The following is a 44,272-nucleotide window of genomic DNA, read 5'->3' on the forward strand; positions in this document are numbered from 1 at the left end:
GTCGGGCCAATCGCTGGTTGTCCTGTTGGCTGACTGAGGAGGCGCAAATAGATTATTTGTCCCCGCCACATAAAAAATCGGCTATCTGGTTCGTTGTTACTAATCGTGGCGTTAAAGGCTCCAATCCCCAGATTAAGCTCAGAACGAGCTGCTAAGACTTCTTGACGACTTCGTTGTAGCCATTCCTGGGCAAAAATCAATTCAGATATTCGAGTCTCTCCTTGATCATCAGCCCCAAGAAACAAAGGAAACTCCACTCCTTGAATAGAAGAATTACTTTCCCGCCTAGCTGCCGTTAAACTGAGGGTAAGTTCTTGACTAATTTCTGGGGTGGCTCTTTGCAAAATCGGTTGACGAAAGGTTAGTTCAAACTCACGAGAATCTACCTCAATATTAAAATCTTTAAAAGCAGGTTCAATTATCTTGTTGTTGGTAATCCAATAGTTGAAGGCAATAGTGCCATTGCGGGGATTGACTGGCAACGTATAGCCACCTTCAAAGCTATTGCTGCCATCAGTATTTCTGTAGGCAAAACTCAAGCGATCGCCAAGTCCAAGCAGGTTAGCTTCTGATAATTCTATGCCGCGCTCAAAACTACCGATGCTGGGATTGCGGTTATTATTAATGCTGAGTTGGGCATTAAAAGTTCTTGCTCCCTTGACTGTCACCGCTAGGGAATTGACACCCGGTCTAGTACCAGCAGTCAGTTCGGCATCTAACCTTTCAATTAGGGGATTGAGTTGCAACAATTGCAAAGCTTCTTGCAGGCGGTTGATATTCAGTGGTTTAGTAGTGGCGATCGCAAGCCGACTGCGGACATAATTTGAGTTCAACCGTCCTTTAATGACGTTGACTTGAATATCTTCTAAACTGCCTTCCACTACTTGAATTTTGATGATACCTGAGCGAAACTCTTGACTGGGTATGTAGGCTCCAGAAGTGATGTACCCCTTTTGCACATACAGTTCGGTGATTTGATTGGCGGCTTTGAGGAGTTCGGCAAAGGTAATTGCTTTGCCTGTAAAATTTGCGATCGTAGAGTTTAACTTCCCCTGACTGAAAGCAGTATTGCCGACAAACTCGAACCTTTGCACAGTGATACTCCCTGGAATGTCCAGGGCTTCTTCTAGGGTTGGCGGTGCTGTAGGCGGTATTTGGATGGGTGCGTTTGTTGGTGGTAGGGGGTTAGGTAGAGGTTGTTCTGGGGGCTTTGGAGTAACAGGATTGATCGGCTGGGCGTCAGCAGAGTTTGTGTGATACAGCAGGAGTATAAGGAAAAGACAAGGAGACAAGGAAAATCTCTGTAGCCAAACACTCCTCCCGGCTCCTAAAATCTCCCTTACAACAATTTTTAAACTACACTCTTGCATTCTCCTCTGCGGCTCTGCGGCTCTGCGTGACATAAAAAAGATTTATTTCATTGACTAGAAAATAGCTCTAATCTCATCCCATCTCTGTTTAATTCGTATGGCAGTCAGATGAACTTAACCCAGAACCATAGGGAGTAGGGGTAGGCGTTTGGCTGGCGAGAACTACCACACCTTGAGTGTTCACATACCAACCTCGTGCAGGTGGCGGTAATTGAGAGCTATTCTGTACTTCTGTGGCAGCACTGGCAACAGCAGGCTCAAAACTAATTAAAGCTCCGCTACTTAGCTGTTCGCTCGGTCGAGGCGGTAATCCTCCCCGTCCTGTGATGGTAAATTCACTACGATTTTGACTCGTTGCCGCTCGACAAGTCTGAGCTACCACTTGTTCAGGTTTCGCTATCTCTTGAGGTAAATCAACAATTTCAAAATTATTTTCTGCCTCTGGTGTAGTGATGCTGATTTCTCCAGCGATTCCGAGCTGGGAACTAGCACTAATCTGGCAAGTCGGACACACAAAGAATCCTTTAGTGTTGATGCTGATATTTCCTCCCATCCCTTGGACAGCATCGGCGGTAATCTTACTACCTTCTAAGAGCGCGACGAAGTTAGCGGGACTAAAGCCAGTAATGTTGATATTACCCCCGTTACCACTTCCACCGGCGGTGGCAGATATCTGACTGTTATGGCGCATGAGTAAGGAATTCGCTTGTAGAGAGATGTTGCCACCTTCACCAGATGTGGTAGCAGCAGATATGGTTCCTTGTTTATCTAACAGAATCGAGTTAGCTACGACTTGCAGATTGCCAGCATTTCCCGATCCTAAACTTTGCACGTCAATTCTTGCCCCATCCCGAACAATCAACTTGTCTGTAAAAACTCTGATGTCGCCAGAAGCACCAGTTACTGTAAGTTGTGGCAAGGTAGCACGTCCAGCAGCAGCCGACAAGCCACCTAGAGTCACGTTTCCGACTGAGATGCCACTTAGTTCTATAGAATCCGAAGCGTTGACAGTTAAGGCTCCCCCTTTACCAGCACCTAAAGTAGCAGTTGATGCATCTGCCCCTTCGCGGAGAATCAACTTCTTCGTAGAAACTGTTAAGTCTCCTGCGGGAGACTGGCTAAAAGCCGTAGTACCTAAACCGCTGGCAAACCTCGGATCGGGTAGGACGCCAGCTATTTCTACAGACTCACGAGCATTAAGGATGACATTTCCCCCTGGTCCTCCAAACGGGATGATGCCAGTAGGTAGGGAAGCGCCTGTATTACTGGCAATTACCCCATCTTGTATATACAGGTTGCCTGTATCAATTCTAAGGTCGCCGCCCTTTCCCGTACCTAAGGTAGTATTAGTGTAGATACCAGTTAAAAGAGCGGCTCCTGGTGGGGTTCTCTGCATTTGTATATCAGCAGCTTTAACTTCGACATTACCGCCCGCACCATTACCGAAGGTAGCACTGATCACAGTGCCGCCATCTTCTAATCTCAACTGGTTGGTATCAACTGTGATATTACCGCCTGTGCCATTACTGCCCTGGCTATTTCCTGCTTGAATGGCAGAGCCACTCACTTCCACTAAGTCAGAGGCACGGATGTTGAGATTTCCTCCTACTCCTTGAATAAATGTCGGGCTGAATATTATTGCTCCGTTACGCATCATTAAGGAAGAAGTCTCAAGATTGAGGCTGCCAGAAGTACCCCCACCGCCCGCAGTTCCAAGGAAGATACCAGTTCCCCTGTCAGTAGGGCTTAGTGTCCCTAATAGCGCTCCTATTTGAAAAGTCTGTTGAAGCTCCTCAAATCCAGTTCCTGAGATCTCGACTGAGTTAGCAGCACGGATATTAATATTTCCTCCCGTACCATTACCAAAAGTTGCCGAAGATATGAATGCGCGATCGCCAATAGTTAGCTTCCCTGTCTCAATCGTTAAATTGCCACCAGGAGCATCCGTGTAAGTAGCCGTAGATATGGCTGCTCCATCCTGGAGCAGTAAGTGGGGGGTAACAACGTTAATATCTCCGCTTTTGCCACCACCGATAGTTTCTGTAAATATTTTGCTCGAAATCTCTCCATCTGTTGTGGTTCCTACCAAGGATAAGGACTCAGAAGCATTCACATTAATGCTGCCTGCTGATAATTCTCCTTGAGTTTGAATTGACACAACTGAGCCATCGCGGATGGAAATATTTCGCCCCTGCAACTGAATTGAACCACTACCTGCGCCACTAGTATCTGCTAATGCTTTTTGAGATAAAGCGATATCCTGAAAGTTAGTTACCCCTTGATAACTCAAATTCCAGCCTTGGGGGTCGGGATTGAGACTTACTAAACCTCCGGCCACGCTACCCAAATCAATGCGTCCACCTTCGGCTGTGAGCGTTCCACCTTCTGAGATAATCCCTCCTCCTACCAAGGCTAGGGTATTACCTGGCTGTACCTTTAGTCCCGTGGTGTTCCCCCTAGTGAAGGATGAGAATATAGAGCTTTGTAAACTTATATTGTGCCCCTGACCTTGGACACGAATCGCTTGCGGATTTTGCCCAAATTGCAAGCCAACTGGCACACTAATCGTTAGTTGCGGGGAGGTTGAAGTGTCAGTGGCGCTAAATTCTGCACCATCAGCAAATTTGAGGCTATTCGCCGTACTCGCCAAAAACGAGCCGCCAATATTGAGTTGGGCATTAGCACCAAAGTTAATGCCACTGGGATTGATGAGAATTAAATTCGCACCATAATTTTCTTTGATTAAGCCATCAATATTGGAAATTGAACCACCTGTTACCCGGCTGATAATGTTAGTAATGTTACTTAAGCTACTGGTGTTTTTAAAAAAAGCCTCGCCACCAGTCGGAACAGAAAATTCTCGAAAGCTATGGAAAAGGTTGTTACCAAGTTTTTCCCCTCCAGTAATTTCAAAGATGTTGCCAGATTGACTAACATTGCTAGGAAGTGTGTTATCTGACGAAATTTGCGCCCAGGCAGGAAAACTGGCAATTAGGCAGCAGATATAAGCACTGCTAGTAATTAAAATTTGGCGAGGTAATTGTTTCATTTTGAACAGGGAATAATTAATTCCACTGAAAAATTACTTGAGTTTTTTAGTTTAATTTAAGTAAATTCAACTAAAAAAAATAATAATATTGAGTCTATATTCAAGCCTAAATTTTGGTCAAGAAAGGGGGTTAAGTAATATGAATAAGTGGCAATCTTGGCTAACTATGGGGACAGTTCCAATATTCACTCTGGGTGCTATAGCAGCACTTTCTCAACCTAGCACAGCTAGTGACGTACAAGTTACCTGCAAGACCGACGCCAGTACACCAAAGGTGATTATCACTTTAGCCAAAGCTGGAACTGCCAAAGATTACCCGATTTTGAACTTTCTCCCGGAATATTTCTCAGCAGCAGATGCTGTACAAAGCTGCCAGAATACAGCTAAAAGTTTACAAGTTCTCTATGATAACGATAGTTATAAATATTTGACGACTGACAAGCTTAACGACCAACCTGTGGTCTGTGCTGTAGAACGTAGAGGTATTGGTTGCAATCATTATAGCGCTCAGGTTTTATTTAGTTTTAAGCCAACGGATAACCCTTCTCAAGCTTTATACAAAATGTTGGGTAGAGATTTTAAGCAAGCACAACCTCCTGATGCTCGGACTATTAGCCGTACTTACACGAATACCAAACCTTTTCGATGGTGGCCATTTTAAAGCTACCTACCGAGTTTATTGAGGACAAGCTTTTTTCTTTTGTTCTGCGGCCTGGTAATCGGGTTTTAGCTTTAAGGCTTGATCAAAAGCTGCGATCGCTCTTTCAGTTTGACGGAATTCACAGAGGCTCAATCCCAAATAATACCAGGCCTCAGCTTTTTGATTATTAGTTATCTGGGGACGATCTAGGAGAAAATAAAATTGCGCGATCGCTCGATCGTCTTGCTTTAAGCCTTGCAGTGCGATCCCTTTACCTCGCAAAGCCACAAAGTAGTCGGGATTGTATTTTAATGCTTGCTCATAGGTTTTTAGAGCTCCTTCGTAGTCCTTTTTTTGCAATAACACCTTAGCTTGATAGCTTAAAGCAACAGCTAACTCTTTGGCATTTGCATCTTTAGGTTCAACTTCCCAAGCCTTTTTTAAAAGCTCAATTGCTTGATTAACAGCACTAAGCGCTGTGTCTGGTTGTTTGAGTGCTAATAGTGCTTCGGTTTTATTGATCCAAAATACAGGATCTTTCGAGTTGAGCATAATCGCTTGATCAAAAGCTGCGATCGCCTCATTATATTGTTTGAGATTGTATAGCGCTTCCCCTCGGCAATTCCACGCATAAACAGCTTCTGGATTAATGATAGTTGCTGTAGCGCAGGATTCCTGCATTTGGTTGTAGTCTTTGAGTCTAGCTAGTGCATAGCCTCGGTTAGTCCAAGATTGGTAGTAATTGCTATCGATTTTTAAAAGATTGTTGTATTTTGCGATCGCCTGTTGATATTCCCCTTGGTATAACAGCGAATTACCTCGTTGAAAAACTATTTCTATTTGTAACCATCTAAAGACACTGAACCCTAAAACCATCAAGCCAGAACCACAGACCATCAAGCCAGCTATTGCTAGCAATGCCCAAAATCGTTTATTTACTCTCAATTCAGGTGGAGCAATAGTATTGCCAACATTCAAAGTATTAGTTGATGGGATGGGATTGCTATATATGCTTGTTTCTGCCAATGAAAAATGAAGTATTTTCTCTAATTCCAGCTTTACCCAATTGCGATCAAAAACTGATTGGTAAATGCGGTTCCCCAATGTCAGCTTGTCTTTTTGTTGCATTACCAATCCTAAACGTAACAGTTCTGCCTGTTCTGGACTGTTATCACTTAGGACTTCGCCCTGTTGCAAAATTTCCTGGTACAGTTCCAATAGCAATAACGGGTCGCATTGCTGATTGTGAATAATACTTTCTCGCATCCCTTGTAAATGCTCAGCTGCCACTTGAGTTTCCCAATTATTAATCAAGCGGGTTTGTACTAGCTGTTGCACTGTTGCTGCTTCTGCATCTGCGGGAATAAAACCTTCTAACTCTGCCAGCAATTGACAAAGCTTTTGGGTGAGAACCGGCTGCCAATCTGTCCAAAACAACACTTCTGCCAGCAAAACTTCGGGACAACTAGCTTTTTCATCTAATTTGAATGATTTGATAGTATTGTGGCTAAACAGTCTTAACCTTGCCGATTGCTCCTCTACCAACTTGGGATCTAAAACCGATTGCCCAATGGGGTTCGAGGTTTTCAAATTGTTCTGTTGTGGCATTACCATTCCCAAGTGTAATTGTTCTGCCTGCGCTAAACTTTCATGCGTTGGAGCTTCTCCCTGCTGCCAGATATGCTGTTGCAATTGGGATGTCGGAGCAAGATGCTCCAGAAACAATTTAATTGTAGTAGGTTTCAACCAACCTTTAAGTACAGCCAATTCCCCAAAGCGAAGATTATTCTGTGGTTGTTCAGCGAGGATAGTTCTAATTTGGTGCTCATTTAACAGCCCAGCTTCTTCTAAATACTTACCCAAGGGCTGTTTTGGTTTCTGCTCCAGTAGAGCCGGCCACAGCTCTGAGAAAAAATCAGCCGTTTCTTGTTTAAGCCATCCATGCGAGGCTAGAATTTCACCGAGCCGCAACCCAGCAACTTGTGTTTGCTCTTTTAGAGCTATTTCTACCTGTTCAGATGAAATCAGGTCAGCCTGTTGTAAAACTTTACCAAGCGGCTTCATAGATAAAGCAGATACGAAACTATAAAAATAGCAAAATAGATTAATTTTTTATTTAAAATAATGGTATTATTTTATCACTAAGGTAAAAAATCTGACTATTCTAAATTATTAATTAATCCTAATTATTTATAAGGTTGCGGTAGGTCTACTAGCCACTTTACATATACGTCTGTATAGATGGCTTTAGCTCGTAAGTATGCTGATTTACTTGGCGAGAACGGCTACTCTACGAGAAGCCACTACGCTACGAATGAATTCTACGATTACGCAGTTAATCTTTTTAAATAAAGAACTCCAGCCACAAGGGGATGGAGTTCTTGTGCATGGGGAAAAGTCACCAATGACGCCAGTTCGCTCAAGTCGGAAAACCCGGCCACGCGACTAGCTCCCCAATATGCCCTATTACCCAAGCTGCGGGGAGAGCAACCTCGTCCATCCACAAGAGAAGGAGTTTCCCGCCGCTTTTAATGAAAAACCCACTACCTGCATTAAAGCAAAATTTGCAGGGGTGGGTTTTGATCACCAATAAATTAAAAGACTCAAAATTTACAAAGTATTTGGTAAATCACCGCCATGTGGGATGTCTTTAGAACTGTAACCTTCAGAAAATCCATCTGCACTTGCTTCTTTGACAAATCCGTTATAGGCTTCCATACCGTGTTCGCCGATATCCAAACCTTCCAACTCTTCTTTTCGTGATACTCGGATACCTAAAGTAGCCTTCAATGCTAGCCAAAAGATACTGCTGAGGAGAACAGTGAAGCCACCTACAGAGAGAATGCCGATTATTTGCGGAATTAGTGTACTAAAGGCACCACCAAAGAATAAACCATGTGGCCCTACTGGCTTACCTGCCAAGTCAACCATCCAAGGATATCCACCAGGGCCAACAGCAAACAAACCAACTGCCAAAGTTCCCCAAGTACCACAAACTAGGTGAACTGAGGTAGCTCCTACTGGGTCATCAATGCCGAGTTTGTCAAAGAATGGCACAGAAAAAACTACTATAACTCCAGCAATTAAGCCAATGATTACAGAACTACTAATGCTGACATAAGCACAAGATGCAGTAATACCAACCAAGCCAGCCAAAATACCGTTGATAATCATCGATAGGTCTGGCTTACCCAAGTACAGCCAAGCTGTAACTGTAGCGGCTATGCCACCAACAGCTCCTGCCATATTCGTTGTTAAAGCAATGTGAGTAATTGCACCTGGGTCAGCAGCCATAACAGAACCGGGGTTGAAACCGAACCAGCCCAACCACAGAATTAAACAGCCTAAGGTGGCAATACTCATGTTGTGACCGGGTAAGGCAACAACTTGCTTATCTTGATATCTACCGATACGTGGGCCGAGAAATGCCGCCCCCATCAAAGCTGCCCAGCCGCCAACTGAGTGAACTACTGTAGAACCAGCAAAATCCCAAAAACCCATGTCGGCAAGCCAACCACCACCCCAAATCCAGTGTCCGGTAATGGGGTAGGCAATACCTACAAGTAAAAGGCTGAAAATCAGGAAGTCAACAAACTTAATCCGTTCTGCAACAGCACCAGAAACAATCGTGGCTGCTGTTCCGGCGAATACCAACTGAAACAAAAACTTACCTGCTAAAGGAATGCCTGTCCAATTGAGAGCGCTAAAAATACCTTTGTAAGCATCTCCAGTAGCAGGACTGTTATCTGCTCCTCCAAGGAAAAAGCCATTTAATCCAATAAAATCATTACCATCACCAAACATTAACCCAAAACCAATTGCCCAGAATGCTAATGTAGATAGGGCAAATACAATCAAGTTTTTGGCAAGAACGTTGACAGCATTTTTTTGGCGGCAGAAGCCAGTTTCTAACATACAAAAACCAGCGTTCATGAAGAACACCAAAAAAGCAGCAAGTGCTACCCACAATGTATCCAGGGCAACTTTGAGTTCCGCTGTTGTTGGCCCTGCTGCTGGAGCTTGGGCAACTGCTGCATAACCCCACCCCAACACAATTAGACAAGCTAGGGGTAGACAGGCCTGCCAACTAGGAGACAATCGTTTAATTATTAGATTAAACAACTGGACTTTTGAGTTAGATTGTAAATTTTTAGAGTAAGCTTTTGCAGACCAACGCCTACTTTTTGTTTTTAATTTTTGTTTGTGCATGAGTTTGAGCATTTTACTCCCAACCATTATTAATGGGATAAATATCTAAGCAGACAGAACTAATGCCTGGATTCCAATCAACTTGTTGTTGATATTCATCATTCAGGCAATTTTTTGCAAACCAGAAATTCAAACAATCTAAATAGGAGTTTAAGAAAGTATTGCTACCTTTGTAAATATTACACTTATGCTTAACAAGAAATTATTATGCCGCTTATGAAGCAGTCAAGTCTTGTTTACTGAATCTTTAATTTTGTACTAATGATGATTTTGACAATTAACCACCATCGCAAAAATAAAAACACTCTGGGCGATGCAGATACATCTCCATAACACACGTTAAACACCAGAAAATTCACGTTTTAAGAAATAAAAATTTCTTTACAGGAATTATAAAAATGATTCCTGTAGATGACTTGATGCACCCACAAATAAATTTAATTGATTGTCTATGTTACCAAAATCACGATTCTGTATCATTAAATACAATTTATTGTTTTTAACTCTTGTATTAGCCTCCAATATTTGAGTTAAACTAACTGTATTGTCTATATTGCCAGTATTTTCCGACAACAAAATAGAATAATACAAAAAAATATTAAAATTTTATAAAATAAATAAATTCCTTCTTTATATGGAATAATGCTTTAAAATTTACATGGGGTATTAATCAGCAAATACAGTGTTTATGCTGTGTAAATTGTCAAGAAAATAATGCTGGTGGATAGCAATTCAGTCCAGCCTATATTGTCAAGTTATTACAATTCGAGCTTTAGATATTGTTCGTAGCCGAGTTGTTCGAGTTTAGCCTGCTTTGCTATTACTGTTTCAGAAAGGGCTTGACGATATTGTTGGACTTTCTCTAGTAATTCTGGTTGTTGGGTAGCAAGAATTTGCACTGCCAAAAGACCAGCATTCTTGGCATTACCTATAGCCACTGTTGCGACTGGAATACCCGCAGGCATTTGTACAATTGAATACAAAGAATCAACGCCTTGCAAGTTACGGGTGGCTACAGGAACACCGATTACAGGAAGCGGGGTTAAAGAGGCTACCATACCGGGGAGATGTGCAGCACCACCTGCACCAGCGATAATTACCTTAATGCCTCGTTGGTGGGCTTGTTGGGCGTATTGCACCATACGTTCTGGGGTACGATGAGCAGACACGATCGCCACTTCCCGCTCAATGCCAAATTCGTCACAAACTGCGATCGCGTCTTTCATAGTGGGCAAATCAGAATCGCTGCCCATGATAATGCCAACAAGAGGAGCCATAAAATTTTAGATTTTGGATTTTGGATTAATGACCGAGTGTTGCCTTTAAAATCAGGTCAGATTTAGCTATTTTCTCGTCAATGTGATGACTAAAGCAACACCAAGCGCGATCGCCACAGTAGATATTATCAATGCGCGTATCCCAGGTTACCAAGACTTGCAGATGCTCTCAATTAATCAAGAGGGCATGATTGAGCAAATCTTGCCAATGGGTACTGTGTTTAAACGGGTTCCTTCCCCAGATTTGCAAGTGTTGGATGTGACGGGTGATTGGATTTCTTTGGGCGGCGTCGATTTGCAGATTAATGGTGCGTTAGGGTTAGCATTTCCCGAATTACAAGCAGATAATGCTCACTTGCTGCCAAAAATCTCGCAATTTTTGTGTGATGTCGGGGTAGATGGATTTTTACCCACATTGGTAACAACTTCAGTAGAAAATATACAGCGAGCGCTAACTGTCATCGCTAATTTTATCCAGAGTCAAAAAGCAGGTGCCCAGATTCTTGGCGTACATTTAGAAGGGCCATTTTTGAATTTTCAAAAGCGCGGCGCACATCCAGCCGAGTACTTATTACCCCTTACAATAGATGAAGTGAAGCGGGTTTTGGGTGATTATGCTGCCATTGTGAAAGTCATTACCCTAGCACCAGAGTTAGATCCTACTGATCAAGTTATCCCATATTTGCGTTCTTTGGATATCACTGTCAGTTTAGGGCATTCTCAGGCTACAACCGCCCAAGCGCAAAATGCTTTTGAACTGGGTGCAACAATGGTTACCCATGCCTTTAACGCCATGCCACCATTACATCACCGCGAACCAGGATTATTAGGGGCAGCAATTACCCATCCTCATGTGATGTGTGGTTTGATTGCCGATGGACAGCACATTGTACCGACGATGCTGCAAATTCTGCTTTGTGCTAGCAAAGGACTGTTTCTCGTCAGCGATGCCCTCGCAGCTCTAGGGCTACCCGATGGAGTGTATCCTTGGGACAGTCGGCAAATAGAAGTGAAAAACGGCACGGCAAGATTGCCTGATGGTACTTTATCAGGAACAACTTTACCCTTATTGGTAGGTGTGCAGAATTTAGTGAAGTGGGGGATTTGTGATCTAGAAAGAGCAATTGTACTAGCTACCGATGCACCCAGACAAGCGATCAATTTACCGAGGATTTCCCCAAATCAACCCGCCAATTTATTGCGCTGGCATTGGGATGAAGCTACAAAAGAACTTACTTGGCAGCGATTGTTTAGCTAAATTTCATGTGGCGATTTTTACTTGCGTTGACTCCTTTATCACGAGTTAGGTTCTCCCAGCAAGACAATTGAGCATTTCAATTCTCTAATTACTTGGGTTGTCACATGGCTGACGGCTAATCCACCTGCTGTGCGATAACGAACAGAACGTAATACTGCTAAATCAAATTTCTCAGCTTCCCGAATAATAGTTTTAGCAATATCATCACCCCTAATTGTTTGAATATTTATTTTCACCTGTAACTGGCTTTTATCAGCGATTTCAGACAATTGAGATGCAAATTTTTCCTCCAAGTTTGGGGGTGTTTTGCGATCGCTCACGTGTAACAATACTACTTCTGCCTGATTGACATCAGCTAAAATTTGTGCGAAACGCACAGCACCTATGGTTTGCCGTGTTAAGTCTCCAACTGGTACAAGAATTCTTTGGATCGTCGTAGGACTGCTCAAGAGGCGGGTTACTGCTACAGGACAGTGAGAAGACCAAAAGACGCTATCAATAACACTACCGAATAAGCGGGCCCGCAAGCCTGTTGTCCGCGACCAACCCATCACCACTAAATTAGCGTTTTGTTCTCGACTAGTGCGGCTAATTCCTAACGCTGGATCATCATCAATCCGAATTGCAGGTGATACTTCCACGCCAAATTCTTGACTAATTTGTTTAGCCAAATTTAATCTTTGCTTATTTTGTTCCAGTGCTATTACTAATTGCGGATCATCCATTTGGATATGAGCTTTAGTAATAGCTAAAGGTATAATCCGCCCAGATTCATGCCGCGCCAGCAGTGCTGCCATTTCTATAAGATAGCGTTGGGTTTGAGGATTATATATCGGTACTACTATAGCGAATGAAGCATGATTTTTCTCTGGCAGATAATCCTCAGAATTCTCCCACCAAGTTGTTAGCCTATCTGTTTCAATATCTGACTGAGAAAGCTGTAATAAACTAGCAGATCTAGCTGTAATTATTGGCCCCAGAATCGAAGTAACCAGCATGAGGACAATCACACTGTTTAATACACCTTCATTAATTAGCCGCTCACCAGCTGAATTTACAGTTTTATAGGCAACCAGTGTTGCTGCTAGCGTGGCTGCTACCTGTGGTAGTGACAATGACCACATTGTCAGCAATTCCGCCGTATTGTAACGGTAAAGCAATTTGGCTAAAAATGCTGCTATAAATTTGCTACCAATTAAAGCTACTACGATTACTACAGTCAACCAAATTGAACTGAGAGTTCTGATAAATGCCGGAATATCAATTAACAATCCCATGTCCACAAAGAAACAAGGGATAAATAAAACACTGCCAATAAACTCGATTTTTTCCTTAACTGGGCTACGTCCTAAAACGTCGTTAACTGCTAAACCTGCTAAAAACGCGCCAACAATTTTTTCAACTCCAATTACTTGCGCTCCAACAGATGCTAAAAATAATGCCAGCAAGATAAATAAGAACTGGTTACTTTGTTCATCTCCTGAACGGCGAAAAAACTGTTTTCCCGCCCAGTCAAAGCCAAATAGCACAACAACAGAATAAATTGCTAAACCACCCAACAAAGTTGCTAAACTCATGGCTGAGAATTCTCCGCCGTGAATTCCCACACAAATTGCTAGCACTAGTAAAGCACCTGTGTCAGTAAAAATTGTGGCACCGATTGTGACTGTCACAGCTTCATTTGTGACCACTCCCAGACGGCTCACAATTGGATATGCCAAGAGAGTATGGGAGGCAAGCAAAGACCCAATTAGAACAGAAGCATTCCAGCTAAAATTAAATAAACGCCCTGTAATAATCCCTGCAATTAATGGAACTAAAAATGTCAGAGTCCCAAAACCAATTGAGCGATTTTTTGTTTTACGAAACTGTTCTAAATCAATTTCCAAACCTGCAACGAACATCAAATAAATTTTGCCAATATCCGAGAGCAGTTTAATAGTGTCGGATTCTGAGTTTAACAGCTTTAACCCATTTTCTCCTAGTACAACACCTGCTATTAGCAAACCTACTAATCCAGGTAGTCGCAGTTTCTCAAATAATGGGGGTACAGTAAAGATTACTGCTAGGAGAATTGTAAATGCAATGATCGGACTGTCTGCCAGCGAGTTCAGTGCCATTGTTAATATATAAAACTAAAGGATAAGATTAATTATCGGGAAATTAACTTTCTATGCCTAGGCGATATAGTCTAATGTGTAACCTGGCTTCAGTTACATTGGCTCTCAACAATTAAATCGTTAATAGCATAAATCTTGCGATCGCATTAATAATTCTATCTTAGGTTAGTATTTTTCGTTTCTACATAAAAATATTCTTATTTATGTAGGTATAAAAAAATATTTACAAATTGTGAATTGTAAAATCATGTCATGAAACAACTATTTAGGGAAAATAAATTTACTGCTTACTTAAGGTTAGAATAGAGAGTAATAACAATAATTTGTGGAATAAATAATAACATTAAATTTGTAAATATATATCTAGCTCAAGACTGGAAACTTATCTCAAAATTAGCGCACCTTGGTCTACAAAGTTCAAATCACTACAAGCTGAAGCCCTGACTTAACTTCACAAATAAGTGTTTTTCCATACACGTGAGATATGAATATAGAAAATTCTTTAAACAGAAGCGTTCTGGGCGGTTCCTATCAATGATAATTTTAAGCATTGGGAACCCTTAGAAATCGAACTTTATGAACGCAGCCGACGATAAAACGATTGTTCGTGAATATTTCAATTCCACAGGGTTTGACCGATGGAAGCGGATTTACGGCGATGGCGAAGTTAACAAAGTCCAGCTAGATATCCGCAACGGACATCAACAAACCGTGGATACAGTCATCGGCTGGTTGAAAGCTGATAACAATTTAGCAGCCTTGTCAATCTGCGATGCTGGGTGTGGTGTAGGTAGTCTCAGCATACCTTTGGCAACAGATGGTGCTAAAGTCTATGCCAGCGATATTTCTGAAAAAATGGTCACAGAGGCCAAGGATAGGGCCTTACAAACCTTGGGAAATTCAGAAAATCCTACATTCGCTGTGCAGGATTTGGAATCGTTAAATGGAAATTACCATACTGTCATTTGTCTGGATGTTCTCATCCACTATCCTCAAGAAAAAGCAGATGAGATGATTTCTCACCTTTGTTCACTCGCACAGTCGCGGTTAATTTTAAGTTTTGCACCGAAGACCTGCGCTTTGAGTATACTCAAGAAAATTGGCAGTTTCTTTCCCGGCCCCAGTAAAGCGACTCGCGCCTATCTACACCGTGAAGCTGATGTGGTGAAAATCTTAGAAAGTAATGGCTTCGCTGTGCAACGACAATCAATGACTCGGACTCGCTTCTATTTTTCTCGTCTTCTGGAGGCTACACGGATTTAACAGTTTTGGCTATCCTCTGGCTAATAGCCTTCGGTTAATAAAAATTATAAGTTGGGTAAAGCTAAGTGTTACTCAAAAAATGCCTCGCTAGTGTTGGGCTTTCTCTCTCAAACCAACCTACGGGGTTTTTTGTTTTAATTTGCTAATAGTAGCGTATTGAACCTTAAACTAAAAACCAGTAGTTTCTCCCCACCTCTGCATCACCGCACACCAATATTCCATGGTTGCTTCACAAAATCATTGCTAAATTTTTGCAATTACTGGAACCTGAGTCAAAGTGAGGTTAAAATCGCAAACAAGGTTCAAATCTGAGATAGAACTATGAAGACTGCTGAAAAATTGGCTGCCGGTTGGCTACTCACACTCGGATTTATGTTTTTAACGCTATCCATCTCAGCAGGAATTGAGAAACATAATATGTTAAAGCCAATCTCAACAGCTATAGAGGAAGAAGACTATGTGAAGGAATTTGTAAATAAAGACGCTCTTTATCTACTCGATATCACAGCTAGGCAAAGTCTAATTTTTGGTGTTCCTACTTTAATATTAGGGGGATGGCTCAGTTTAGGATTATATAGTCAAAGTAGGCAACATAAAAAGGCGATAAATCAACAAGCGAGCGATCGCCTCCAATCGATTTTTTATCAAATGTTACAAGAAAATAAAGGGCGAATGACTGTTGTGAGCTTTGCCATGAAATCGGAACTACCAGCGATCGCCGCTAGACAATATTTAGATGAGAAAGCTAAAGAATTCAATGCTAATTTTAAAGTAACCGAGGATGGCGCTATATCATATCATTTTGAGATTTAATTTCAATCCCAGTTAAGGGTTGATACCTTTACCTCGCTAAATTCTACGCAATTTACGGCTAGGTCTAATGACGCAGATTTTTTTAAGTATAGCCGCCTTTTTAGGCGGTTTATCTGTTGCCGCTGGTGCTTTTGCTTCCCATGCCTTACGGGAAAAAATTACTGAGCGATCGCTAGAAATCTTTGACACTGGCGCTCGTTACCAAATGTACCACGCTCTAGCACTTTTGCTAGTAGCAGTACTAATTAGCCGCACTGAGTCGCCTCCAGCCACCTTAATAGCAAGTGGTTGGCTGTTTATTATTGGCATTGCTATTTTCTCAGGGAGTTTGTATGCTCTTAGCTTAACTGGGGTTAAATCTTTGGGCGCAATTGCACCATTAGGAGGAGCAGCATTTCTTGCTGGTTGGGGTGCTTTAGCTTTCGCGGCTTGGAGTTTAAAATTTTAAAAAGTTAGGAGCTAGAGGTGAAGAGTTAAAAATTTCTAACTCCTAACTTTTTAAGCATAAATATTTTCAATTTTAGCTATGAAAAATCAGTTTTTTAATGTATTTTTCTTAGAGAAAATCTTAATTTAATACTTCTAAAACTTCCACCTCATGAGCGATGCTTGTAGGTTTGGGAATAGGTAAACCTTCTTCCAGCATTCCTTCTATATGAAATTCAATAGCTTCCGCAATCAGTGCTTTAACTTCTTCTAAGGTTTCACCAACAGCTACACAACCTGGTAAATCAGGGACATAAGCGCCATAACTAGTTCCTCCTTTTTCAATCACAACTGTGTAACGCATTAGTCTTCCTCCAATTTAGCCTGTCTCCAGATATTTTTTAGAGTACCGATTGGCACATCTACGTTTGGCTTTCCAGACACTGTTACAGTACCAGGTTTATCAGGGTGTTTAAACTGTCGATGACTACCTCTAGTTCTAGCCAAATACCAACCATCCACTTCTAGTCGCTTGATAAGTTCGCGTACTTTCATGCTACAGCTTATCTGTACAGGTGAAATTTATGCTACAGATACAGTGCCTTTATACTTAATGAAAGTAAATGCAATTTTGTCGCAATTTTGTCCGGCATTTTGACGTAGATTTCAGCATTCTTATCCTAGCTCTCAATCAACCAATAGGACGATTGCCAGGTTTTACCGCATGAATGTACTCACTACCAGAGTGCGGTCTGCCACGTTTATAATAGGCTTCTTCTGGTTTACCCCATCCTAACTGCAAAATTATTTCCAAGAAGTTAGAATTTTCCCACTTCCATAAACTTGCCCATTCTGTTCTTTGGGCAATTCTTTTAACATCATTTGTGGTAATTTGTTGGTATTGTTTGCTGTTATTAAAACTCAAGTATAAGTCCATCTCTACTGTGACTTCATACCAGAATTCCAGTATAGAATTTTTTGTAGCTTGTAATAATTTCAAGTCTCTGTCTAAAGCAATTAACTCACTATCTACTTTTGGATAGTGCAAAGATTTACCTTTGACATTCACTTCGTGCCAGATAATTCCTGACACGTGATTTTCTCTTTGATACTCGTGAATGGCAGCTTTAAAATCTTGATAGGCAGTGAATTTTTGCAACCCATCGGTTCTGATAAACTGGTCAATTAAAGGATTGCCAGAGACAGTTACCTCTAACTTCAAGCGTTCACCCTTGAGGCAAGCTTGTCGTTCGGCTGCTAAAATTTGGATGAGTTCCTCGGTAGTGTAAACCTTTGACATCAGAACACACTCTAATTAGTCATTGGTGAGTCAGTGGGATCTTGGGGATTTTTCCCATGAGCAACTGACGAACCCGGAGGGTCATTAGTCATTAGCATTAGTCGTTTGCTAGGGACTGTAGGCTATAAATGTTGATTAAGGTAGATATTTAAATATTATCCTTTGGGTAATTGAGAATGTAGTATCAGATTGCACTAAAAATCGAGGCAGACCAAATTGGTCTACCTCCAATGTTACTTACTTAACTCACCACTGAACTCATTGAAGGCGCGCCGCTTTAACTGCACTGATTCGGAGCGTGGTAATAAATAAAACACTTCTCTTAACCTATCGTCAATTTCCTCATAAGGCACTTGACCCTTCTGATTCAAGACTACTTTACCCGACTGATCAAAAACTACAACTTGAGGAACGCTTCCAGAATAGTAATATCCAGGTTCTGTGGCGTTGTAGTCCTTTTTGGATGGGATACTATCTACATTAATCGGAATAATTTCTGCTGCACGTCCATAGAATTCTTGTATCCGTGAAATTACAATGGCATATTCCTTACAATCTCTGCTGTCATCTACATAGAAAGCTAACACTGTCGGCTTATGCATCTCTAAAGACTGTGCCAGTGTCTGTTTCGGGGGGACTAGTGAACCATTACCAGCATAAACCACAAAGATATTGCCATCATAAATGTCATCTTTAATACCTGCAAATGCTGGTTGCATATTTAAAATGAACAGGCAAGCAAGTAGCATCAAAGCTTTGGAAACTAACTGCCGCCAGTCAGTTTTTTGTTGTAAAAAAAGAAACTTTATGCCATTCATCAAAAGGAACCTTGAGAGCTACTATTTGTAAGTTTGTGCTGAATTCAGCAACCAGCGCTGGATATATTATTACGTCCAAGCACTATTTTTTAAGATAACGCCTCTGGGGGCTAGGGACTAGGAACTGGGGACTGGGGGGTAAATATTAAAAATAATTTTCCCTATACTCAATATCGGCTGGTGTTTTGAGTTAGGATTCGCTAAACTCACAAAATTAATTTAAAACTTAAGGCTATTAGCTAACTACTGTGAGAAACAAAATACAACTTATAGATAGATTAAGACTTGGTTTCGCGGTGTCTGTAGCAAAAAGCGTGACATTTATAGTGCGATCGCTACGTCTAGGTGCTGCTAGTGTATTACCAGGCTCTATTGCCCGTCGCATCGAACCTCAACTCTTACAATTATTGAGCCAGCAAGTAAAACAAGGGGCAATTCTGATTGCTGGTACTAATGGTAAAACCACAACATCGCTGCTATTAAGAGAGATACTAGAACGCAAAGGCTACCGCGTTGCTCACAACTCAACAGGCGCAAATCTGGAAAATGGCTTGATGACAGCGTTGATGGACAATGCTAGCTTACTGGGCAGCTTAGATGTTGACTACGCCATTTTAGAAGTTGATGAGAACATCTTACCCAGAGTACTAGCACCAATTCAGCCAAAGCTCATTCTATGTTTAAACTTGTTCCGCGACCAACTCGATAGGTACGGGGAGGTAGATACTATTAGTAAACGGTGGGGACGTGCGATCGCTACTTTACCACCCCAAACCATTGTAGTGGCCAATGCTGATGACCCAACAATCTGCCATCTCGGTCAACAATTATCCCAACAGCGAGTTTCGTTTTTCGGTTTGAGTGAACCAGATCAGTATTTAGAAGCAATTCCTCATGCTGTTGATTCTATATATTGCCCCAGATGCGGACAAGCTTTAGACTACAAAGGTGTGTATTTATCCCACATGGGCGAATATAGCTGTTCTAATTGCGGCTTTAGTAGAAGTCAACCCAGCCTTAATAGCAGCGAATGGCCGCAAATTCTTGTTGGTTTATACAACAAATATAATACTTTAGCTGCTGCCACCGCTGCTCAAGAATTAGGAATTGATGAAGCTACTATCCGCGATACAATTCCCCATTTCCAAGCAGCTTTCGGCCGTGCTGAAGAGTTAAAAATTAACGGTAAAAAGGTAAGGATTTTATTATCCAAAAATCCTGTAGGAACTAATGAAACAATTCGCGTAGTCACTCAAAGTTCAGATAAAACTACTTTGTTAGTTTTAAATGACCGAGTTCAAGATGGCGAAGATGTATCTTGGATTTGGGATGTAGATACAGAAAAATTAGTTCAGCGTGGAGGTACTTTAGTAGTTAGTGGCGATCGCGCTTATGATATGGCCTTACGTTTACGCTATAGCGAACCCAAACCTCAAAACAATTGTAATCTGATTGTTGAAGAAGATTTACGTCAGGCTATTAACACAGCCTTAGCGCATACACCCAACAATGAAACGCTACATATATTACCAACATATACAGCTATGTTGAGTGTACGCGAAGTATTAACTGGTCGGAAAATTCTTTAATTGGGTACTAGGTACTAGGGACTGGGTACTGGGAAATTCTCACACCTCAATACCTTAATCCCTATCCCTAATCGTCAGTCCCTAACCTATTGCAGCTTAACGGCTGCACGTTGGATTGGTAGAACCTCTTCTAAAGTCAACTTATGGTCAGTTGTCAGATGGCTACTACAGCAAATAGTACTAAAAAACACTTGTTGACCAACTAATTGCGAAAAATGTTTTTCCAAAAGTAAGCGAGAGGTAATATCTCCTAATAATTCTGCGAGGTCTTTGGTCAGTTGGTCTTTGTCATCACGGTGAACCATTCTAAATTTGAAATTGGTTTCACCAACTAAATCTTTAACAGCAGAATCAAAATTGTCTTTTTTACCTTGAATATAAGCAAAAGATTGCTCTTCCAAGAAACTCCATGCTTCTGGAAAAATCTCACGAATTTTTTCGAGATGATTCTCAGTTTGGTAGACTAATGTAGCAGTTTTACAATCCATATAACAATTTTCAGGTTGTGAAACAAACCTATGCCAATCTGTAATATTACGGCTTAACAGGAAAAGTGAAACTGATTTTTGAAATTCCTTGATAACTCTTTTGGGATTATCTGCAAAATGTTACAACAAAACTGTTACATAAAATACGAAATCCTCAGCAATGCTATAAGTAGCCATTATCAACTGTGTATCCGAATAACGTATTAAAGAGGGAATCATTCAGCCTACGCAATTTAAGATTTATTTTATAGGTACGTTCTAGAGGCTAAAGACTAGATTCAAGTTTTTAACGTATAAATATACCAAGTATGGCAAATGTGCGATATGCTTACGCAAACTCTGGATATAGACCGGATTCTCCAAACTATAAGGAGAAAAAGTTATGAATTATCAATATATGTGAGGTTATATGAGTTCTCAAAAATTTGAAATCACAATTGGTTGGTTGTATCCAACACTGATGAGTACTTATGGCGATCGCGGTAATGTTATTACTATAGAACGCCGCGCTCAGTGGCGGGGGTACAACGTTAAAGTATTACCCCTGGATCAAAACGCTACAGCAGAAGATATTAAAATCGTAGATTTAATTGTAGGTGGTGGGGCACAAGACCGTCAGCAAGAAATTGTCATGCGTGATTTGCAAGGCGCAAAAGCCGACGCCATGCGTGAAAAAATTGAAAATGGCACACCAGGCGTATTTACCTGTGGTTCCCCTCAGTTACTAGGACACTATTATGAACCCGGTTTGGGACACCGGATTGAAGGCTTGGGAATACTTGATTTAGTCTCCGTGCATCCTGGTGAAAATACTAAACGCTGCATTGGTAACTTAGTGATTGAAGTTACAGCCACTCGTTTAGCCCAAGATTTAAAAGCGATGACGGGTAGCACACCGTATTTGGTTGGCTTTGAAAATCATGGCGGACGCACCAAGCTGGGGAAAGTAGAAGCTTTGGGGCGAGTCGTACACGGCTTAGGAAATAATGGTGAAGATGGCACAGAGGGAGCATTTTATCAGAATGCTATAGCCACCTATTCCCACGGGCCACTGTTACCGAAAAATCCCTTTGTCGCTGACTGGTTAATTCAAACAGCGTTACGACTGAAGTATCAGCAGCCGATTACCCTGGAACCGTTGGATGATACTCTAGCTGTGCAAGCACGGGAAGCGATGTTTAAGCGATTAAAAGTGAGTTTACCAACACCTGCTGCGGCTAAAGTTTAACAGAACCCTTGCGTGCGATCGCCCGTATATGCCTGAATGCAAACGGAGTTTCCATTGCCCCAAGCGCCGCTTGGGGAAGCGCAAGGATTGCGATCGCCTCGTTAGGTGGAAAGTCAAAAAGTTTATGACGCTTCATTGACCTGGCTACCATCCACATTTGGATTAGCAAAATCCTATTAGTGGCTAGATCCTGGTAGATACTGAATTGCTGTATCGCGCACAAAATCCTGGTAAAAAGAGAATATTTGTACTTTTATAAAGTAGAATTAAGAAAAAGATAAAATAATCTGGGCAGTAAAGTAGGCTTATATCGCTACAAATACTACCCAGAAGTTGGGTCAAGTTTAATCGTTTTTTATAAAAACTATCGATATCCTGTACTTGCAAGTAGCTTGTAAGTCTGGAAATAAACAAAAAAGTGTAATTCCCAGTTGAAGAGGCAAATAAAGGCGTGGGTCAGTATCAATCTGCTCAACTAAGGCAGTATAATCCAGACGCGATCGCTCGTTATTATCGTTATCGTCCTTGGCTTGCCTGGGGGCGTTTGCTGAGAATTATCTGGTCTTTTGCTGGATTTATTATTAGTCTTAAGTGGGATGAATGGCAAAATCAAGTCGAGCAAAACAAGAAGAAACGCGCCACTCAGCTGCGAGAACTGCTCATCCGGCTTGGCCCCACTTTTATTAAAGTTGGTCAATCCCTATCAACACGACCCGATCTAATACGTAAAGACTTCTTAGAAGAGTTGGTGAAGCTGCAAGACCAATTGCCAGCTTTTGATAACGTACTAGCTTATCACATTATCGAAACTGAACTTACTCGCCCAGTTCACGAAATTTTTAGCGAATTGTCACCTACTCCGGTAGCAGCTGCAAGCTTGGGTCAAGTTTATCGTGGACGTTTGCTCAGTGGAGAAGAAGTGGCAGTGAAAGTGCAACGCCCCAACTTACGCCCAGTTCTAACACGCGACCTCTACCTATTGCGTTGGGGAGCAAGTTGGCTTGCTCCTTGGTTACCCCTCAATCTCGGTCATGACCTCAGTTTAATTGTTGACGAGTTTGGCACAAAGTTATTTGAAGAAATTGATTACATCAATGAAGGCCGTAACGCGGAAAAGTTTGCACACAACTTCCGCAACGACCCCAGTGTAAAAGTCCCTAGTATTTACTGGCGTTATACTAATAGCCGTGTTTTAACCCTCGAATGGATTAACGGCTTCAAGCTGACAGACACTAAAAGCATCCGCGAAGTTGGTTTAGACCCTGAGGAAATTATCAAAATTGGTGTGACCTCAGGTTTACAACAGCTATTGGAACACGGCTTCTTCCATGCTGACCCCCATCCCGGAAATTTATTTGCTATGCCTGATGGACGCATGGCTTACATCGATTTTGGCATGATGGATCAGTTGGAGGAAACTACCAAAGAAACACTTGTAGATGCGTTAGTGCATCTGGTTAATAAAGACTACACCGACTTAGCAGAAGACTTTGTAAAACTAGGATTTTTGACACCAGACACAAACATTTGCCCGATTGTACCAGCGTTGGAAGCGGTATTAGGCAACGCCATTGGCAAAAACGTCAAAGATTTTAACTTCAAAACCATTACCGATGAGTTCTCGGAACTGATGTATGAATATCCTTTCCGAGTTCCAGCGAAGTTTGCTTTAATTATTCGTTCGCTAGTAACCCAAGAAGGTATTGCCCTTAGCCTCAATCCAAATTTCAAAATTGTTGAGGTGGGTTATCCCTACATAGCAAGAAGGTTGCTGACAGGAGAATCTCCCGAATTACGGCGGCGGTTATTAAATGTGCTGTTCAAAGATGGTAAGTTCCAGTGGCAGAGGTTGGAGAATTTAATTGCGATCGCCCGCACTGATGACAACTTTGATGTACTACCTACAGCACAGATGGGGTTGCAATTTCTGTTGTCTGAAGAAGGTAAGTTTCTCCGACGGCAATTGGTGCTAGCCCTAACTGAGGATGACCGCCTACATACGGAAGAAGTCCAACGCCTGTGGAATCTGGTAAAAGATGACTTACAACCCAATCGTTTATTTAGTGTAGCGATCGGCTTTTTAACAGAGTTATCCAAAGAAGGTGCATCTGCTATCCTGCCAAAAGCCACATCCTTTATTTCTTTTGGTGGTAATCAAGCACAAGGTCGAAACTAACAAGTAAAAGCGCACAATTACTTTTAAATTTACCTACCAATCAGGAGTTTTCATGTACTATTACCCTCTGCAACCGCCATATTTCCTACTACTTGTTGGTTTCTTGACAGCATTAACTTCTGGCATAGCACTATCTGGCACTTTAAAAGTAATTGTTCAAAAATGGGCAAGCAATGCCCACACCAACCCCTCCGGTGTACGGGTAGAAAATATTAAACCACGTTCTTTTTTGAAACAACTGCTTGTGCCATTTTTAGGTATAACTGGCGGTGTTTGCTTATTTCTCTCATCAGGTTTAGAAATATTTGGCTTTCCCACCTTGCTGGCTTTAGGAATTGGCTTGCCTGTAAGTTTGCTGACTTGTTTGTTAGTTTGGTTACAATTAGGAAGTATGCTGGATTTTGCGGAGCGCCGAGGAATGCAATCTCTAGATTTAGATTCTTTGTCTTAGAAATAGAAAAAACTTAATATTAGAAAAATTAACGTAAATGTTCATTGCAAGTAAAATATTATCCCAAAATGGAAGTATCAACTTGCATTGAACAATTTTTTTGTGTAGACTTTGCCGATTTTACTATTTTATAGTAATAGACTTATCTCTCTTTCTCACTATAGTGAGAAAAATTTTATACATACCCTGAAAGTAAATTTAATCATACAAGCGCATATTTTTGCTTGTTATTTAAATTTACTTATTGCAAACTGCTTAAAAACAAGGATTAAAAATCACTTATTGCTGAAAAATCCAGTACGTATTTTATTTTTAAATTTACTAAATGTTTGCTGCCACTGAGTTTGGGTTATAACTGCTGGCATAACTACCTGTGGTAATGCCGGATTCAAATTTCGGTAATTTTCCCAAATCTCCCAGTAGGGACAACCGGGTTGAATACGAATACCCGCCCAGTGAAGATATTGTAGAGGCTGATTGATTGTAGGATCAAATAAAATTTTGCCTTGAGCCTGGAAATAGGGAGTCCCCGCCCAATTTCCAGGCGCTTTGCCTTCTCTGCGGACAATATTGAAGCGGTGCGTAATCCGCTTGAGCAGCATATAGTTAATAATTGGTTGATCAGAAGTCTTTTCTGAAAAATCAAAGTATTCTGGATGATCTGCACACTCGGTGAATATATCGTACAAATCATTTTCCGAAATTAAATTTTTCTTAGAACCCCAAAAACCACCATTGAAAATATCTTGAACTTCTTTTTCAGTAAAGAGTTTATCTTTTAATACTTGAGGGGTAAAAACATTTTTAATTCCACCTAAATGTTGATAATCGCAACAAATAAAATCAGCTGTATCTAGATAGCTAAGATTATCAATTATTTTCTCAAAGACGACAATATCAGTATCAATATATAAAAATTCATCAAATGGGCCGAACCAACAAGCTTGTTTCCGAAATTGGTTGGGGCGGGCGAAAAACTTACCACCAAATGTTTGATGTAATTTTTGAGCAAGGCGGTCAATAAAATCTAAGTCTTGATAAACTTCTACTCCATAATATTTATTAAGTGTAGCTGCTATATTATGATAATTATCATCATAAGGAATCATTATAATTGGTGTGTCTGCATCATGCAATCGGATACTATTGAGTAAGGCGATCGCATGATCTGCTACTTTATCATTAGCAATAATATAAATTCCACGACTCATTATTTTTACCTCAGCCTTTTAATCCTAATTTTCTGAAAATCCGTTTACTTAAACTTGGTGGCTCATTATAAACTTTGGGTTTATTCGTAAATGTTGGTCGCTTTTCTGGCTCATGTAAATAACGATAATGCAAGAAAATATCTCGATAGGGAAAATCAATATTTTCTCCCTGGCAAACTTGTGTAAACAAGTTAGATGATAAACCAATGTAGTGGAGATAAGTTAATTGCTTACCTTTGTCATACAAAATATTATTTCGTGTTTCAAAATGAGTAGAAGTTACACAACAGCCTGTCTTCTCACTATTAGAAAGATGCAGGGCTAAATTATAGTTAGAAATGCCTGACCGCATTACCATGTAGTTAAGAACAGTTTGGTCAGGAGCCATAGAATACAGAACCTCAGCTTCACCTTGGCGTAATTTATCTAGTAATATATCTCGATTTTGGGCATTAAATATGCCTTTTTTGGAAGCATAAAAACCAGAACAGAATATTTCTGTTTGCAGTTGTTGCGGTGTAAATATTTCTGTTAATTTCGGTGCTAATTGGTTATAAACATGAGTTATATCTAAGTATTGAAAATCATATACTACCCAGTCATTCTGATTTAGCTGTGTAAAAATTTCCTCTAGTGGACTCATTAATAACGTATCGGCATCCATGTAGACAAAACGGTCAAAAGGGCCGTCAAAAGCACAGAAACGTCTATGAGTACCGACTCGATAATACTTGTCATTACTGATTTTCAACCACTGTTTTTGGGCAGAAGGGTGGGCATCCCAAATATTGCGAACAAACTCATCCCATTGCTGCATTGAATCTTGATTATCGTAAAGTTGCACATGAGGACGGTGAGTAATTTCCGCAGTAATTCGTGCTGTATTCTCATCATAAGGGTAAATACAAACAGGCATTTCTTGCCCATAAATTGCTTCTATACTATTAAGTAGAGCAATTAGTTGGTCATAAACTCGGTCGTTAGCGAGAGTACAAATACCATCCATATAAAAATCCAATATTTAGAGAGAAAATTTTGCGGTAAATTCTGATAACCAGTTGAGCAGATTTAGTTTGTGTAGGATAATTTGTCTAGCTTCCGTGATCGCATCTTTGGCAGCATACCAAGCATCAGGAGTAGCAGTCATTTCTTGGATATAAGCAATGCCTTTTTCATCCAAACTCGGCAATCGCAAAAAACTTCCTGGCGGCAATAATTTATCAGCAGCTGGCCCGCCATAGTAAATTGGCAAACACCATGCGAGTAAAGCATCCCACAATTTTTCACTAACATACCAGTTATTGTCGGCATAATTTTCAATTGCCAAATTGTAATAGTATGGAGCCATACCATACCATTTGCTACCTAATTCCCCGGATGTTTTTGACCATTTAGGTAAGTTGCGTCCGTACAAATCAAACTTAATATCGCTTGATTGTAGCGATTGTAAAAAATGTAACCTCTGACGATGATTAGCTGTGCGGCTAATCCCAGAAGTAATCCAACTACAAGGTAAGACTTTTTCAGGTATTGGCATTTCATTTAATTCTCGAAATGAGTTGCCATGATACCAAATAGCAGGCATATAGCCGGGAATAGGAGCAAAATCATCTGGCCCAGAAACATAGGCGCAATATTTCTGGGCTTGCTGATAATTATGTTTATTTATTTCTACAATTTCATCTAAAGGTGGTTCTCTAAGCAAATAAATAATCTGCTCTTTATTAACGCCTCGTAGTAGAGATTCAATATTATTTTCTGATTTTTGCTGATGTTTGCAAAATTTATTCAACCAAGATTGCCGTGGAGTTACTTGGGGAAAATCAAACTGATACATGAGTAGAAAATCTGGTTTTGGCGATGCTGCTAGCATTTGCATATTACCCCAAATTCCAAATTGCTTTGGGGTTTGTTGCCACAGCCAATCAATTCTATTTTCCAAACCTCGATAGCTGCTAATCATACCTACAGTTTTAATATTCATTTTACTTACTTTTCTTTATAGCCTTAGTTAATATTAAAATTAGCAGATAACAAAAATTACCTAAAATTTTAAAAAATATTATTCTCGAACTTTTCTAATTTATCGACTAAATCTAAACTAAATTCATAAGATTCTGTAATTAATTGTTTTAGCTCTCTAGGTGTACATAACGAATTATCAGCTAGATAGCCCAGAGAGCCAATTATAGTGTTAAGAGAAGTCCGAAATTCATTGGAGAGATGCCCAAAAATTTGATAATAATTAATTATGGTGTTATGATTTTGCTCGGAATCTGAGAAAAATTGTCCTGAAAATTGCAAGTTAATAATATCGTTAAAAACATCTATAGTAGTAAGAATTTTCCTGGCTGATTTATAAGATTCTTCTATTAATTCTTGCTGGTCTTGAGAATTTTCTGCTAGTCCATCAATTAATAAGTGCAGTAACCCAATCATCGAGTTCATCTGTGTGCGAATTTCATGACAGATGCGAAGCAAGCTTTGATTACTTTTAACTGTAACTTCAGGATGATCAGCAAATTGCATTGAGTACAGACGTGAGTAATAACCACCCTTTTGTAAAAGTTCGTTATGAGTTCCTACCTCTACTACACGTCCTTGATCTAAGACGGCAATTTGATCTGCTTTTTGGACTGTGGAAAGGCGGTGAGCAATTACTAGGGTTGTGCGATCGCGGCTGAGGTCATCGAGTGCAGTTTGTACTAAGCGTTCGGAAACGGTATCTAAAGCACTGGTAGCTTCATCCAGAATCAAAATTTCTGGGTTTTGTAGTAATGCGCGAGCGATCGCTAATCTTTGCCTTTGTCCACCAGATAGCATCACGCCGCGATCGCCAATAAAGGTGTCAAATCCCTGAGATAATTTGCAAATAAACTCATAGGCGTTTGCACGTTTTGCCGCTGTCAGAATTTCATCGTCAGTAGCCTCTGGTCGTCCATAAGAAATGTTGTTCCGCACCGTGTCATTAAACAGAAAAGTATCTTGGCTGACAATTCCTATCGCTTTGCGTAGCGATTTCAAATCGAACTCCCGCAGATCTGTACCGTCTAGGGTAATACAGCCAGACGTAGGGTCATAAAATCTGGGTAAGAGGTCTGCCATTGTTGATTTACCTGCTCCAGAACCACCCACTAAAGCTAGAGTAGTACCCTGTGGTAAATATAAATCCACGTTCTGAAGTACCAAGCTCTTATGGTTAGGATAGGAAAAACAGAGACGATTGAAATGCACTCCCTCTCGTAATTTTTGATAAGGAATCGTACCGCTTCCCATCAACGGCTTATTATCATGTCTTAAAAAGTCAGTGACAATATTTACACTGGCAGAGGTATTGGCAAAGCTACTACGAAGAAGATTTAATTGAGAAATTAAAGGAAGTAGTCGCAGTAGCACCAATAAATATGTGAGCAATACGGCAGAAAGTGAATTAATCTGGTTTACAAATAAGGTGCGCCCCAATAAGACAATCAGTATTAAGGCTATAATCCCAGTTACTTCGCTAACTGGCCCAATAGCTTCAGAATTTACCTGAGATTGAAAATCTGCCGTTTCTCTGTCTCTAATTAACTGTTTAATGCGTTTATATTCTCTTTCTTCATTTCCAGTTGCCTTGACCAGGCGAATACCACTTAGTGTTTCCAGCACCCGAATAGAATAAGATTTAGACATTTCTGAAAGCTGTTTGCCAAAATCTCTGGAGCGGTGAATGGCATACTGGTTGATTAATGTTACCAAAGATAGCAAAATCGTAGAAGCGATTGTCAACTGCCAGGATATTAACAGCAATATAATAGTAAAAACTAAAATTGTAATTACTAATATAATTAACTTGGCTATACTCCCAATTGCACTAGCAGTACGGCTAATTTCTCCACCAAGGCTGTTGATTATATCGCCAACTTTCATCTTGGTATAATAATCTAAATCAACTTCTAGTAATAAACGCAATCCTGCTTCTCGCATATCTGATGTCAGCGATCGCGTTAAAGAGCTTGATGTCAAAGAGCTAGCATAATTTGCCAAATTTTTTAAAATAATCGTAAATATAATTGCGCTAGACATCAGTATTAAGCGGTAATTTTCCGGCAAGCTATCAAAAGGAGATACTATCGTTTGAAAAATGGCCGGCGCTCCTGCTAAATTAACTGATTGCCCTACAATTTTGAGAATTACTGGCACAATCATTGCCGTACCTACACCATTAAACAAAGCTCCAGAAAATCCCAACAGGATTGTGAGGAATATTCTGCCTGGATAGGGACGAACAAATTTTAGTATTAGCTTGCTTGTAGACATTATGGTTTAGAGCGCAGGTGGCTAGTTTTTTTCACATTATTTATAAATTTATTGCTGAAGCAGATCTCATCAGACATGTAAAACTTAGTAATGCCAACTCATACTTTTTTATGTAGATAAAAAAATTAAAAATACTAGACAATTATAGATAATTCATGAAATTATGACTGACCTTTCTTTTACAAAGGGCATATTAGTGGTTATTTCAAGAGATTTACACAAATAAAATAGAATCGCTATAGTACAAATACTAGATTTTTTAATTAAAATAAATTTAGTTAGTTTTACATTTCCATCCCAACCCTATGAATGTTTACAAACGCAGGATTACATCAGCTAAAGTAGATGCCATTGCTTCTAAACTATATTTTTCTACGCATCTTTTTCTAGCCTTTTTGCCGCAGTTGTTTGCTTGCTCTAAATCTGCAAATATCAATTGGATTTTTTCAGCAAGTTGTTCGGGACAACCAGGATCAACTAGATAACCAGTTTCATCTAGAATTGTAGAGATATCTCCAACTCGTGTTGATAATACAGGTTTAGCCATTGCCATTCCATCTGTCAACTTTAAGGGGAATTGGGCACGAGAAGTTAAGGTATCTCGCTGAGGAACAACTACAATGTGAGCAGCTGCCACAATCTCTGGCATGACTTCTACAGGACACTTTGGTAACTTTATAATCCAATGTCCCCATTTTTGAATGAGTTTATCGTCATAATCATCGTAAGGATTACCACCCACAATCACTAGCCTTAAATCCGGCTGATTTAATATATCTAAGGCTAGTAAAACATCTTCAACTCCCTTATGGGGTCTTGGGGCCCCAGGAAACATTAAAATTCGATATTTAGAAAGACCATAACGCTCTCTACTAGACTCAGGATCATATTTGTCAGGGTCAAACATTGCAGTATCTTTACCATTAGGCACATAAACACCGCCAAACCGTTGTTGGAGAAATTGAGTATCTATTGTGACTGCATCTGCTTTTCGTACTAAGTTTTCCATCCATGTGAGATACAGCGGATGATCAGGAAATCTCAATGCACCATCCTTCTTGAAAATATCCCGATAAAATTGTTTAGCGCTGGGACGGTACTTCCATTCAGAACCTCCATACCAACTCAGTTCCCAGTCATCCATATCTAAAAGTAAAGGACGGCGACTGCTAAATTTCTTTAATAGAGCTACACCAAAACTTGTGGGTTTAGGTTTTACGGCATAAATAATATCACCATCTAGTTGTTGTAAAGCTTTTTGGGCAGAACCTAAAAAATCAGGATAATTTGTACCGATAATAGAGAAAACAGAAATTCCAGAAGGAGGAATTGCATATATTTCTTTTCCGTAATTAAAGCCGATAATCTCTACTTTATAATTAAGAATCTTTAGTACTTGTGCAAGTAAGAAAGCTCGGACGCTTCCGCCACCAGATAAATCGCTAACAATTAATGAAACTTTCATAATTAACAAACAAATCTTTAAAATTAAAAAAAACGCTAGCAGTGCTATTTTTTTATATAATTGATGGTTTTTTTAATCTGCTCTATTTTATTTAGAAGTAAGCTGCAAACTCTCTATATATGGCTTTGAGCATCAAACTCTTTGCGAAATCCTAGACAACAAAAACTAAGTTATATTCTTCTGTAGCATCGGATGTGGTTGAATATGCCATTTATTAATCAAAATTTTCAATGATAAACACTATTAGGTGCGATTATACTGGTTGCAAAAATATTTTTTTACTTTACTAATAAAAGTTTGAGATATTCAGAACTTTTTTGTATTCATACAAGCTTATCAAAATTTTGTTTAAATTAATATTTAAACAGCATTTTAAATTTATTATTTATAAGGCGATTTTAAAGCAGATCTTAAATAATTAATTTTTTTTGACGTGAAGGTTATTATTTTTCTTGAACGTGGGCCTCGATACTTTTCGTATAATAAAAAATTAGGCGTAATTGTCCTTAATCTATTTAATAGCTTTATAGAAAATTTATTATTTATTTTTATTTTTCCATCAAATAGATGCACTGGGGTAGAGATTAGTTTAATTAATTGATTAAAATTCTCTTTGTCCTGTTCTTGGATAGCTTCTTCTAGTAAATATTCCAATCCTATTTGAAAAAATGGTTTCAAAGATGGGTAATTTTTTGCCACATTTTCATAAAATGCAATGTAATATTTCTTCATGTAATTCCAATTATTGGTTCGATTTGACTGATGCTTTGTGTAGTAAGCACCAATCATAGGAGTATAAATAAATTTGACACCTGCACTTAAGATATCTATCGCAAAATATCTATCTCCTAGTGCTTTAAGATGCTCAGGAAACTTTGTTCTATGCAAAATGCTTTTTTTTAGAAGCATAGCTTGCTGGAGACAAGGATGAGGTGAGTCTGTTAGAAAATCAGGTATCAGTAAACGTTGGATTAATTGAGATGTAGCCAGTGAACCGATAATATTTTCCTGAGACCTAACAATATTTTCTTGCTCATCTATAAATACTCGCTCATAATTTGAGTAGAAAACTATATCTTCATTGGTATTAATATCCTGTAAATAACTTAATTGAAATCTAATTTTGTCTTCATGAATCCAATCGTCTGCGTCTAAATACTGAATCCATTCTCCTTGCGCCTGTTGAGCGCCAAAATTTCGAGAGGAAGGTAGCCCGCTATTTTCTTTAAAAAAGTATTTAACTCGTGGATCGATATTCATCAAATTTTCAGCCACTTGACGAGTAGTATCCTTAGATCCATCATCTATAATCAGACATTCAATATCTGCCAATGTTTGTGATAATACGCTTTTGACAGAGCGATCAAGGTAATGACCTTGATTAAAGCAATTAATAATAATTGATACAAGTGGAGACATTGGTTAATTATTTTTAAAGTAAAAATTTCATTGGCCGCTACTATTTACTAACATAGTAAGATAAGCGGCCCGGAAAGATTATCTACAGAATTAGTAACAATTAATAGCTTGTTGACTAATTGTTAAACTTATATACATATTTATAAATAATTAACTAATAAGTATGTCGTAGTTAACTGCTATAAATTATACTAAATATTTTTTTGATTTTAGGATAGCATACATAATCTTCATGTGAAATTTACTAATGCCAGCTTTGAGTGATTTGCATCTAGTGCTTTCTAGCAATTGCCTTTAGAGGATTTGGTTTCATAAATTTGTATAGTTATCAACTTGTATTACCAGTTAACTAGTTTTATCTGTCCCGTCTGTATATGGTCAAAGATGCGATTAATTTGACGACGTTCTCCATCGCTAATATCACCATTGGATAAAATAGTGGACGTGAGTAAAGTATGGTCTTGACGGCTCATCCGTCCTGAGATCAGAATTCGATCTACAATTTGCTTAACTGCTATTTCTGCTTGAGTATTGATTGTATATATGGATGGTTGGTAATTCATATATCTCCTGTAAATGTACCTGATCAGGACAGTATTTGCCCAAGTTTTAATATATAGAACAGAGCCGCATTAATATTAAAAATTGTTCAAGTTGGCTAACTAACGTAAATATTGTTAGTTTTCGATACCGAAATTTTTCGGTAAGTTGGAAATTAAAAAGAACAAAATAAATTTAACTTCGTATTTACACTTCTTCCCAGAGAAATATTACTGAGAAATTCAAATAATTGTCACTTTTTTGGGCATTAATTAGTAAATATACTGTTGTTTGTTGCTATATTTAATGAATTTTTACAGCTATTTTAAGTAAAATGTAAATACTTTATACATTTGGTACAGATAGCGTTGTTGGTTACTGGGCTTAAAATGCCAATTAATACTCAACATCTACTTATAAGAGAGATAGAGGTATGCAGGTCATTCGTCTTGAGGCCCTTTCAGACAACTACATATTTTTGCTGTACGATCGCATACAAAATATCGCCGCTGTTGTTGATCCAGCAGAAGCAGAACCAGTATTAAAGCAACTGGTAGAACTAAAAGCTGAGTTAGTAGCGATTTTTAACACCCACCATCATCATGACCATGTGGGTGGCAATCAGCAGCTAATGCAACATTTCCCCAAGGTGACAGTGTATGGTGGAGCCGAAGATCAGGGGAGAATTCCAGGACAACAGGTATTTCTGCAAGACGGCTCACGTGTTCAGTTTGCCGGGCGAGTAGCTGAAGTTATTTTTGTTCCTGGACATACTCGCGCTCACATTGCTTACTATTTCCCCCCAGAAATAGCTGGCGAACCCGGCGACTTATTTTGTGGCGATACTTTGTTTGCTGGTGGTTGTGGTCGTTTATTTGAAGGCACACCTACACAAATGCTGAACTCTTTGGATAAACTTCGCTCTTTACCTGATAATACGCACGTCTGGTGCGCTCATGAGTACACCTTAAAAAATTTACAATTTGCCCTTACCGTTGATCGTGACAACACCGAATTACAACAACGCTTAGACGAAGTAAAGGCTTACCGTAGTCGAGGGAAAGCCACTGTTCCTTCGCTCTTAGGAGTGGAGAAACGTACAAATCCTTTTTTACGCTGGGAGCAGCCACAACTACAATTGATTACCAAGAGTAACGATCCAGTGCAAACTTTTGCACGTATACGGGGAATGAAAGATAAATTTTAGTTAAAGCTTCAAACGCTAGATGTCCTATGCCACTACTTTCTGTCCGAACTACACCACAGCACGGCATCGTTTCCGTACCTCGGCGCTGGCGTTAGGGTGTCGCTTGGAAGCATACCCCATTGAGCAAACTGGGCCAAATGGAGAAGACTTGACTATTGATGTGGCGATTCTCGGCAACCCCCATCTGCAAAAGGTTGTAGTTGTCTCTAGTGGATTGCATGGTGTAGAAGGATTCTTCGGTTCTGCTGTCCAGTGTGCTTTGCTAGAGCAGGGTCTTGCTAGTTGGAGCGCAACTCAGGGGACTGCCTTAGTGTTACTACACGCCTTAAATCCTTACGGTTTCGCTTGGTGCAGGCGGTGGAATGAGGATAATATCGATCTCAACCGTAATTTCCTGCTACCAGGCGAAGAATACACAGGTAGCCCAACAAAGTACGGTGATTTGAATACGTTCTTCAATCCGTCTTCACCTCCATCACATTTTGAACCGTTTCTCGTCAAAGCGATCGCCACTATCCTCCGCTATGGTATTACTTCCTTAATTAATACATTGCCTGTAGGACAATACGACTTTCCGCAAGGGTTATTTTTTGGCGGACATAGCCCTTCCAAGACTTATCAAATTCTGGCAGCCAATCTTCCGCGATGGGTTGATAATGCTACAGATGTGCTGCATATCGACTTCCATACAGGACTTGGCAAGAAAGCAACCTATAAACTTTTTATTGACGATTCTTCAGACTCAGAAAATGCTTCCTGGTTGACTGAGAAATTTGGTGCTGAGGTCGAACCTTATCAGCCGGGAAGTAATGCCTACAAAATTCGTGGCGGTTTAGGAACTTGGTGTAAAGCAATGTTTTCTAATTGCAACTACAAATTTCTCACCGCAGAGTTTGGCACTTATCCTGTGATCCAGGTAGTTGAGGCATTGCGGGCAGAAAACCGTGCCCACTTTTTTGCACCAACCAATCATCCATCGAGAGAATGGACACGCCAGCGACTGATGGAGGTATTTGCACCTGCGGAGCAGGGTTGGCGTGATGCGGTAGTCTCTCAAGGTCTTGATTTGGTAAAACAGGCGATCGCGTAGCGCGCCCTACTGCCCAACCGCACTCCGTGCGGTTGTCTCAAAGTGGAGCCTCGAGGAAGCCTGTTCTTTTAGAACAGGCTTGGCAGTATACGGGCGATCGCGTCATTGTGAGCAAACACGATTTTTTTGGCTAATAGTTGCGATCGCACCCTGCCTTTCGCTAGGATCTGTAAGCTTTGGGGTATAAGCAAAGCAGCTTGGGATATAACTACACATATGTGAGCTATCCTGCTGAAACCCAAATTAATGAGATTCTACAGGAAAAACGAAAGAAAATGGTGAAACGCGTACAGTTAGTTTTAAATCAGGATGTTAGCAAGCTGGGAAAATTAGGCGACTTAGTGGAAGTTGCTCCTGGCTATGCTCGTAATTATCTGATTCCCAAGAATTTAGCAACTCATGCTACTCCCGGTATTCTCAAGCAAGTAGAACGCCGCCGCGAGCAAGAGCGTCAACGTCAATTAGAACTCAGACAACAAGCTCTAGAGCAAAAGGCATCTCTAGAAAAAGTTACCAGCTTGAGAATTGCCAAACAGGTCGGTGAAAATGAAGCGATTTTCGGTACAGTTACCACCCAAGAAATTGTAGATGCAATTAAAGCAGCTACCGGTCAAGAAGTGGATCGCCGTGGTATTACCATTCCCGATATTAACCACCTTGGTACTTACAAAGCTGAGATTAAGCTGTTTTCGGAAGTAACAGCACAAGTCGATATTGAAGTCGTAGCTAGCTAACTATTTCTTCGTTTTTTACCACAGATGCATACAGGTGTAATCAATCTGTGTTGATCTGTGGTGATCAATCTCTTTGAAGAAGACCAAAAAAATTCTTGTTAACAAAATAGCCCCAGTAGCTTTGTGCGGCAGATTTTGGATTATAAGGGTAGATAGCGAAACCCCGATCGCCAATTCAAAATCGCAAGTTTAAAATCGCTATGGCTGAAGAACTAAATTTTCAAGGTGATGGCAGCGATCGCCTACCACCCCAAAACATTGAAGCAGAAGAAGCTATTTTGGGGGGGATTTTACTAGATCCAGAAGCGATTGGTCGAGTTAGCGATCGCCTCATTGCCGAAGCTTTTTATATTAACGCTCATAAAGATATCTATCAAGCGGCGCTGCGCCTCCATGCTCAAGGTAAACCTACAGATTTGCTCTCGGTTACAAGTTGGCTAGCTGATAACGATATCCTAGCTCGCATTGGCGGCAGAAATAAATTAGCTACTCTTGTGGATCGCACAGTGTCAGCAGTCAACATTGACGCCTTAGCAGGGTTAGTAATGGAAAAATACCTGCGGCGACAGTTAATTAAAGCTGGCAATGAAATTGTGCATCTTGGTTACGAAACCGAAACCGAGTTACCAATAGTTTTAGATCAGGCAGAGCAAAAAGTATTCGGTGTCACTCAAGAACGTCCTCAATCAGGTTTGGTTCACATTAGCGACACCCTAATTAGTAATTTCCAAGATATTGAGGAGCGCAATCAAGGTATTGCCCTACCCGGTATTACGTGCAGCTTTTACGATTTAGATGCCATGACTTCGGGATTCCAGCGTTCTGATTTAATTATTGTCGCTGGCAGGCCATCAATGGGAAAAACAGCCTTCTGCTTAAACCTTGCTTACAATATTGCAGCTTCGCATAAATTTCCGGTTGCTGTTTTCAGTTTAGAAATGTCTAAAGAACAGCTGGTACAACGTCTATTAGCTAGCGAAGCCGGAATTGAAAGTGGTTATTTGCGGAGTGGTCGTCTCAGTCAAGCGCAATGGGAACCTTTAAGCCGTGCTATTGGTATGCTTTCAGAGATGCCAATTTTTATTGATGACACGCCGAATATTACAGTTACACAAATGCGTAGTCAGGCAAGGCGATTGCAAGCAGAACAAGGCTTGGAATTAGGATTAATAGTGATAGATTACTTGCAATTGATGGAAGGGGGAGGCGATAACCGCGTACAAGAATTATCCAAAATTACGCGTTCTCTTAAAGGTTTAGCTCGTGAATTATCTGTACCAGTTATTGCTTTATCTCAGTTAAGCCGAGGAGTGGAAGCTCGTACTAATAAACGTCCGATGTTGTCAGATTTGAGAGAATCAGGTTCAATTGAACAGGATGCAGATTTGGTAATTATGTTGTACCGCGATGACTACTACAATCAGGACACTCCCGATCGCGGCATTGCAGAAGTTATAGTAGCTAAACACCGCAACGGCCCAACGGGAACCGTTAAACTTTTATTTGATCCGCAATTTACAAAGTTTAAAAATTTAGCTAGACCAAATAATTATTGATATAGCAATCTTTAATAATTCGTGAATTATTGTGTTGCTATTCTCTGCAATTTTTGTGTCATTTGCAGTTTGTGAAAATCAGTATCAGTTATCAATTGAATAGTCTAACTTTAGTTATGAGATTGAACAGAAAAACTTTTTTTTCATCAATCAAATTAATAGCTTGGAGACCGTTTTTAAACTTGATAACTGATAACTGAGCAATAGTAATTGCTACTTAACGTCGAGCAATTCCACATCGAAAAGCAGTGTGGCGTTGGGTGGAATTACGCCACCAGCGCCACGGGAGCCATAACCTAACTCTGGGGGAATAATTAGCTGACGACGACCGCCTACTTTCATAGTGCTAAGTCCTTCGTCCCAACCTTTGATGACTTGTCCAACGCCGATTTTAAAGTCGAAGGGACGATTGCGATCGCGTGAACTATCAAATTTGGTGCCATCCTCTAATGTGCCGGTGTAGTGAACTGTCACTTTTTGTCCAGCTTTAGGAGTCGCCCCAGTTCCCTCTTGTAACTCGATATACTTCAGTCCAGAGGGAGTAGTTACAGCATTAGCATCAGACATAGGAGTATTTGCAATTAAGGTTTTGTTTTCAGTGATGGTAGTGGGTGCTGGTGTGGTTTGAGAGGAATTAGCAGCAATGGCAGAATCCTGTTTACCACCAACTTGTGCTAACACTAAAACCACAACACATAACAGCATGAACCCCACGCTGAGTAAAATTGCTTTCAAAATCAGTCCTCCCTAATTAGGTAGTCTGGTTATAGGATGACTAACAGAACACAATTAGTTTAAATCACAAAGGTTATCTTAACGCCAAAGCTTATTTTCTAAATCACGCACTTGACGTTCTAATCGGTCTATTCTACCCCGCAGTTCGTCCACCTCAGACTGACGCGCTACTCCCAAATCTTGCATCATATTACGCATTTGCCGTTGCATTTGGGTTTCCCAGGTTCCCTGCTCCGATCGCAACTGCTGTACAATATCGTCCATCACTGCCTTAGCTTGCTCAGGATTGAGCTTACCATCCTTAACTAAGTCATCGCTGACTTGCCGCAGTTTGTCTGCTACCAAAGATGTAGTGCCAATACCCAGCATCATTAGCTGTTGCAACCAGTTGTTGTTATTATCCATTTTCCCTTCCTGTTACTTTTTTTAAATCAACCGACCCTTGCTCTGGAATGTACGCAATCAAGCTATGCTGGAAGCGTAGTTATTCTAGCCTACAACTCTATTTTGGCAAATTGGGTGGGAAAAACAGGGAATTAAAGGTAGTGGTTATCGAACTGTTAAAGTTTAAAATTGCTCCCAATATGCGGGAAAAGTGTATCCAAAAAGATGCGGAAATTTGGACAACAGCCCTGGCTCAGTATCCTGGCTTTCTAGGTAAAGAAGTTTGGATTAATCCCCACGACTCCACAGAAGTTATTTTTATAATTCGTTGGGCATCACGAGAACAGTGGCAAGCCATACCCCAAACAGATTTAGAAGCTATTGAAAATAAATTTGCCCAAGCATTGGGAGACACTTATAAGTTAGTAGAATCAGCAGAATATCAAGTACGAGAATTTCCCCATATTTGAGAAGATAGTTATTACTGATAGATTTGCTGAGTTTTAATATTGTTTGAAATTGCTCTCCATACATAGAATTAACAGCGATCGCCTTTCCTTAAATGTAATATTTTTTTAATTATTAAAAATTCTATAACTATATCTGAAGCTGATGGATATACTCGTAGTCAAGAGATGATTAGGCGCGAGTACTATGATGGACTGGTTAATTGTTTGGGGTGTAACTCAGACTGTCGGGTTTGCTTTTAAGCCTATTCTCGAAGACTTAGCCAAAGATGCCGCTAAAGACTGGGCTAAAGATTTATTAAAAAAGATTCCTAGCTATGTTTTACAGCAATTTAAACAGGAAGATATTGCAATTGCTGCTGGCAAAGCACTGAAAGAATTTTTTCAATTGATGCAGCAGGAATTAGAAGATGCCGAAGTATCTGAAAGTGATATCGAGCAGTATATTCAACCATTAAAACAATTTATTAGTCATAAAGATGTCAAAGTCATACTAGGCAGTGCCTTTGAATACAACTGCGAAAATCTAGATACAAAAACCTTAGAAAATATCTGGTATTCCCTTGATTTGCTGACTCTGCCAACTCAATTTAGCTGGATGCAGCTTGGGAAACGGTATGTCAAAAAAGTTAAAGCTATTATTCGGGAGTCAGATAAATTACGTTCTCTACTAGATTCACAAAATATCGAAAGTATCGAAAAAAATACTAAAGTATTTGGGGGAATTATACCTGCTTTTGATTTACAGCAATATCAGGAAGCAATTAAAGAACGCTACAGCAATCTGAAATTAGATAGTTTAGATACTACAGGTTCAGTCTCTAACGAATTAAAGTTATGGCGAATTTTTATTTCCCAAAATGTGCGGGAAGTTCGTGAATTATTGCCACAAATTCATGAAATACCCAAAGAACATCAAAAACGGCTAAAAGAAGCCAAGCAATTAGGAGAAGTTAACCTAGAAGCTCTAGAACATTATAAAAGACTTTATTTTGAACAGCCTATTCGCTCAGTTTTAGATATAATCAACGACCAGCAAAATTATAAATATATAGTTATCTTGGGTGATCCTGGTTCAGGAAAATCCACTTTATTGCAATACTTAGCGTTAAATTGGGCAGAATCACCACTCAACAATGTCATTTCTCAGCCAATTCCCTTTCTGATTGAATTACGCACTTATATGCGAAATCAGAATGAGGGACATTGTAAGAATTTTTTAGAATTTTTCCATCAAAGTCCTGGTTCAATTTGCCATCTTAATCAACACCAACTGCAAGAACAGCTAAATGCTGGTAATGCTTTAGTCATGTTTGATGGCTTAGATGAAGTCTTCGACCAAGGAAAGCGAGAGGATGTAATTACAGCAATTCATCGTTTTACTAATGAGTATCCCAAGGTGCGGGTGGTTGTGACTTCTCGCGTCATCGGCTACAAACCGCAACGCTTACGAGATGCTGAATTTCGCCACTTCATGCTGCAAGATTTAGAGCCAGAACAAATTCAAGATTTTAATTATCGCTGGCATGAGTTAACCTTCAACGATGCAGTAGAAAAAATCAGAAAGCGGGAACGACTACAAAAAGCAATTGACACATCAGCAGCGATCGCAGAACTAGCAGGCAATCCGCTACTGTTAACAATGATGGCAATTCTCAACCGTAACCAAGAACTGCCTAGAGATAGACCAGAACTTTACAACCAAGCATCACGGGTACTGTTGCATCAATGGGATGTGGAACGCGCTTTAATCGAGGATTCTCGACTAGATCCGAAAACCATTGATTATAAAGATAAGCAAGCAATGTTGCGTCAAGTTGCTTCGCGGATGCAAACCAGCGGCAAAGGTTTGGCAGGTAATTTGATCAGCGCCAGCGATTTAGAAACGATTTTAACTAGCTACCTCAAAAGCATAGAGATTGACAAACCCAGAGAAGTGGCGCGGGTGATGATCAACCAACTGCGGACTCGCAACTTTATTTTGTGTTTTGTGGGTGCAGAGTATTACGCCTTTGTACATCGGACATTTTTAGAATATTTCTGTGCTTGGGAACTTGTCTGGCAATTTAAAGAAACCCAAACTCTACCACTAGAAAATCTCAAAATTGACATCTTTGGCAAACACTGGCGGGATGAGTCCTGGCATGAAGTATTACGCTTAATTGCCGGGATGATTGAACCAAGATTTGTCGGCGAAATTCTAGAATACTTAATGGCTGAAAACGGTGAAAAGGAAAACTTTATCAATCTCTTCTTAGTAGCTAAGTGCCTTGCAGAAGTGAGAAACCGCTTGGTAATTGCATCAACAGCTACTAAATTATTTGAGCAGCTCAAGAATTTGACTCAATACGACCTCTGGTACTATTACGACCCTTACCGAGATCAAGAAGAAACCAAACTAGTTCAAAAAATTCGCACTCAAGCAATTACAGCAGTTGCCAATACTTGGAAAGACCACCCCGAAACTTTAGCTTTTCTCAAACAACGCGCCACCACAGATGAGAATGAGTATGTGCGACGTGCAGCCGTGCAAGAATTGGCGCGGGGATTTAAAGATGATGCCAATACTATAGCCATTCTCAAAGACCGCGCCACCACTGATGAAAAGTGGGATGTGCGGCGTGTAGCAGTTGAAGAATTAGCACGGGGGTTTAAAGATGATGCCAATACTATAGCCATTCTCAAAGACCGCGCGATCGCCGATTCTGATTCAGATGTGCGACGTGCAGCAATTGAAGAATTAGCACGAAACTTCAAAGATGACATCGACACCATAGGGATTCTTAAACAACGTGCTACTGCTGATGAGAATGAGTATGTGCGATGTGCAGCTTTGCAAGAATTAGCGCGTCACTTCAAACATGACGCTGATACCATAGGGATTCTTAAACAACGTGCCACTGCCGATTCTGATTCAGATGTGCGACGTGCAGCAATCGAAGAATTAGCACGAAACTTTAAAGATGACGCCGATACCATAGGCATCCTCAAACAACGTGCAACCACTGATAAAAATGAGTATGTCAGACTTGCGGCAGTGCAAGAATTAGCACGTCACTTCAAAGATGACGCCGACACCAGACAAATTCTCAAACAAGGTGCGATCGCTGATCAAAATGAATATGTCAGACTTGCAGCAGTACAAGAATTAGCGCGTCACTTCAAAGATAACGCCGACACCAGACAAATTCTCAAAGACCGCGCCACAGCTGATGAGAAATGGGATGTGCGACAAGCAGCCGTGCAAGAATTAGCGCGTCACTTCAAAGATGACCCCAGTACTATATACTTTTTGCAACAACGTGCTACTGCTGATGAAAGATGGGATGTGCGACGCGCCGCCATCGAAGAATTAGCACGGAACCTCAAATATGACCCCGGTACTATATACTTCTTGCAACAACGCGCCACTGCTGATGAGAATGAGTATGTGCGACGTGCAGCAGTCGAAGAATTAGCGCGTAACTTCAAAGATGACGCCGATACCATACGTATTCTGAAAGACCGTGCTATTAATGACCAGAGGTGGGATGTGCGACGTGCAGCAGTCGAAGAACTAGCGCGCAACTTTCAAGATGATACCGATACTATACGCATTTTGAAAAACTGTGCGATCGCTGATGAAGATTCAGATGTGCGACGTGCAGCAGTCGAAGAACTAGCACGCAACTTTCAAGATGATGCCGATACCATACGCATCCTGAAAAACCGCGCCACTGCTGATGATAAATGGGATGTGCGACGTGTAGCAGTCGAAGAACTAGCACGGGGTTTTAAAAATGATGCCGATACCATACGCATCCTTAAAGACCGCGCCACTGCTGATGAGTCCGGGAATGTGCGACAAACAGCAGTGCAAGAATTAACGCGTCACTTCAAAGATGACATCGACACCATAAGTATCCTTAAAGACTGCGCCATTGCTGATCAGAGGTGGGATGTACGCCAAGTAGCAGTGCAAGAATTAGCGCGTCACTTCAAAGATGAACCTGAAATTTTTGAATTATTTTACAACTGTGCTGTCAATGACCCATTTAAGCGTAGTGAAGGAATTTTGGGAACAATCGAAACCAACCCCCGGCAAGTAGCAATGGAGATAATTATCAAGCAATATTCTCATCATCCCCAAACTCTACCACTGGTAAATGACAGAGCAGAAAATGACCCAGATCAGCAACTGCGTAAGTTTGCTCAAAGTAAGTTGAAACAGTGGGGAGTGAGGGAGTGAGGGAGTGAGGGAGCAGGGAGCAGGGAGCAGGGAGCAGGGGGTAGGGGCACAACATTATTGTGCCCTCACTAATAATTTATGTGTCGCAAACATTATTTGAATTGGTATTAGAACTGCAACATCTCTCTCAAAGACTCATATCATGTCCGTTTAAATAACCGTCATTGCGACCGAAGGGTAGACGCGGAGCGGCTTCTCGTTCGCGTAGCGTCTCCGACAGGAGAAGAGTAGCAATCCCAAAAACTTTGCGATTGCGTCGTTTCACTTCGTTCCACTCGCAATGATATATTCAAGGTGATTTGCCAAACATCATATCATTCATCTCTCTCAAAGCTTCATTAACGAGTATCAAAGACTCGTTTATCTCCCTCAAAGACTGATTAACGAGTATCAAAGACTCGTTCATCTCCCTCAAAGCTTCATTAACGAGTATCAAAGACTCGTTCATCCACCTCAAAGACT

37 protein-coding genes (1 of these 37 running past the window's edge) are annotated in these 44,272 nt (G+C 40.4%); 15 read left to right on the forward strand and 22 right to left on the reverse strand.

Annotated features, from left to right (window positions below; all coding sequences use genetic code 11):
• Both AC5JL8_RS21165 and AC5JL8_RS21170 read right to left on the reverse strand, forming a co-directional pair.
• Positions 1-1,403, reverse strand: partial view of a ShlB/FhaC/HecB family hemolysin secretion/activation protein gene (locus AC5JL8_RS21165; RefSeq protein ID WP_495881637.1) — the 5' portion only. 409 nt of this gene lie to the left of the window's left edge; 1,403 of the gene's 1,812 nt are visible here — the first part of the coding sequence; it begins with the start codon at positions 1,401-1,403; its stop codon lies off the left edge, out of view.
• Positions 1,404-1,458: 55 nt separating this feature from the next.
• Positions 1,459-4,419 carry a two-partner secretion domain-containing protein gene (locus AC5JL8_RS21170; protein WP_495881638.1) on the reverse strand — a complete coding sequence of 987 codons (2,961 nt, stop codon included), beginning with the start codon at positions 4,417-4,419 and terminating at the stop codon, positions 1,459-1,461.
• A 139-nt stretch (positions 4,420-4,558) separates the two neighbouring features.
• On the opposite strand from AC5JL8_RS21170, the gene AC5JL8_RS21175 reads away from it, so the two are divergent.
• Positions 4,559-5,080: a COP23 domain-containing protein gene (locus AC5JL8_RS21175; RefSeq protein ID WP_495881639.1), complete on the forward strand. Its 522-nt coding sequence runs from the start codon at positions 4,559-4,561 to the stop codon at positions 5,078-5,080.
• 15 nt (positions 5,081-5,095) lie between these two features.
• Here AC5JL8_RS21175 and AC5JL8_RS21180 read toward each other — a convergent pair whose 3' ends face one another.
• The 3 genes from AC5JL8_RS21180 to purE form a co-directional block, all read right to left on the reverse strand.
• Complete coding sequence (locus AC5JL8_RS21180; protein ID WP_495881640.1) at positions 5,096-7,123, reverse strand: tetratricopeptide repeat protein; 2,028 nt, start codon at positions 7,121-7,123, stop codon at positions 5,096-5,098.
• Positions 7,124-7,669: 546 nt separating this feature from the next.
• The gene (locus AC5JL8_RS21185; RefSeq protein ID WP_495881641.1) at positions 7,670-9,268 is read right to left on the reverse strand and encodes an ammonium transporter; all 1,599 of its coding nucleotides are present in this window, start codon (positions 9,266-9,268) and stop codon (positions 7,670-7,672) included.
• Between the two features lie 758 nt (positions 9,269-10,026).
• The gene (purE, locus tag AC5JL8_RS21190; RefSeq protein ID WP_495881642.1) at positions 10,027-10,545 is read right to left on the reverse strand and encodes a 5-(carboxyamino)imidazole ribonucleotide mutase; all 519 of its coding nucleotides are present in this window, start codon (positions 10,543-10,545) and stop codon (positions 10,027-10,029) included.
• Positions 10,546-10,630: 85 nt separating this feature from the next.
• Here purE and nagA point away from each other — a divergent pair, with 85 nt between their 5' ends.
• Positions 10,631-11,803, forward strand: a complete 1,173-nt coding sequence (nagA, locus tag AC5JL8_RS21195) for an N-acetylglucosamine-6-phosphate deacetylase (RefSeq protein ID WP_495881643.1) — start codon at positions 10,631-10,633, stop codon at positions 11,801-11,803.
• A gap of 38 nt (positions 11,804-11,841) precedes the next feature.
• Here the strand turns inward: nagA and AC5JL8_RS21200 are convergent, their stop codons facing one another.
• Positions 11,842-13,923: a cation:proton antiporter domain-containing protein gene (locus AC5JL8_RS21200; protein WP_495881644.1), complete on the reverse strand. Its 2,082-nt coding sequence runs from the start codon at positions 13,921-13,923 to the stop codon at positions 11,842-11,844.
• 576 nt (positions 13,924-14,499) lie between these two features.
• Here AC5JL8_RS21200 and bchM point away from each other — a divergent pair.
• The 3 genes from bchM (at position 14,500) to AC5JL8_RS21215 (ending at position 16,447) form a co-directional block, all read left to right on the forward strand.
• On the forward strand, positions 14,500-15,186 hold the full coding sequence (bchM, locus tag AC5JL8_RS21205; protein WP_495881645.1) for a magnesium protoporphyrin IX methyltransferase: 687 nt from the start codon (positions 14,500-14,502) through the stop codon (positions 15,184-15,186).
• Between the two features lie 321 nt (positions 15,187-15,507).
• Positions 15,508-15,999, forward strand: a complete 492-nt coding sequence (locus tag AC5JL8_RS21210; RefSeq protein WP_495881646.1) for a hypothetical protein — start codon at positions 15,508-15,510, stop codon at positions 15,997-15,999.
• A 67-nt stretch (positions 16,000-16,066) separates the two neighbouring features.
• A complete protein-coding gene (locus tag AC5JL8_RS21215; protein ID WP_495881647.1) occupies positions 16,067-16,447 on the forward strand; it encodes a DUF423 domain-containing protein in 381 nt (126 codons plus the stop codon).
• 120 nt (positions 16,448-16,567) lie between these two features.
• Here AC5JL8_RS21215 and AC5JL8_RS21220 read toward each other — a convergent pair whose 3' ends face one another.
• From AC5JL8_RS21220 to AC5JL8_RS21235, 4 genes are all read right to left on the reverse strand, one after another.
• Positions 16,568-16,789 (reverse strand): type II toxin-antitoxin system HicB family antitoxin, encoded by a 222-nt coding sequence (locus tag AC5JL8_RS21220; protein ID WP_495881648.1) that lies wholly within the window; start codon positions 16,787-16,789, stop codon positions 16,568-16,570.
• On the reverse strand, positions 16,789-16,980 hold the full coding sequence (locus tag AC5JL8_RS21225; protein ID WP_495881649.1) for a type II toxin-antitoxin system HicA family toxin: 192 nt from the start codon (positions 16,978-16,980) through the stop codon (positions 16,789-16,791). The genes AC5JL8_RS21220 and AC5JL8_RS21225 overlap by 1 nt, the downstream gene beginning before the upstream one ends.
• 136 nt (positions 16,981-17,116) lie before the next feature.
• Complete coding sequence (locus tag AC5JL8_RS21230) at positions 17,117-17,725, reverse strand: hypothetical protein (protein WP_495881650.1); 609 nt, start codon at positions 17,723-17,725, stop codon at positions 17,117-17,119.
• A 233-nt stretch (positions 17,726-17,958) separates the two neighbouring features.
• Positions 17,959-18,543, reverse strand: coding sequence for a thylakoid membrane photosystem I accumulation factor (locus AC5JL8_RS21235; protein WP_495881651.1), 585 nt, complete (start codon positions 18,541-18,543; stop codon positions 17,959-17,961).
• A 248-nt stretch (positions 18,544-18,791) separates the two neighbouring features.
• Between AC5JL8_RS21235 and AC5JL8_RS21240 the strand changes: the two genes are divergently transcribed.
• Complete coding sequence (locus AC5JL8_RS21240) at positions 18,792-20,132, forward strand: MurT ligase domain-containing protein (RefSeq protein WP_495881652.1); 1,341 nt, start codon at positions 18,792-18,794, stop codon at positions 20,130-20,132.
• An 86-nt stretch (positions 20,133-20,218) separates the two neighbouring features.
• Here AC5JL8_RS21240 and AC5JL8_RS21245 read toward each other — a convergent pair whose 3' ends face one another.
• A complete protein-coding gene (locus AC5JL8_RS21245; RefSeq protein WP_495881653.1) occupies positions 20,219-20,620 on the reverse strand; it encodes a hypothetical protein in 402 nt (133 codons plus the stop codon).
• Positions 20,621-21,029: 409 nt separating this feature from the next.
• Between AC5JL8_RS21245 and AC5JL8_RS21250 the strand changes: the two genes are divergently transcribed.
• Positions 21,030-21,848 carry a type 1 glutamine amidotransferase gene (locus AC5JL8_RS21250; protein WP_495881654.1) on the forward strand — a complete coding sequence of 273 codons (819 nt, stop codon included), beginning with the start codon at positions 21,030-21,032 and terminating at the stop codon, positions 21,846-21,848.
• Here the strand turns inward: AC5JL8_RS21250 and AC5JL8_RS21255 are convergent.
• Positions 21,838-21,984 (reverse strand): hypothetical protein, encoded by a 147-nt coding sequence (locus AC5JL8_RS21255; RefSeq protein WP_495881655.1) that lies wholly within the window; start codon positions 21,982-21,984, stop codon positions 21,838-21,840. The two genes, AC5JL8_RS21250 and AC5JL8_RS21255, sit on opposite strands and share 11 nt — an antisense overlap.
• Positions 21,985-22,299: 315 nt before the next feature.
• On the opposite strand from AC5JL8_RS21255, the gene AC5JL8_RS21260 reads away from it, so the two are divergent.
• Both AC5JL8_RS21260 and AC5JL8_RS21265 read left to right on the forward strand, forming a co-directional pair.
• Entirely contained in the window at positions 22,300-24,024 is a 1,725-nt protein-coding gene (locus tag AC5JL8_RS21260) for an ABC1 kinase family protein (RefSeq protein ID WP_495881656.1), read from the forward strand.
• Positions 24,025-24,076: 52 nt separating this feature from the next.
• Positions 24,077-24,475: a hypothetical protein gene (locus AC5JL8_RS21265; protein WP_495881657.1), complete on the forward strand. Its 399-nt coding sequence runs from the start codon at positions 24,077-24,079 to the stop codon at positions 24,473-24,475.
• A gap of 275 nt (positions 24,476-24,750) precedes the next feature.
• Here the strand turns inward: AC5JL8_RS21265 and AC5JL8_RS21270 are convergent, their stop codons facing one another.
• From AC5JL8_RS21270 to AC5JL8_RS21300, 7 genes are all read right to left on the reverse strand, one after another.
• On the reverse strand, positions 24,751-25,686 hold the full coding sequence (locus AC5JL8_RS21270) for an Npun_R2821/Npun_R2822 family protein (RefSeq protein ID WP_495881658.1): 936 nt from the start codon (positions 25,684-25,686) through the stop codon (positions 24,751-24,753).
• A gap of 10 nt (positions 25,687-25,696) precedes the next feature.
• Entirely contained in the window at positions 25,697-26,692 is a 996-nt protein-coding gene (locus tag AC5JL8_RS21275; RefSeq protein ID WP_495881659.1) for an Npun_R2821/Npun_R2822 family protein, read from the reverse strand.
• Positions 26,693-26,707: 15 nt separating this feature from the next.
• Positions 26,708-27,670, reverse strand: a complete 963-nt coding sequence (locus AC5JL8_RS21280; protein WP_495881660.1) for a glycosyltransferase family 10 domain-containing protein — start codon at positions 27,668-27,670, stop codon at positions 26,708-26,710.
• Positions 27,671-27,738: 68 nt separating this feature from the next.
• Positions 27,739-29,985 (reverse strand): ABC transporter ATP-binding protein, encoded by a 2,247-nt coding sequence (locus AC5JL8_RS21285; RefSeq protein ID WP_495881661.1) that lies wholly within the window; start codon positions 29,983-29,985, stop codon positions 27,739-27,741.
• A 313-nt stretch (positions 29,986-30,298) separates the two neighbouring features.
• A complete protein-coding gene (locus tag AC5JL8_RS21290; RefSeq protein ID WP_495881662.1) occupies positions 30,299-31,450 on the reverse strand; it encodes a glycosyltransferase family 4 protein in 1,152 nt (383 codons plus the stop codon).
• Positions 31,451-31,831: 381 nt separating this feature from the next.
• Entirely contained in the window at positions 31,832-32,869 is a 1,038-nt protein-coding gene (locus AC5JL8_RS21295) for a glycosyltransferase family 2 protein (protein ID WP_495881663.1), read from the reverse strand.
• Positions 32,870-33,207: 338 nt separating this feature from the next.
• Entirely contained in the window at positions 33,208-33,432 is a 225-nt protein-coding gene (locus AC5JL8_RS21300) for a hypothetical protein (RefSeq protein WP_495881664.1), read from the reverse strand.
• 410 nt (positions 33,433-33,842) lie between these two features.
• Between AC5JL8_RS21300 and gloB the strand changes: the two genes are divergently transcribed.
• From gloB to dnaB, 4 genes are all read left to right on the forward strand, one after another.
• A complete protein-coding gene (gene gloB / locus AC5JL8_RS21305; RefSeq protein WP_495881665.1) occupies positions 33,843-34,616 on the forward strand; it encodes a hydroxyacylglutathione hydrolase in 774 nt (257 codons plus the stop codon).
• A 19-nt stretch (positions 34,617-34,635) separates the two neighbouring features.
• A complete protein-coding gene (locus AC5JL8_RS21310; RefSeq protein ID WP_495881666.1) occupies positions 34,636-35,706 on the forward strand; it encodes a DUF2817 domain-containing protein in 1,071 nt (356 codons plus the stop codon).
• 275 nt (positions 35,707-35,981) lie between these two features.
• The gene (rplI, locus tag AC5JL8_RS21315) at positions 35,982-36,440 is read left to right on the forward strand and encodes a 50S ribosomal protein L9 (RefSeq protein WP_495881667.1); all 459 of its coding nucleotides are present in this window, start codon (positions 35,982-35,984) and stop codon (positions 36,438-36,440) included.
• Between the two features lie 200 nt (positions 36,441-36,640).
• Positions 36,641-37,996, forward strand: coding sequence for a replicative DNA helicase (dnaB, locus tag AC5JL8_RS21320; RefSeq protein WP_495881668.1), 1,356 nt, complete (start codon positions 36,641-36,643; stop codon positions 37,994-37,996).
• Positions 37,997-38,209: 213 nt separating this feature from the next.
• Here dnaB and AC5JL8_RS21325 read toward each other — a convergent pair whose 3' ends face one another.
• Positions 38,210-38,731 (reverse strand): FKBP-type peptidyl-prolyl cis-trans isomerase, encoded by a 522-nt coding sequence (locus AC5JL8_RS21325; RefSeq protein ID WP_495881669.1) that lies wholly within the window; start codon positions 38,729-38,731, stop codon positions 38,210-38,212.
• 78 nt (positions 38,732-38,809) lie between these two features.
• Complete coding sequence (locus AC5JL8_RS21330; RefSeq protein ID WP_495881670.1) at positions 38,810-39,136, reverse strand: phasin family protein; 327 nt, start codon at positions 39,134-39,136, stop codon at positions 38,810-38,812.
• A 140-nt stretch (positions 39,137-39,276) separates the two neighbouring features.
• On the opposite strand from AC5JL8_RS21330, the gene AC5JL8_RS21335 reads away from it, so the two are divergent.
• Both AC5JL8_RS21335 and AC5JL8_RS21340 read left to right on the forward strand, forming a co-directional pair.
• Positions 39,277-39,585, forward strand: a complete 309-nt coding sequence (locus AC5JL8_RS21335; protein ID WP_495881671.1) for a TIGR03792 family protein — start codon at positions 39,277-39,279, stop codon at positions 39,583-39,585.
• Between the two features lie 184 nt (positions 39,586-39,769).
• On the forward strand, positions 39,770-43,810 hold the full coding sequence (locus AC5JL8_RS21340) for a HEAT repeat domain-containing protein (RefSeq protein ID WP_495881672.1): 4,041 nt from the start codon (positions 39,770-39,772) through the stop codon (positions 43,808-43,810).
• A 127-nt stretch (positions 43,811-43,937) separates the two neighbouring features.
• Here AC5JL8_RS21340 and AC5JL8_RS21345 read toward each other — a convergent pair whose 3' ends face one another.
• Entirely contained in the window at positions 43,938-44,075 is a 138-nt protein-coding gene (locus AC5JL8_RS21345; RefSeq protein ID WP_495881673.1) for a hypothetical protein, read from the reverse strand.
• Between the last annotated feature and the right edge of the window lie 197 nt (positions 44,076-44,272).

It is taken from the genome of Mojavia sp. (genome assembly GCF_059505145.1).

What these genes read in the sequence shown, in the direction of transcription:
- AC5JL8_RS21270 (WP_495881658.1), bottom strand. Translation starts at nt 25,686, where the DNA reads ATGAGTCGTGGAATTTATATTATTGCTAATGATAAAGTAGCAGATCAT.
- AC5JL8_RS21310 (WP_495881666.1), top strand. Translation starts at nt 34,636, where the DNA reads ATGTCCTATGCCACTACTTTCTGTCCGAACTACACCACAGCACGGCAT.
- purE (WP_495881642.1), bottom strand. Translation starts at nt 10,545, where the DNA reads ATGGCTCCTCTTGTTGGCATTATCATGGGCAGCGATTCTGATTTGCCC.
- AC5JL8_RS21200 (WP_495881644.1), bottom strand. Translation starts at nt 13,923, where the DNA reads ATGGCACTGAACTCGCTGGCAGACAGTCCGATCATTGCATTTACAATT.
- AC5JL8_RS21290 (WP_495881662.1), bottom strand. Translation starts at nt 31,450, where the DNA reads ATGAAAGTTTCATTAATTGTTAGCGATTTATCTGGTGGCGGAAGCGTC.
- AC5JL8_RS21220 (WP_495881648.1), bottom strand. Translation starts at nt 16,789, where the DNA reads ATGCGTTACACAGTTGTGATTGAAAAAGGAGGAACTAGTTATGGCGCT.
- AC5JL8_RS21210 (WP_495881646.1), top strand. Translation starts at nt 15,508, where the DNA reads ATGAAGACTGCTGAAAAATTGGCTGCCGGTTGGCTACTCACACTCGGA.
- AC5JL8_RS21230 (WP_495881650.1), bottom strand. Translation starts at nt 17,725, where the DNA reads ATGTCAAAGGTTTACACTACCGAGGAACTCATCCAAATTTTAGCAGCC.
- AC5JL8_RS21215 (WP_495881647.1), top strand. Translation starts at nt 16,067, where the DNA reads ATGACGCAGATTTTTTTAAGTATAGCCGCCTTTTTAGGCGGTTTATCT.
- bchM (WP_495881645.1), top strand. Translation starts at nt 14,500, where the DNA reads ATGAACGCAGCCGACGATAAAACGATTGTTCGTGAATATTTCAATTCC.
- AC5JL8_RS21285 (WP_495881661.1), bottom strand. Translation starts at nt 29,985, where the DNA reads ATGTCTACAAGCAAGCTAATACTAAAATTTGTTCGTCCCTATCCAGGC.
- AC5JL8_RS21175 (WP_495881639.1), top strand. Translation starts at nt 4,559, where the DNA reads ATGAATAAGTGGCAATCTTGGCTAACTATGGGGACAGTTCCAATATTC.
- nagA (WP_495881643.1), top strand. Translation starts at nt 10,631, where the DNA reads ATGACTAAAGCAACACCAAGCGCGATCGCCACAGTAGATATTATCAAT.
- AC5JL8_RS21235 (WP_495881651.1), bottom strand. Translation starts at nt 18,543, where the DNA reads ATGAATGGCATAAAGTTTCTTTTTTTACAACAAAAAACTGACTGGCGG.
- AC5JL8_RS21255 (WP_495881655.1), bottom strand. Translation starts at nt 21,984, where the DNA reads ATGAAGCGTCATAAACTTTTTGACTTTCCACCTAACGAGGCGATCGCA.
- dnaB (WP_495881668.1), top strand. Translation starts at nt 36,641, where the DNA reads ATGGCTGAAGAACTAAATTTTCAAGGTGATGGCAGCGATCGCCTACCA.
- AC5JL8_RS21185 (WP_495881641.1), bottom strand. Translation starts at nt 9,268, where the DNA reads ATGCACAAACAAAAATTAAAAACAAAAAGTAGGCGTTGGTCTGCAAAA.
- AC5JL8_RS21300 (WP_495881664.1), bottom strand. Translation starts at nt 33,432, where the DNA reads ATGAATTACCAACCATCCATATATACAATCAATACTCAAGCAGAAATA.
- AC5JL8_RS21170 (WP_495881638.1), bottom strand. Translation starts at nt 4,419, where the DNA reads ATGAAACAATTACCTCGCCAAATTTTAATTACTAGCAGTGCTTATATC.
- AC5JL8_RS21250 (WP_495881654.1), top strand. Translation starts at nt 21,030, where the DNA reads ATGAGTTCTCAAAAATTTGAAATCACAATTGGTTGGTTGTATCCAACA.
- AC5JL8_RS21330 (WP_495881670.1), bottom strand. Translation starts at nt 39,136, where the DNA reads ATGGATAATAACAACAACTGGTTGCAACAGCTAATGATGCTGGGTATT.
- AC5JL8_RS21340 (WP_495881672.1), top strand. Translation starts at nt 39,770, where the DNA reads ATGATGGACTGGTTAATTGTTTGGGGTGTAACTCAGACTGTCGGGTTT.
- rplI (WP_495881667.1), top strand. Translation starts at nt 35,982, where the DNA reads ATGGTGAAACGCGTACAGTTAGTTTTAAATCAGGATGTTAGCAAGCTG.
- AC5JL8_RS21275 (WP_495881659.1), bottom strand. Translation starts at nt 26,692, where the DNA reads ATGGATGGTATTTGTACTCTCGCTAACGACCGAGTTTATGACCAACTA.
- AC5JL8_RS21280 (WP_495881660.1), bottom strand. Translation starts at nt 27,670, where the DNA reads ATGAATATTAAAACTGTAGGTATGATTAGCAGCTATCGAGGTTTGGAA.
- AC5JL8_RS21245 (WP_495881653.1), bottom strand. Translation starts at nt 20,620, where the DNA reads ATGGATTGTAAAACTGCTACATTAGTCTACCAAACTGAGAATCATCTC.
- AC5JL8_RS21180 (WP_495881640.1), bottom strand. Translation starts at nt 7,123, where the DNA reads ATGAAGCCGCTTGGTAAAGTTTTACAACAGGCTGACCTGATTTCATCT.
- gloB (WP_495881665.1), top strand. Translation starts at nt 33,843, where the DNA reads ATGCAGGTCATTCGTCTTGAGGCCCTTTCAGACAACTACATATTTTTG.
- AC5JL8_RS21295 (WP_495881663.1), bottom strand. Translation starts at nt 32,869, where the DNA reads ATGTCTCCACTTGTATCAATTATTATTAATTGCTTTAATCAAGGTCAT.
- AC5JL8_RS21225 (WP_495881649.1), bottom strand. Translation starts at nt 16,980, where the DNA reads ATGAAAGTACGCGAACTTATCAAGCGACTAGAAGTGGATGGTTGGTAT.
- AC5JL8_RS21265 (WP_495881657.1), top strand. Translation starts at nt 24,077, where the DNA reads ATGTACTATTACCCTCTGCAACCGCCATATTTCCTACTACTTGTTGGT.